52 protein-coding genes, 2 tRNA genes and 2 pseudogenes (2 of these 56 running past the window's edge) are annotated in these 56618 nt (G+C 72.5%); 34 read left to right on the forward strand and 22 right to left on the reverse strand.

The genetic code is table 11. The features are described 5' to 3' along the window. On the reverse strand, positions 1-93 hold the start of the coding sequence (locus JQN83_RS01315; protein WP_208565167.1) for a GNAT family N-acetyltransferase. It extends 576 nt beyond the left edge of the window; 93 of the gene's 669 nt are visible here — the first part of the coding sequence; it begins with the start codon at positions 91-93; its stop codon lies beyond the left edge, outside the window. 296 nt (positions 94-389) lie between these two features. On the opposite strand from JQN83_RS01315, the gene JQN83_RS01320 reads away from it, so the two are divergent. Both JQN83_RS01320 and JQN83_RS01325 read left to right on the forward strand, forming a co-directional pair. After that, entirely contained in the window at positions 390-1697 is a 1308-nt protein-coding gene (locus JQN83_RS01320; protein WP_208565168.1) for an aminotransferase-like domain-containing protein, read from the forward strand. A 7-nt stretch (positions 1698-1704) separates the two neighbouring features. Continuing rightward, complete coding sequence (locus JQN83_RS01325) at positions 1705-2730, forward strand: D-alanine--D-alanine ligase family protein (RefSeq protein WP_244251542.1); 1026 nt, start codon at positions 1705-1707, stop codon at positions 2728-2730. Between the two features lie 123 nt (positions 2731-2853). On the opposite strand, the gene JQN83_RS32675 is transcribed toward JQN83_RS01325, so the two are convergent. The 9 genes and pseudogenes from JQN83_RS32675 to rpmH all read right to left on the reverse strand — a co-directional run bounded on the left by JQN83_RS32675 (position 2854) and on the right by rpmH (position 12070). Further along, positions 2854-3774, reverse strand: coding sequence for a hypothetical protein (locus tag JQN83_RS32675; RefSeq protein WP_244251650.1), 921 nt, complete (start codon positions 3772-3774; stop codon positions 2854-2856). 2105 nt (positions 3775-5879) lie between these two features. Further along, positions 5880-6725 (reverse strand): annotated as a pseudogene (locus JQN83_RS01335) (ParB/RepB/Spo0J family partition protein); the annotation flags it as partial. Between the two features lie 228 nt (positions 6726-6953). Further along, on the reverse strand, positions 6954-8309 hold the full coding sequence (locus tag JQN83_RS01340) for a ParA family protein (RefSeq protein WP_307798945.1): 1356 nt from the start codon (positions 8307-8309) through the stop codon (positions 6954-6956). Between the two features lie 274 nt (positions 8310-8583). Next, positions 8584-9285 carry a 16S rRNA (guanine(527)-N(7))-methyltransferase RsmG gene (gene rsmG / locus JQN83_RS01345; protein ID WP_244251651.1) on the reverse strand — a complete coding sequence of 234 codons (702 nt, stop codon included), beginning with the start codon at positions 9283-9285 and terminating at the stop codon, positions 8584-8586. A gap of 118 nt (positions 9286-9403) precedes the next feature. Further along, the gene (locus JQN83_RS01350) at positions 9404-9982 is read right to left on the reverse strand and encodes a Jag family protein (RefSeq protein ID WP_208565172.1); all 579 of its coding nucleotides are present in this window, start codon (positions 9980-9982) and stop codon (positions 9404-9406) included. A gap of 215 nt (positions 9983-10197) precedes the next feature. After that, positions 10198-11184, reverse strand: a complete 987-nt coding sequence (yidC, locus tag JQN83_RS01355; protein WP_208565173.1) for a membrane protein insertase YidC — start codon at positions 11182-11184, stop codon at positions 10198-10200. A 3-nt stretch (positions 11185-11187) separates the two neighbouring features. Beyond that, complete coding sequence (yidD, locus tag JQN83_RS01360) at positions 11188-11427, reverse strand: membrane protein insertion efficiency factor YidD (protein ID WP_208565174.1); 240 nt, start codon at positions 11425-11427, stop codon at positions 11188-11190. Between the two features lie 44 nt (positions 11428-11471). Then, complete coding sequence (rnpA, locus tag JQN83_RS01365; RefSeq protein WP_208565175.1) at positions 11472-11903, reverse strand: ribonuclease P protein component; 432 nt, start codon at positions 11901-11903, stop codon at positions 11472-11474. 29 nt (positions 11904-11932) lie between these two features. Further along, entirely contained in the window at positions 11933-12070 is a 138-nt protein-coding gene (gene rpmH / locus JQN83_RS01370) for a 50S ribosomal protein L34 (RefSeq protein WP_208565176.1), read from the reverse strand. A 633-nt stretch (positions 12071-12703) separates the two neighbouring features. On the opposite strand from rpmH, the gene dnaA reads away from it, so the two are divergent. From dnaA to JQN83_RS01395, 5 genes are all read left to right on the forward strand, one after another. Further along, the gene (gene dnaA / locus JQN83_RS01375; protein ID WP_208565177.1) at positions 12704-14515 is read left to right on the forward strand and encodes a chromosomal replication initiator protein DnaA; all 1812 of its coding nucleotides are present in this window, start codon (positions 12704-12706) and stop codon (positions 14513-14515) included. Positions 14516-15299: 784 nt separating this feature from the next. Next, on the forward strand, positions 15300-16433 hold the full coding sequence (gene dnaN, locus JQN83_RS01380) for a DNA polymerase III subunit beta (protein ID WP_208565178.1): 1134 nt from the start codon (positions 15300-15302) through the stop codon (positions 16431-16433). Positions 16434-16474: 41 nt separating this feature from the next. After that, positions 16475-17347, forward strand: a complete 873-nt coding sequence (gnd, locus tag JQN83_RS01385; RefSeq protein ID WP_208565179.1) for a phosphogluconate dehydrogenase (NAD(+)-dependent, decarboxylating) — start codon at positions 16475-16477, stop codon at positions 17345-17347. Positions 17348-17363: 16 nt separating this feature from the next. Continuing rightward, positions 17364-18497 (forward strand): DNA replication/repair protein RecF, encoded by a 1134-nt coding sequence (gene recF, locus JQN83_RS01390; RefSeq protein WP_208565180.1) that lies wholly within the window; start codon positions 17364-17366, stop codon positions 18495-18497. A 283-nt stretch (positions 18498-18780) separates the two neighbouring features. Then, on the forward strand, positions 18781-19308 hold the full coding sequence (locus JQN83_RS01395; protein WP_208565797.1) for a DciA family protein: 528 nt from the start codon (positions 18781-18783) through the stop codon (positions 19306-19308). 10 nt (positions 19309-19318) lie between these two features. Here the strand turns inward: JQN83_RS01395 and JQN83_RS01400 are convergent, their stop codons facing one another. Beyond that, complete coding sequence (locus JQN83_RS01400) at positions 19319-19546, reverse strand: hypothetical protein (RefSeq protein ID WP_208565181.1); 228 nt, start codon at positions 19544-19546, stop codon at positions 19319-19321. 91 nt (positions 19547-19637) lie between these two features. On the opposite strand from JQN83_RS01400, the gene JQN83_RS01405 reads away from it, so the two are divergent. Next, positions 19638-20129, forward strand: a complete 492-nt coding sequence (locus JQN83_RS01405; RefSeq protein ID WP_372443949.1) for a MarR family winged helix-turn-helix transcriptional regulator — start codon at positions 19638-19640, stop codon at positions 20127-20129. Between the two features lie 52 nt (positions 20130-20181). On the opposite strand, the gene JQN83_RS01410 is transcribed toward JQN83_RS01405, so the two are convergent. Further along, positions 20182-20766, reverse strand: coding sequence for a hypothetical protein (locus JQN83_RS01410; RefSeq protein ID WP_208565183.1), 585 nt, complete (start codon positions 20764-20766; stop codon positions 20182-20184). 529 nt (positions 20767-21295) lie between these two features. On the opposite strand from JQN83_RS01410, the gene gyrB reads away from it, so the two are divergent. The 7 genes from gyrB (at position 21296) to JQN83_RS01440 (ending at position 29567) form a co-directional block, all read left to right on the forward strand. Further along, positions 21296-23242, forward strand: coding sequence for a DNA topoisomerase (ATP-hydrolyzing) subunit B (gyrB, locus tag JQN83_RS01415; RefSeq protein ID WP_208565184.1), 1947 nt, complete (start codon positions 21296-21298; stop codon positions 23240-23242). 121 nt (positions 23243-23363) lie between these two features. Continuing rightward, entirely contained in the window at positions 23364-27146 is a 3783-nt protein-coding gene (gene gyrA / locus JQN83_RS01420) for an intein-containing DNA gyrase subunit A (protein WP_208565185.1), read from the forward strand. Positions 27147-27150: 4 nt separating this feature from the next. Then, positions 27151-28059, forward strand: a complete 909-nt coding sequence (locus JQN83_RS01425; RefSeq protein ID WP_208565186.1) for a DUF3566 domain-containing protein — start codon at positions 27151-27153, stop codon at positions 28057-28059. 290 nt (positions 28060-28349) lie between these two features. Next, positions 28350-28423 (forward strand) — tRNA-Ile (locus JQN83_RS01430). Between the two features lie 49 nt (positions 28424-28472). Continuing rightward, positions 28473-28601, forward strand: coding sequence for a DLW-39 family protein (locus tag JQN83_RS32680; RefSeq protein WP_218108253.1), 129 nt, complete (start codon positions 28473-28475; stop codon positions 28599-28601). A gap of 42 nt (positions 28602-28643) precedes the next feature. Next, a tRNA-Ala gene (locus JQN83_RS01435) sits at positions 28644-28719 on the forward strand. A gap of 512 nt (positions 28720-29231) precedes the next feature. After that, positions 29232-29567: a DUF952 domain-containing protein gene (locus tag JQN83_RS01440; RefSeq protein ID WP_208565187.1), complete on the forward strand. Its 336-nt coding sequence runs from the start codon at positions 29232-29234 to the stop codon at positions 29565-29567. A 221-nt stretch (positions 29568-29788) separates the two neighbouring features. On the opposite strand, the gene JQN83_RS01445 is transcribed toward JQN83_RS01440, so the two are convergent. Next, positions 29789-30550 (reverse strand): HAD family hydrolase, encoded by a 762-nt coding sequence (locus tag JQN83_RS01445; protein WP_208565188.1) that lies wholly within the window; start codon positions 30548-30550, stop codon positions 29789-29791. Between the two features lie 87 nt (positions 30551-30637). On the opposite strand from JQN83_RS01445, the gene JQN83_RS01450 reads away from it, so the two are divergent. After that, positions 30638-30835, forward strand: coding sequence for a hypothetical protein (locus JQN83_RS01450; protein ID WP_208565189.1), 198 nt, complete (start codon positions 30638-30640; stop codon positions 30833-30835). A 33-nt stretch (positions 30836-30868) separates the two neighbouring features. Next, positions 30869-31834, forward strand: a complete 966-nt coding sequence (locus JQN83_RS01455) for an L-threonylcarbamoyladenylate synthase (RefSeq protein ID WP_208565798.1) — start codon at positions 30869-30871, stop codon at positions 31832-31834. Positions 31835-32040: 206 nt separating this feature from the next. Here the strand turns inward: JQN83_RS01455 and JQN83_RS01460 are convergent, their stop codons facing one another. Then, on the reverse strand, positions 32041-36444 hold the full coding sequence (locus tag JQN83_RS01460; RefSeq protein WP_208565190.1) for a cation-translocating P-type ATPase: 4404 nt from the start codon (positions 36442-36444) through the stop codon (positions 32041-32043). A gap of 141 nt (positions 36445-36585) precedes the next feature. Here JQN83_RS01460 and JQN83_RS01465 point away from each other — a divergent pair, with 141 nt between their 5' ends. The 6 genes from JQN83_RS01465 (at position 36586) to JQN83_RS01490 (ending at position 40874) form a co-directional block, all read left to right on the forward strand. Next, the gene (locus JQN83_RS01465) at positions 36586-36906 is read left to right on the forward strand and encodes a hypothetical protein (protein WP_255597794.1); all 321 of its coding nucleotides are present in this window, start codon (positions 36586-36588) and stop codon (positions 36904-36906) included. A gap of 89 nt (positions 36907-36995) precedes the next feature. After that, positions 36996-38366 carry an MFS transporter gene (locus tag JQN83_RS01470; protein WP_307798946.1) on the forward strand — a complete coding sequence of 457 codons (1371 nt, stop codon included), beginning with the start codon at positions 36996-36998 and terminating at the stop codon, positions 38364-38366. A 50-nt stretch (positions 38367-38416) separates the two neighbouring features. Next, positions 38417-39058 (forward strand): GAP family protein, encoded by a 642-nt coding sequence (locus JQN83_RS01475; protein WP_208565191.1) that lies wholly within the window; start codon positions 38417-38419, stop codon positions 39056-39058. Positions 39059-39371: 313 nt separating this feature from the next. Next, positions 39372-39971, forward strand: a complete 600-nt coding sequence (locus JQN83_RS01480) for an SDR family oxidoreductase (protein WP_307798947.1) — start codon at positions 39372-39374, stop codon at positions 39969-39971. Positions 39972-40008: 37 nt separating this feature from the next. Beyond that, a complete protein-coding gene (locus JQN83_RS01485; protein WP_208565192.1) occupies positions 40009-40203 on the forward strand; it encodes a hypothetical protein in 195 nt (64 codons plus the stop codon). 122 nt (positions 40204-40325) lie between these two features. Then, positions 40326-40874, forward strand: coding sequence for a YbaK/EbsC family protein (locus JQN83_RS01490; RefSeq protein ID WP_208565193.1), 549 nt, complete (start codon positions 40326-40328; stop codon positions 40872-40874). Between the two features lie 140 nt (positions 40875-41014). Here JQN83_RS01490 and JQN83_RS01495 read toward each other — a convergent pair whose 3' ends face one another. The 3 genes from JQN83_RS01495 to JQN83_RS01505 form a co-directional block, all read right to left on the reverse strand. Continuing rightward, entirely contained in the window at positions 41015-41647 is a 633-nt protein-coding gene (locus JQN83_RS01495) for a DsbA family oxidoreductase (protein WP_208565194.1), read from the reverse strand. 20 nt (positions 41648-41667) lie between these two features. Then, complete coding sequence (locus tag JQN83_RS01500) at positions 41668-42093, reverse strand: SufE family protein (RefSeq protein ID WP_208565195.1); 426 nt, start codon at positions 42091-42093, stop codon at positions 41668-41670. A gap of 128 nt (positions 42094-42221) precedes the next feature. Then, positions 42222-42641 (reverse strand): CBS domain-containing protein, encoded by a 420-nt coding sequence (locus JQN83_RS01505; protein WP_204958392.1) that lies wholly within the window; start codon positions 42639-42641, stop codon positions 42222-42224. Positions 42642-42959: 318 nt separating this feature from the next. Here JQN83_RS01505 and JQN83_RS01510 point away from each other — a divergent pair, with 318 nt between their 5' ends. From JQN83_RS01510 to JQN83_RS34005, 3 genes and pseudogenes are all read left to right on the forward strand, one after another. Then, a complete protein-coding gene (locus tag JQN83_RS01510) occupies positions 42960-43694 on the forward strand; it encodes a class I SAM-dependent methyltransferase (RefSeq protein WP_208565196.1) in 735 nt (244 codons plus the stop codon). A gap of 6 nt (positions 43695-43700) precedes the next feature. After that, positions 43701-43839: pseudogene (locus JQN83_RS34425) on the forward strand (IS982 family transposase); the annotation flags it as partial. Positions 43840-44079: 240 nt separating this feature from the next. Next, on the forward strand, positions 44080-45516 hold the full coding sequence (locus tag JQN83_RS34005; protein ID WP_208565197.1) for a transposase: 1437 nt from the start codon (positions 44080-44082) through the stop codon (positions 45514-45516). Between the two features lie 102 nt (positions 45517-45618). On the opposite strand, the gene JQN83_RS01520 is transcribed toward JQN83_RS34005, so the two are convergent. Then, positions 45619-45813, reverse strand: coding sequence for a DUF397 domain-containing protein (locus tag JQN83_RS01520; RefSeq protein WP_208565198.1), 195 nt, complete (start codon positions 45811-45813; stop codon positions 45619-45621). Then, the gene (locus JQN83_RS01525) at positions 45804-46607 is read right to left on the reverse strand and encodes a helix-turn-helix domain-containing protein (RefSeq protein WP_208565199.1); all 804 of its coding nucleotides are present in this window, start codon (positions 46605-46607) and stop codon (positions 45804-45806) included. The genes JQN83_RS01520 and JQN83_RS01525 overlap by 10 nt, the downstream gene beginning before the upstream one ends. Positions 46608-46828: 221 nt before the next feature. Here JQN83_RS01525 and JQN83_RS01530 point away from each other — a divergent pair, with 221 nt between their 5' ends. The 4 genes from JQN83_RS01530 (at position 46829) to JQN83_RS01545 (ending at position 49657) form a co-directional block, all read left to right on the forward strand. Further along, positions 46829-47173, forward strand: a complete 345-nt coding sequence (locus tag JQN83_RS01530; RefSeq protein ID WP_208565200.1) for a hypothetical protein — start codon at positions 46829-46831, stop codon at positions 47171-47173. Between the two features lie 141 nt (positions 47174-47314). After that, positions 47315-48085 (forward strand): SGNH/GDSL hydrolase family protein, encoded by a 771-nt coding sequence (locus tag JQN83_RS01535; protein WP_208565201.1) that lies wholly within the window; start codon positions 47315-47317, stop codon positions 48083-48085. Between the two features lie 2 nt (positions 48086-48087). Further along, positions 48088-48687: an imidazolonepropionase-like domain-containing protein gene (locus JQN83_RS01540; RefSeq protein ID WP_244251543.1), complete on the forward strand. Its 600-nt coding sequence runs from the start codon at positions 48088-48090 to the stop codon at positions 48685-48687. A gap of 67 nt (positions 48688-48754) precedes the next feature. After that, positions 48755-49657: a sulfurtransferase gene (locus JQN83_RS01545; RefSeq protein ID WP_208565202.1), complete on the forward strand. Its 903-nt coding sequence runs from the start codon at positions 48755-48757 to the stop codon at positions 49655-49657. Positions 49658-49812: 155 nt separating this feature from the next. Here JQN83_RS01545 and JQN83_RS01550 read toward each other — a convergent pair whose 3' ends face one another. Further along, a complete protein-coding gene (locus JQN83_RS01550) occupies positions 49813-50367 on the reverse strand; it encodes a TetR/AcrR family transcriptional regulator (RefSeq protein ID WP_208565203.1) in 555 nt (184 codons plus the stop codon). Positions 50368-50467: 100 nt separating this feature from the next. On the opposite strand from JQN83_RS01550, the gene JQN83_RS01555 reads away from it, so the two are divergent. Then, a complete protein-coding gene (locus tag JQN83_RS01555) occupies positions 50468-51661 on the forward strand; it encodes an FAD-dependent oxidoreductase (RefSeq protein WP_208565204.1) in 1194 nt (397 codons plus the stop codon). A 79-nt stretch (positions 51662-51740) separates the two neighbouring features. Beyond that, positions 51741-53372 carry an alpha/beta fold hydrolase gene (locus JQN83_RS01560; RefSeq protein ID WP_208565205.1) on the forward strand — a complete coding sequence of 544 codons (1632 nt, stop codon included), beginning with the start codon at positions 51741-51743 and terminating at the stop codon, positions 53370-53372. Here the strand turns inward: JQN83_RS01560 and JQN83_RS01565 are convergent. Further along, on the reverse strand, positions 53344-53766 hold the full coding sequence (locus tag JQN83_RS01565) for a DUF7144 family membrane protein (protein WP_208565206.1): 423 nt from the start codon (positions 53764-53766) through the stop codon (positions 53344-53346). The genes JQN83_RS01560 and JQN83_RS01565 overlap by 29 nt on opposite strands. A 149-nt stretch (positions 53767-53915) precedes the next feature. Between JQN83_RS01565 and JQN83_RS01570 the strand changes: the two genes are divergently transcribed. Both JQN83_RS01570 and JQN83_RS01575 read left to right on the forward strand, forming a co-directional pair. Continuing rightward, positions 53916-54530: a TetR/AcrR family transcriptional regulator gene (locus JQN83_RS01570; protein ID WP_208565207.1), complete on the forward strand. Its 615-nt coding sequence runs from the start codon at positions 53916-53918 to the stop codon at positions 54528-54530. A 140-nt stretch (positions 54531-54670) separates the two neighbouring features. After that, on the forward strand, positions 54671-56008 hold the full coding sequence (locus tag JQN83_RS01575; protein WP_208565208.1) for an acetyl-CoA carboxylase biotin carboxylase subunit: 1338 nt from the start codon (positions 54671-54673) through the stop codon (positions 56006-56008). Between the two features lie 28 nt (positions 56009-56036). Here the strand turns inward: JQN83_RS01575 and JQN83_RS01580 are convergent, their stop codons facing one another. Further along, positions 56037-56618, reverse strand: partial view of a hypothetical protein gene (locus JQN83_RS01580; RefSeq protein ID WP_208565209.1) — the 3' portion only. 300 nt of this gene lie beyond the right edge of the window; only the last 582 of its 882 coding nucleotides appear in the window; its start codon lies beyond the right edge, outside the window — the gene reads right to left on this strand; it ends in the stop codon at positions 56037-56039.

Genomic DNA, 56618 nt, shown 5'->3' on the forward strand with positions numbered 1-56618 from the left:
GACCGGGTCCAACTCCCAGTAGACGCACTGCCGGCACGGGCGAGGCAGGTCCTCCAGGGTGTCGAGGGTCAGACTGACCAGACGTCGCGACATCAGCGCATCCCCACACTCAGGCTCGGAGGCGAGACCAGCCCGCAGCGGCGGCACACCGGCTGCGTCCCCGACGAGCGATCGTACGCCGCCTGCCGACCGTACGGGAGGGGACGCGCGAATCGCCACCCGGGCCCGGGGACGGACGTCCGGGATGTGGACGGGGACCACATCGTGACCGACGACCGTCCCGCCGGGGATTACGATCGACCGACCGGCGTCCCCGCGCCGCCATGGTCGCCGGCACCGCGGGTACCCAGCGGGCGGGAGCCCGACCGACACCCGATCGAGGTGATGTCATGACCGGCACGACGCTTGACGACTACACCGACCGGTACGCCCGGCGCGTCCGGGGCATGACCGCCTCGGAGATCCGGGCCCTCTTCGCGGTGGCCAGCCGGCCGGAGGTCGTCTCGCTCGCCGGTGGCGCACCCTACATCGCCGCGTTGCCGCTCGACGCGGTCGGCGAGATGCTCGGCAAGCTCGGCAGCGAACACGGCACCACCACCCTCCAGTACGGCATCGGCCAGGGCACCCTGGAGCTGCGCGAACGAATCTGCGAGGTGATGGCGGACTCCGGCATCGACGCCTCCTGCGGCGCCTCCCCCGACGACGTGGTGGTCACCGTCGGCGGTCAGCAGGCGCTCGACCTGGTGGCCCGGCTCTTCCTCGACCCGGGTGACGTGGTGCTCGCCGAAGGCCCGACCTACGTCGGCGCACTCGGGGTGTTCCAGGCCGCCCAGGCGCAGGTCGTCCACGTGCCGATGGACGACGACGGGCTGATCCCGGAGGCCCTGGAGGTGGCGATCGCCGACCAGGCCCGCGCCGGTCGGCGGGTGAAGTTCCTCTACACCATCCCCACCTACCAGAACCCGGCCGGCGTGACGCTGAGCGAGGAACGGCGGGAACGGGTGCTCGACATCTGTGAGCGCGCCGGCCTGCTGGTGGTCGAGGACGACCCGTACGGCCAGCTGGGTTTCGAGGGTGAGGCGCCCAGGCCGCTGCGGGCCCGCCGCCGCGACGGGGTGTTCTACCTGAGCACCTTCTCCAAGACCTTTGCCCCCGGGCTGCGGGTGGGTTGGATCCTGGCCCCGCACGCGGTCCGCGACAAACTGGTCATCGCCAGTGAGGCGCAGATCCTCTGCCCCAGCGCTTTCGCGCAGGCCGCCGTCACGACGTACCTGTCGACGATGCCGTGGCGCGAACAGCTCAAGGTCTACCGCGAGGTCTACCGGGAACGGCGTGACGCCCTGCTCGGCGCGCTGCACGACCTGATGCCGGAGGGCACCACCTGGACCAGGCCCACCGGCGGTCTCTTCGTCTGGGCCAGCCTGCCCGACGGGCTGGACGCCAAGGCGATGGTGCCACGTTCCATCGCCGCCCGGGTCGCCTACGTACCGGGCACCGGTTTCTATGCCGACGGCACCGGCACCGGCAACATGCGGCTCAACTTCTCCTTCCCCACCCCGGAGCGGATCCGGGAGGGGGTACGCCGGCTGGCCCGGGTCATGGAGCAGGAGATCGCCATGCGGCAGGTCTTCGGCCCGGTCGGGCCGACCGGGAGCCGGCGGGGCGGGGCGGACGTCCCCGGCCCCGACTTGGCATGATGCCCGCATGGCTGCCATCCCCGTCGAGCGCACCGTCGTGACCGATTCCGCCGCCGCAGTTCCTGCGACCACCGGTCCCGCCACCGACCTGCACATCCTGGTGCTGGCCGGTGGCCTGTCGTACGAGCGGGACGTCTCCCTGCGGTCCGGCCGGCGGGTCCTCGACGCGCTGCGCAGCGCCGGGGTGGAGGCGGAGCTACGGGACGCCGACGTGGCACTGCTGCCCGCGCTGGCCGCCGACCCGCCGGACGCCGTGGTGATCGCCCTGCACGGTGCGACCGGCGAGGACGGCTCGCTACGCGGGGTGCTCGACCTGTGCGACGTGCCCTACGTCGGCTGTGACGCGCGGGCCGCCCGGCTGGCCTGGGACAAACCGTCGGCCAAGGCGGTGCTGCGGGAGAACGGCATCCCCACCCCCGACTGGGTGGCCCTGCCGCACGACCGCTTCTCCGAGCTGGGCGCGGTGGCCGTGCTCGACCGCATCGTGCAACGGTTGGGGTTGCCGCTGATGGTCAAGCCCACGCAGGGCGGTTCGGGCCTGGGCGCCGCCGTGGTGCGGGATACCGCCGCCCTCCCGGCCGCGATGGTCGGTTGCTTCGCGTACGACTCGACGGCACTGGTCGAGCGGTACGTGCCCGGCATGGACGTGGCGGTGTCGGTGCTCGACCTGGGCGACGGGCCACAGGCGCTACCGCCGGTGGAGATCGTGCCCCGCAACGGCGTGTACGACTACGCCGCCCGCTACACCGCCGGCCGGACCACCTGGCACGCACCGGCCCGCCTCGACCCGGCGGTGGCCGGCGCGGTGGCCGAGGTGGCGTTGGCCGCCCACACCGCGCTCGGGCTGCGCGACCTCTCCCGGGTCGACCTGATCGTCGACGGGGACGGCCGACCCCACGTGCTGGAGGTCAACGTGTCGCCCGGCATGACGGAGACGTCGCTGCTGCCGTTGGCGATCCAGGCGGCCGGGCTGGACTTCGGTCAGGTCCTCGGCACACTGGTCGGCCGGACGGCAGCCCGCCGCCGCCCCTGATCCGCGCCCGAGCCGTCCGGGTTTTCCCTGCCGTCGGGCTTTCCCGGCCAGGGTCGGTAGCCCTGCGGGTCGGGGTGGTCCCCGTGCGGCCGGATCAGCGCCGGTCGGGGTCTGACGCGACAGTCACGCCGGGCCCGTCGTGGGCTTCGCCGCGCTGCCGGCGTCGGTCCCGTCCGTACCGTCGACTGCCGTGCCTTCGGCCTCCGACGCGACCGTGTCGGTGTTCCCCGGCCCGGTACCGGGCCGGTCCGTTCCGCTGCCACCCGGGCCGGTGCCGGTGGCGGCGGCAGCCCGGTCGGCCGTGCCCCCCGGATCGGGACGGGCAGCCGCGTCGGCCCGTCCCGGACCGGCATCGTCAGCGGTGCCGTCGTCGTCAGCGCCGACGGTGCGGGTTTCCCTGCTGTCGGCGTCCCGGGTGGCGGTTTCCCTGCTGTCGGCGTCCCGGGTGCTGCGCGGATCGAGGCTGAGGGCCGCGCTGTCGGGCCCGGTCCTCTCCGGGGCCGACGCGGTCGCACTCTGTACCGACGCGGTCCCGGTGTTGATTCCGGTCTCAGCTTCGGCCCCGGTCGAGCCTTCCGTCGGGACCGGAAGAGGGATCTCCTCCTCCGACTCGATCACGGAGACGGCGTCTCCGGCGGCCGCAGCCGCGGCTGCCTCGGCCGACGACTGCGCGGCGATGCTGGAGGGCGTCTGCCACTGGATTCGCGGCGGCTCGGCGAGGGGCCGGCCGCCGAACTCGGCGAGCCAGGCCGCGACATGTGCGAGGTTTTCCCGCCACTGGGATTCGGAGATGGGCGGCAGGATCGAGTCCCAGAGCGACAGGAAGGTGCCACGCAGCTGGAGTCGGCCGTACGGGCGGGCCAGGAACCACATGTGCAGGTGGGCGGACCCGTCACCCCACCGGTTCACATGCACCCGGGCGACGCCGTCCAGCGAGCGGATGGCGCGTTCCAGTCGGACGGTCATCACCCCGAGTTCGGCAGCGAGCAGATTGGGTAGGTCGCCCAGGTCGAGATGCGACCGCGACTCAAGGATCAGCACCATCGGCAGGCCGGTCGGACGGTCCATGGCCCGCACCCGCCACCGCTCACCCACCCAGATGTACGCGTCGTCGGGTGCTTTGCAGGCGATGCACTCCCGGAGCCCTTCACCCTTACGGGGAGGCTCGACCGCCACCGGTTCGTCGAGGTGCTTGACGCGCAGCTCGCCCTCGAAGGGAAACGACGGCCAGTGGGTGAAGTCCGGAACTGGGGAGGCAGGGGTGTCGTGCACGACGCTGACCCTAACCGAGACCGGCACCGCTGTCCCTACCCCGAACGCCGCTGATCACGACGGGATTTCGGCCGATCGAATCGGTTGACACCGGGGCGCGACGGGGGCGGCGGGTGGGTTGTCCACAGGCTGATGAGATCACCACCACACCCCGTCATCCACAGGCTGGGGATGGCTCTGACGCGCTGTTTCACGTGAAACGGGTAGTGCCTGTGGAAAACTTCTGTGGATAACTTTGGCGTTCGTCCACAGCACTGTTCACAGGGGTGACGTGCTCGACTCGTTCAACGATCGAAGGGCGGCTGTAGCTGTCGGCAGCTCCGGGCTTTTGGCCCGGACACCGGTCCCCTCGGGCATGCGATCGGTCCCGTGGGCGAGCGCCAGACCGCCGGCCGTGCTCCTGTCGCCAGCTCCTTCTCCCCCCGAGAGCACTCTCGACCTCCTGCACGATCCATCGAGAGCCCCGCTCGATCACGAGGGATACGGGAGACCCATGTCCTCATCGGCCGCCGTGGCACTGTTCGCTCCCGACCGCCGATCACCGCGATCGCCCGCTGGGATCACCATTCGCTGCTACCTGCGCCGCCGGCCGCAGCCGACTCCATGGCTACGCACGCGAGTCCGGCTTCAGGGGGAACGGCGAACGCCGCCCCGGGCACCTGGTGCGATCGTCGGTGGAGCGGCAGGCCCGTTTCACGTGAAACCGGCGCAGTGTCGACTGCCGAGTGGGCAGCTCCGACACCTCCCCGCCGGTACCGCCCGCCGCCATCGGATGGAAGGTTCGGCGGGGTAGAAGTTGGATCGCAACCGCAGGGGCATGTTCCACGTGAAACCTGATCGAGGCAGTTGTTCCACGTGGAACATCGTCGTTTCGGTAGTAGCGTCCCGGCGGCCGGCAGCAGCATCTCCCGCCGAGGGCGGACGGCCCGGAGGTGGACGGCCTGAGGGCTGGGGCCCGGAGGGGCGATGGCGGAGGGCCAGGGGGCGGGGGCCCGAGGGTCGGGGGCCGGAGTGCGGGAGGGGCCAAGGGGCCGGAAGGCGGAGGGGCCGGAGGGTCGGAGGGCGGGGGTCGCGCGACCCGGCCACGGCCGGAGGCGACCACGGCCGATGCCCGACCCGCTGCCGTGCCCGCCATGCCCGCAAATCCCACGGCACGGACCGTCCTCCAGGACGAAAGCCCTGCCTCGCTCCCCAGTGCGCGGCCGTGGCTCCGCGTCGCACAGCGGGCCGAGGCCCTCAGATCGACTGAGCCGCCACGTGAGCGTCTCGGGTACCACCAGGGCGGGGCGTCACCTTTCCAACCGCCTCCGGCGTCCTGAGCGATCCGGTCCACCAATCATCGGCAGCCGCCAGACGGATCAGCAGACCGCTCGGCGGACGGCGGCTCCTCCGCGAAGCCGTGGATGCCAGATGGTCCGCGCCCGCCGCGCGCGCGGTCGGTTCCCGCCGGGCCCGTGCGGTCCGCGCCCACCGGCGCGCGCGGTCGGGCGGTTCCCGGCCGACCGGTCGACTGGTGGGCAGTTCGCGGCCGCTCGGTGACTGGTGGGCGGTTCCGCGCGCGGTCGGCGGGTGGGACGCGACTGGCCTGCGACCCACTCTGCGCTCCTGCGTTTCACGTGAAACGGGGACGACGCTCGGCTCGATGGCGGCACCCGAGGAAATGTCGAACCGCAGGGGAGAAGCCCGCCGACCCCGAGCAGAACGGCCGCCGGGCGGGAAGCCACGCCTCGGAGTCGGGTGGTGAAGGGCGAGGGCCCGGCGTGGACGTGCTCTGCTGAGTGCAGCAGGTCCACCGTCCACGTTGGCAGCAGAGCAGCACCACCAGAACGGCCGCGTACCCGTCTCGGGTACGCGGCCGGGGAACGGCGGGAAACGGATCAGTCCTCGGGCTCGGATTGGCCTTCCTCGCCGACCCCGATGATGCCGACGATCCGCTCCAGGTCGTCCACCGTGGCGAACTCGATCGTGATCTTTCCCTTGCTCCGACCGATGTCCACCTTCACCCGGGTGTCGAACCGGTCGGAGAGCCGGTCGGCCAGATCGGTCAACGCCGGGGCGTGCGCCTTGGACCGGCGCTTGGCTGTCGGGGTCTTCGCGGGGCCGTCGCTGAGCGTCAGTGCCACGATTTCCTCGGTGGCCCGGACCGAGAGCCCTTCGGCGACGATCCGCAGGGCCAACTGCTCCTGCGCCTCGGACTCGTCGAGGCTGAGCAGCGCGCGGGCGTGGCCGGCCGACAACACACCGGCCGCCACCCGGCGCTGGACCTGCGGGGGCAGATTCAGCAGCCGGATCGTGTTCGAGATCTGTGGCCGGCTCCGCCCGATCCGCCGGGCCAGCTCCTCGTGGGTCGCGCCGAACTCCTCCAGCAGCTGCTGGTAGGCCGCAGCCTCTTCCAACGGGTTGAGGTTGGCCCGGTGGATGTTCTCCAGGAGCGCGTCACGGAGCATGGCGTCGTCCTTCGTCTCCCGGACGATCGCGGGAATGCTCTCCCGACCGACCGCCTGGGCGGCACGCCAGCGCCGTTCACCCATGACGAGTTCGTACTTCTCGCTGTCCAGCTGCCGGACCACGATCGGCTGGAGGAAGCCGACCTCCTGGATGGAGGTCTTGAGTTCTTCCAGCGCCTCCTCGTCGAAGACGTGCCGGGGTTGCTTGGGGTTCGGCACGATCGCGTCGACGGAGATCTCGGCGAAGCGCGCACCGGGCACCGGGCTGAGTTGCGGCTCGTCGGGCGGCGGTGCGAGGGCCACCGGCGCGGGCGTCGTCACGTTCAGGGCTACCGGATCGGTGGACGTCTCGGTCGCCGGCCGCACCGGGTCGACCTCCACGGGCAGGGTCGCCGTGGTCGTGCTCTCCTGCACCGGCCCGGTCGGGATCAGCGCACCGAGCCCTCTACCCAGACCGCCCCGGGGACGGTTCTTCATACGACGCCTCCCAGCGACTCGTCCGCACTACGCATTCCGGCTCACCGGCTCCTTGGCACCGCGCTCGGCGATTTCCTGGGCAGCCTCGAAGTAACTCGTGGCTCCCCGCGATCCGGGATCGTAGGTCATCACGGACTGCCCGTAGCTCGGGGCCTCCGACACCCGCACGTTGCGGGGGATGACGGCCTGGAGGACCTTGTCGCCGAAGTGGTTCCGGACGTCCTGCTCCACCGCGTCGGCGAGCCGGGTACGGCGGTCGTACATGGTGAGCAGGATCGTGGAGACCTCCAGCTTCGGGTTGAGGTGCTGGCGAACCAGGTTGATGTTGTTTATCAACTGGTTCAGCCCTTCCAGCGCGTAGTACTCGCACTGGATCGGGATCAGCACCTCCTGCGCGGCCACCAGGGCGTTGACCGTCAGCAGCCCGAGGGAGGGTGGGCAGTCGATGAAGACGTAGTCGAAGTGCCCCGGGTACGCCTCGATGGCCCGGTTGAGCCGGGACTCCCGGGCGACCACGGAGACCAGTTCGATCTCGGCGCCGGCCAGGTCGATGGTCGCCGGCACGCACCACAGGTTGGGGATGCCCTCGACCTCCTGGGCCACCTCCGCCAGCGGCACGCTGTCGATCAGGCAGTCATAGACGTCCGGCACCCCGGTGTGGTGCGGGACGTTCAACCCGGTGGAAGCGTTGCCCTGCGGGTCGAGGTCGACCACCAGCACCCGGTTGCCGTGCAGGGCCAGCGCCACCGCCAGGTTCACCGTGGTCGTGGTCTTGCCCACGCCGCCCTTCTGATTGGCAACGCACATCACCCGGGTCCGCTCAGGACGGGGCATGGTCACCTCGCCACTCGGATTAAGGATCTGCACGGCGCGCATCGCCTCCATAGCCAACGGTGGGTCATCCTCTTCGCGCGTCGGAGTTTCACGTGAAACGTACGCGGCGTCCGCCGAACCCGCGGCGACGGGCCCGGGAACGGGCCCGGGAATGTCGAGGGCAGGCGTCGCGTCGGGCACCGCGTCGGGGTGGGGTTGGGTGGGCACCGATGGTGTATTGCCGTGCAGCGGAGCCGTGAACCGCGACGACGCCCCCGCGTTACGTCGTGCCGAGGGTGCCGCCCGGCCGTCGGGAGCACGGGTGGGACCGCCGTCGGAGCCGGATCGGGCGGTAGGCGGCGGAACGTACGACTCGGGAGCCGGGCGTGCCGCACCCACCACCGGAGGCTCACGCCGCGATCCGGGAGTGCGCTCCGGCGGATGGATCGTCGGCTGCCCGCCGGCAGTCCGGTCCTGATGGTCGGTTTCACGTGAAACAGGGCCCGCGTCCGAGCCCGACCCGTCGGGACGGTTCACCCGTGGATCGTCGTACCTGCCGTCGTCATGCACCTGTCATCCCTACCCGCTCCGGATGGTCGGTCCGCACCCCGTCTCGCTTGCCGTACGCGCTCGCACCGCGGAGCGTACGGCCCGGCGGGGGCGATCGGGACCCGGTGCGCCCGACATCCACCCGCCCCACACTATCGACGCGCGGTCAGCCTACGGGGGACGGGCGCGGCGGGTCCATCTTCGTTCTCCGGCGGCACCGCGTCTGCCGCGGATCGGTGCCACCGCACCGGGCACCCGGGGGCAGCGGGCACCGATCCGCGTCGACAGACAGGACTCAGCGGGCGCGCTTCCGGCCACCGCGAGCACGCTTCGACGCCACCTTGGCCCCCGGTGGTCGGACGACCCGCTCCCGCACGATCTCCACCACGGTGGTCGGCGGATCGAGGAGGCCGGTGCCGCACAGCTGCACCGTCGGCTCGCCGCCGCCCAGCTTCGCCACGGCCCCGGCATGCTCGGCGATCTCGTCCAGCGCGGACGACCCCTTGAGGGCGAGCAGCCGGCCGCCGCGAACCACCAGCGGCAGGCTCCAGGTGGCGAGGCGGTCCAACGGTGCCACCGCGCGGGCGGTAACCACGTCGGCGGTGAACGGGCCGACGCCGGACGCCCCGGTGGCTGCCTCGTCGGCCCGGCCCCGGAACACCCGGACCATCCTGGCCAGCCCGAGCCGCTCCACCGTCTCGACGAGGAACGAGGTACGCCGGGCCAGCGGCTCGACCAGGACGACGTTCAGGTCGGGACGGGCGATCGCCAGCACCAGCCCGGGTAGGCCGGCTCCGGAGCCGACGTCGATCACGCTGGCACCCTCGGGGATGCGCTCGGCGACGGCGGCGCAGTTGAGCAGGTGCCGGTCCCAGATCCGGGGTGCCTCCCGGGGGCCGATCAGGCCACGCACCACACCGTCGGTGGCGAGCAGCTCGGCGTACCCGGCGGCCAGGTCGAGCCGGTCACCGAAGAGTGCCGTCGCGGCGGCGGCCAGCTCGGCCGGGAGGGTGGCCTCCTGGGCGGACGGGGCGGAATGCTCGGACGGCGGCCCGGGCGGCGTGCCACCCGGGCCGGGACCGGCTTCCGTCGTGAGGTCGTCGGGCGTCACCAGTTCAGTCCGCCGGCCGGACGACGATGCGCCGCGTCGGCTCGACACCCTCGGACTCGCTCTCCACCCCGCTCATCGCGTTGACCACGTCGTGCACGCACTTGCGCTCGAAGGCCGACATCGGCTCAAGCCGCACCGGCTCGCCGTGCTCCTTGACCTTCTCCACCGCGTTCTTGGCGACGGCGGCGAGTTCCTTGCGCCGGGTGGCCCGGTAGCCGCCAACGTCGAGCAGGAGCCGACTCGGCGAGCCGGTCTGGCGGAACACAGCCAGTCGGGCCAGCTCCTGGAGTGCCTCCAGGGTGGCGCCGCGTTGGCCGACCAGGTTCTGCAACCGGCCACCGACCACCTCGACGACCGGCCGACCACCGGAGACCAGCTCGTCGATGTCGCCGTCGTAGTCGAGGATGTCGAGCAGCCCCTCGATGTAGTCGGCGGCGATCTCGCTCTGGGCGAACAGCTCGCCCTCGCCGGCTGACTTCTTCTCCTTGCCGCCGTCGGCGGGCTCACCCTCACCGGTGGCGGCGGTCGGGACGGTCTCCTCGTCGAGCGAGGCGTCCGCGCTGGGGATGCTGGTGTCGGTCACGGTGTCATCTCCGTACTAGCTCGGCCGGACCGTCGGGTCCGCTGGTCTCCCGGGCGACCGGCGGAAAGAGGCCGGTTCGGTCACGGGCACGTCTGGTACGGGCGGTCTCGCCCGTAACCGCGCGGGGCGCGGCGGTCCCGGCCCGGCGCCGGCCGTGAGGCGGCTGCGCGGTGCCGGAGAGCCGCCGTCGGTCGTCCCGACGGCGGCCCAGTGGCTCAGCCCTGGCGCTTGGCCGGGCCCTTCTTGGGGTTGGCCGGCTTGGCACCCGGCTTCGGCCCGGCGACCTTCGGCGCGGCCGGCTTGGCGGGCGCCTGCGCGACCGGCTTGTTCCGGTTGAGGAAACCGCCGGTCTTGGCCGGCTGCACCGGACCGGAGCTGGTCGCCTTGCTGCCGGTGACCCCCTTGTTGGTCACCAACGGCGGGAACTTGCGGAGCACCCACTGCTGCTGGCCGAGGGTGAACAGGTTGTTGGTGACCCAGTAGATGATCACGCCGATCGGGAAGATCGAGCCGGAGACGAGCAGGGAGAGCGGGATGCCGTAGAGCATCAGCCGCTGGATCATCCGCTGCTGCGGGTCCTCCGCCCAGCCGGTCTTGAGGATCATCTGACGGCTGGTCAGGTAGGTGGTGCCCATCATGACCAGGACCAGGATGCCGGCGATCACCTTCACGGTGGTGCCGTTGGCGCCGAGCCGGGCCAGCTCGTCGGCGGTGGAGCCGAACTTGCCGGCGATCGGGGCGGTGAAGATCGTGGCGCTGGAGGCGCTGTCGAACTGCTCGGCGGTCCAGCCGTAGAGGCTCTTGGCCTCCTTGGCCGGGTCGAGCCGGCGCAGCACGTGGAAGAGACCCAGGAAGACCGGGATCTGGAGGAACATCGGAAGGCAGCCCATCAGCGGGTTGGCCTTTTCCTTCCGATAGAGCTCCATCATCTCCTTCTGGAGCGTCTCCCGGTCACCCTTGTGCTTCTCCTGGAGCTCCTTGACCTTCGGCTGGAGCGCCTGCATCGCCCGCTGGGACTTGATCTGCTTGACGAAGACCGGGAAGAGGATGACCCGGACGGTGACCACCAGGAAGACGATGGCGAGAATCCACGACCAGTTCGTGCCGAGCACCGTGCGGACCGGCACCCCGATGGCGTCCCACGCCGAGTGCCAGGTCAGCAGGATCCACGAGATCGCGTAGTAGATCCAGTCGAGACTCAATTCTCAGACTCCAGTCACGTCGGCGCGTCGGCGGCCGCCCGGCTCCGGAACCGGGTCGTGTCCACCAGGGTGGAAAGGGTGGCAGCGCGACAGCCGCCGGACCGTCAGGCCGACCCCCCGGAGCGCGCCGTGACGGGTCACCGCCTCCAGGGCGTAGGCACTGCACGACGGGTAGAACCGGCAGCGGGCCGGCAACGCCGGGCTTATCCAACGACGGTACGCGATGATGGGACCACTGAGCATCCGGGCACCCATGCTCCGGCGTGCCGACACGGCGGGTCCGTTGCTCACCGCGACCGCCGCGCCCGAGGCGTCCGGGCGGCGGCGATCGCCGCGTCCAGGTCGCTGCCGAGCCGGGCGTACGGCGTGCCGGCGGCGGGGGGCAGGGCGCGTACCACCAGGGTGCTGCCGGCCGGTAGCGCGTCCAGCCGCTCACGGACCAGGTGCCGCAGCCGGCGGCGAACCTTGTTGCGGACCACGGCGGGCCCGACGGCTTTGGACACGACGAAGCCGGCGCGGCTCGATCCGGAGGTCAGCTCCGGGTCTGTGCTCCGCGCCGGCTCCGGCGAGGTTGTCCCGAGGGGTGTGGTCGCGGCGGATGTGGAGGCCACCGGCAGTGTCAGGTGGACGACGACGGCACCACGCCCGACGCGTCGACCACCACGGACGGCTGCGGCGAAGTCGCTGCTACGCCGCAGGCGCTGTGCGGCCGTCAGCACGACTGTCCACGTCCCCGGACCGGTCGGCCTCAGGCCGACAGGCGGTTACGGCCCTTGGCACGGCGGGTCGACAGAATGGCGCGGCCGGCACGGGTGCGCATGCGCAGCCGGAAGCCGTGGGTCTTCGCGCGCCGGCGGTTGTTCGGCTGGTAGGTGCGCTTGCTCACGTCAGGCTCTCCGTTTTCGTACGTCCCCGGCGCGGGTTCGCCCGGGGTCGTTTGGTGGACCAGACCACCTCGGTGGTGGCCTCCGATCGGTGCTGCCCGGCGGCGCGGAACCTCGGCGATGCGGGGCGACGACCACGGACAGCGAGCACCCATCACCCTAGCAGAGGGCGACAGAGCAGCCCCTCCAGCCTACGCAGGGGGGCAATGACCGTCAAACCACCCGGACCGGCGATCCGCTGGTCCGGTGTCCTGTCGAGCAGGTGTCCCGCCCGGGGTGGGAGCGGCGGTCGGGGTGGCGGCGGTTGATGGCGGCCCGTCGTCGCTGTTACCGTGCGCGTTTGCGGTCAGCTTCGGTTCCGGGTTGTGGTCGGAGGGCAAGACCGGACCCGGCAGTGAATCGTTCGGCACGGTGAACCCGCTTCAAACGCCCTCCCCGACAGGGGGGCAGGTCCGACCCGCGCCCGGCGGGCGGCCACAATCGGTCGGTACACACAGGCTGTGGATAACTTGTGGATGCCGGCCGGTCAGCCGTCCGGTGGGTGAGCGGTACCACCCGCGAACGCGGTGGCGGGCCCGGCACAACCGCTGGACCACAGCGGCGGTCGGGAGCAGAGGCGAGGGGGTGGCACGACGGTGGCCGGAACGATCGACCTTGCCGCGGTGTGGACCGCGGCGACGGACGAACTCGCCGACGAGATCATCTCCGCCCAGCAGCGGGCCTACCTCAGGCTGACCCGGTTGCGGGCGATCGTCGAGGACACCGCGCTGCTCTCCGTGCCGGACGCCTTCACCCGGGACGTCATCGAGTCGCGGCTGCGACCGGCCATCACCGAGGCGCTCACCCGACGACTGGGCCGGCCGATACAGGTCGCGGTGACCGTGCGGATCGCCGAGGACGCCGCCGGGCGGCCCGCCGGCACCGTCTACCGCAGCGGGCCGGAGGCCGCCGTCGTGGCGGAGCCCGGTCCGGCCGTGGACGACTATCCGGGGTTCCGGCCGTCGGCCTACGACGAACCCGAACCGTCGTACCCCCGGGAGGCCGGGCCACCGCCGGAGCAGCCCGGGGGCCGGTCGCCCGCCGGGCAACCGGAGCCGGACGGCCACCGCCCGGCCCGGGTTCCGGCCAGCCGCGACGGTGGTCAGGACACACTGTTCGGCGTCGGCTTCGCCGAACCGGCGCGGATGGACCGCCCCGCCCCCGAGCGACGCGGTTTCGAGGAACGTCACCGCGCCGAGCCGGACACCGACCCGCGCGGCTACGAGCCCGCCTACCGGGACCAGGGGCGGCCGCCGCGCGACCAGCAGGGTCCGCGCGGCCCGGCCCGCGACGGCGTCACCGACAGCGGGCCCGGTCGGGCCGGCTCCGACCACCGGCCCGGTGGCGGTGACCGACGCCCCGGCGGTACGGAGGGCAGCGGCAACCGGCTCAACCCGAAGTACATGTTCGAGACGTTCGTCATCGGCTCGTCCAACCGGTTCGCCCACGCGGCGAGCGTCGCGGTGGCCGAGTCACCGGCCAAGGCGTACAACCCGCTGTTCATCTACGGCAGCTCGGGGCTGGGCAAGACGCACCTGCTGCACGCGATCGGGCACTACGCCCAGACGCTCGGCAACGCCCGCTCGGTCCGGTACGTCTCGACCGAGGAGTTCACCAACGACTTCATCAACTCCCTGCGGGACGACAAGACCAGTGCGTTCCAGCGCCGCTACCGCGACGTCGACATCCTGCTGATCGACGACATCCAGTTCCTGGAGAACCGTGAGCGGACCCAGGAGGAGTTCTTCCACACCTTCAACACCCTGCACAACGCCAACAAGCAGATCGTGATCACCTCCGACCGTTCGCCGAAGCAGCTGGCGACGCTGGAGGACCGGCTGCGGACCCGGTTCGAGTGGGGGCTGCTCGCCGACATCCAGCCGCCCGACCTGGAGACCCGGATCGCGATCCTGCAGAAGAAGGCCGCCCAGGAGCGGCTGTACGCCCCGCCGGACGTGCTGGAGTTCATCGCCTCCCGGGTGTCGAACTCGATCCGGGAGCTGGAGGGGGCGCTGATCCGGGTCACCGCGTTCGCCAGCCTCACCCGGTCCACCGTCGAGCTGTCGTTGGCCGAGGAGGTGCTGCGGGACTTCATCCCCGACGGCGCGGGCCCGGAGATCACCGCCGACCAGATCATGGTTTCCACCTCGGAGTACTTCGGGGTGAGCCTGGAGGACCTGCGCGGGCACTCACGCTCCCGGGTGCTGGTCAACGCCCGTCAGGTGGCCATGTACCTGTGTCGGGAGCTGACCGACCTCTCACTGCCCCGGATCGGGCAGGCGTTCGGCGGCCGGGACCACACCACCGTCATGCACGCCGACCGGAAGATCCGCCAGCAGATGGCGGAGCGGCGCTCGCTCTACAACCAGATCGCCGAGCTGACCAACCGGATCAAGCAGAACACCTGAGACGTACGCCACTTTCCACCCGTCGTCGACGCCCGGCCGAGCATCTCGGTCGGGCGTCTTCGTGTCGGCGCACAGCCCCGGTGGTCCCGTCCGCCCCGGATCGCCGGGGCGCGTCCTGTGGATGAGTCGTCACCTTCGTCCACAGGACGGCCCGGTTGTCCACACCCCCTGTTCCACAGCCGGTGGATAACCACGCTCCGTCCCGAGCCGGTTACCCACAGACTGTGGATAAACCCTGGGGACGGTGCTGTGGACGGCTGGGGACAACCGGGTCGTCCTCCACAGCCGACGGTGGGCCTGTGGGCAACCTGTTGAAGGTTCTGGGGACGGGCCGGCTCCGGGCCGACGCCGTCGTCCACAGCACTGGGGGTAAACCCGGTGGATAACCGGTGGACAACCGGTGGACGACGGTGGACAACGGTGGGGACATCCGGTGCCTGTGGACGACCGACCGGGTTTTCCCCCCGGTTCTCCACAGCGAACCCACCGGTGGATAACGGGTCTGACCTGCGACGACGCGAGTTACCCACAGTTTGCACAGGTGCGATGAAGACGATGAGTTATCTCTTCTAAAGAATCAAAAACCAATCATCACCGTTGGACTTCCTGTGGATCGGGCCGCAGCACTGCCGTCGGCAGTCGCCCCGGCACCGGAAGCACGGGGTCGGGCGCACAGCCGATGCCCACGCGCCCTAAGGTGCGATGGGTACCCGCACGGTCGGGCGGGACGGTGGGCAGCGGTCGGCATGAGAGAGTTGTTGCTGACGTCGACGCGGAGGCATTGATGAAGTTCCGAGTGGAGCGCGACGCGCTCGCCGAAGCGGTGGCGTGGACCGCGAAGAGCCTGCCCAGCCGGCCGTCCGTACCGGTGCTCGCCGGGGTGATGCTGCGGGTCACCGACGGCAACCTCCAGGTCTCCGGCTTCGACTACGAGGTCTCCAGCCAGGTGACCGTCGAGGTGCAGGGGGACGCCGACGGCGCCGCCCTGGTCTCCGGCCGGCTGCTCGCCGAGATCACCAAAGCGCTCCCGGCCAAGCCGGTCGACATCGCCGCCGTCGGTGCCCACCTGGAGCTGGTCTGTGGCAGCGCCCGGTTCACCCTGCCGACAATGCCGGTGGAGGACTACCCCGCCCTGCCGGAGATGCCGGAGAGCGCGGGCACCGTCGAGGCCGCCGCGTTCGCCGCCGCCGTCGCCCAGGTGGCCATCGCGGCCGGCCGGGACGAGACGCTGCCGATGATGACCGGCGTCCGGCTGGAACTGTCCGGTGGCACCCTGGCGATGCTCGCCACCGACCGCTACCGGCTCGCCCTGCGCGAGATGGAGTGGAACCCGGACGACCCGGAGATCAGCATCAACGCCCTGGTGCCCGCCCGCACCCTGAACGACACCGCGAAGGCGCTCGGCCCGCTCGGCGGCCCGGTGACCATGGCGCTGTCCCAGGGTGCCGCCGGCGAGGGCATGATCGGCTTCTCCGGCGGCACCCGCCGGACCACCAGCAGGCTGCTCGACGGGGCCAACTACCCGCCGGTCCGCTCGCTCTTCCCGGCCACCAGCAACGCCGAGGCACGGGTCCCGGTCAGCACCCTGATCGAGGTGGTCAAGCGGGTCGCCCTGGTCGCCGAGCGGACCACCCCGGTGCTGCTCAGCTTCAGCAGCGACGGCCTGGTGGTCGAGGCCGGCGGCACCGAGGAGGCGCGGGCCAGTGAGGCGATGGAGGCCACCTTCACCGGCGAGCCGTTGACCATCGGCTTCAACCCGCAGTACCTGATCGACGGCCTGGCCAACCTGGGGGCCCAGTACGCCCTGCTGCGGTTCGTGGACGCGTTCAAGCCTGCGGTGATTTCGCCCGCAGGCGAGGATGGCGAGGTCATCCCTGGGTACCGGTACCTCATCATGCCGATCCGCGTGTCCCGCTGACCGCGCACCGGCACCACCCAGACGCACGGAGGTAGGGGCAGATGCAGCTCGGCCTGGTAGGACTCGGCCGGATGGGCGGCAACATGCGCGAGCGGTTGCGCGCAGCCGGCCAGGAGGTCGTCGGCTACGACCGCAACGCCGACCGCAGTGACGTCGCGAGCCTCGCCGAGCTGGCCGACAAGCTGGAGTCGCCCCGGGCGGTGTGGGTGATGGTCCCCGCCGCCGTCACCGACGCCACGATCGACGCGCTCGCCGAGGTGCTGGGCGACGGTGACATCATCATCGACGGTGGCAACTCGCGGTTCAGCGACGACGCCCCCCGGGCCGAACGGCTGGCCGCCCGCGGCATCGGCTACGTCGACGTCGGTGTCTCCGGCGGGGTCTGGGGCAACGTGAACGGCTACGCCCTGATGGTCGGCGGCGCGCAGGAGCACGTCGACCACCTGATGCCGATCTTCGAGGCGTTGAAGCCGGCCGGCGACCACGGCTTCGTGCACGCCGGCCCGGTCGGTGCCGGCCACTACGCCAAGATGGTGCACAACGGCATCGAGTACGGCCTGATGCACGCCTACGCCGAGGGTTTCGAGCTGCTGTCCGCCGCCGAGATGGTGACGAACGTGCCGGGCATCATCAAGTCGTGGCGGGAGGGCACCGTCGTCCAGTCCTGGCTGCTCGACCTGTTGGACCGGGCGTTGGACGAGGACCCGGACCTGGCCACCCTGACCGGCTACACCGACGACACCGGTGAGGGGCGCTGGACGGTCGACGAGGCGATCCGGCTGGCCGTCCCGCTGAACGTCATCACCGCCGCCCTGTTCGCCCGGTTCTCCTCCCGGCAGGACGACTCGCCCGCGATGAAGGCGGTCGCCGCGCTGCGCCAGCAGTTCGGCGGGCACGCCGTGCACAAGCGCTGAGCGGCATCCACAGGCTGTGTACGTCCGCCGGCTCGAACTGGTCGACTTCCGCTCGTACGAGCGGGTCGGCGTCGACCTGGAGCCGGGGCCGAACGTCCTGACCGGGGCGAACGGCGTCGGCAAGACCAACCTGGCGGAGGCGCTGGGCTATGTGGCGACCCTGGACTCGCACCGGGTCGCCACCGACGCCCCGCTGGTCCGGCTGGGCGCCACCTCGGCGGTGATCCGCTGCGCGGTGGTGCACGACGGCCGGGAACTCCTGATCGAGCTGGAGATCGTCCCCGGTAAGGCCAACCGGGCCCGGCTGGGGCGCTCCCCGGCCCGACGGGCCCGGGACGTGATCGGCGCGTTGCGGCTGGTGCTGTTCGCCCCGGAGGACCTGGAACTCGTCCGGGGCGACCCGGCGGAACGCCGCCGCTACCTCGACGACCTGCTGGTGCTCCGGCAGCCCCGGTACGCGGGGGTGCGCGCCGACTACGAACGGGTGGTCAAGCAGCGCAACGCCCTGCTCCGCACGGCGTACCTGGCCCGTAAGACGGGCGGGTCGCGCGGCGGTGACCTGTCGACCCTGGCGGTCTGGGACGCCCACCTGGCGCAGCACGGGGCCGAGTTGCTCGCCGGCCGGCTGGAACTGGTCGCCGCGCTCACCCCGCACGTGGCGAAGGCGTACGACGCGGTGGCGGCGGGGGCGGGGGCGGCGGGGATCGCGTACCGGCCGTCGGTGGAGCTGAGCGGGTCGACCGTCGACCGGGCGGTGCTGGCCGAGGCGTTGACCGCCGCGCTGGCCGAGTCCCGGTCGGCCGAGATCGAACGGGGCACCACCCTGGTCGGGCCGCACCGCGACGACCTGGTGCTCACCCTCGGCCCGCTGCCCGCCAAGGGGTACGCCAGCCACGGCGAGTCCTGGTCGTACGCGCTGGCCCTGCGGCTGGCCGGGTACGACCTGCTGCGCGCCGACGGGATCGAACCGGTGCTGGTGCTCGACGACGTCTTCGCCGAGCTGGACGCGGGTCGCCGGGAACGGCTGGCCGAACTGGTCGGTGGGGCCGGTCAGCTGCTGGTGACCTGTGCGGTGGACGACGACGTCCCGGTGGCCCTGCGCGGCGCCCGGTACGCGGTGGGCGACGGGACGGTCCGCCGTGTCGACTGAGCCGGAGCAACCCGCCGGGCCCCGGAAGGCGACCGGCGGCCAGGGGCGCACCGCCCCGGGCGGGGCACGCGGTGCGCGTACCGCCGGGGGGACCGGTCGGGGTGCGGACGGCGCGCGGGCCCGCTCGGCCGGCACCGGCGCGGACGCCGGTGCCGGTGGTGGTGCGGATGCCGCCTCCCGGGGCGGTGCCGGGGCCGGTGGTGGACGGGCCGGTGGTGGTGCGGACACCGCTGGACCGTCGGGTGCCGGCTCGTCCGACGCCGGGGCGGGCGGTGGTGCCGGGGTGACGGAGGCGGGTGCGGCGCAGGCGACCGGGCCGGAGCTGGCGCGGGCGGTGCTGGACGCGGCGAAGGCCCGGCGGGAGTCGGCGGCCCGTAACCGTCGCCCGGGGGTCACCGGTGCTGCCGACGGGGCCGGCCGGCGGCTGCGCGGCTATTCGGGGCCGGGGCCGGACCCGCGTGACCCGCAACCGCTGGGTGCGGTGCTGGAGCGGCTGATGAAGGCGCGCGGCTGGCAGCAACCGGCCGCCGAGGCGACCGTCTTCGGTGCCTGGGAGAAGGTCGTCGGGGCGGAGATCGCCCAGCACAGCCGCCCGGTCAAGCTGGAGGACGGCGAGTTGACCGTGGAGGCCCGGTCGACCGCGTGGGCCACCCAGCTGCGCTTGCTGGCCGGGTCGCTGCTGAAGCGGATCGCCGGGGAGGTCGGCCACAACGTGGTGCGCAAGCTGCACATCCACGGGCCGGCGGCACCGTCCTGGTCACGGGGGCCGCGTCGGGTACGCGGTCGGGGGCCGCGCGACACCTACGGCTGAGGCTCACCGCTCACCGCTCGGCGCGACGGGCCTCCCGCTCGGCGCGTTTGCGTTCCCGCTGCTCGCGGCTCCACTGCTTGCGTCGTTCCAGGTCGGCTTTCCAGGCGTCGCGGGCCTGGCGGGAGCCGCCCTGCACCGCGCCGGCCACCTCCGGCGGGCCGGCCAGGTTCTTGAATGCCCAGGCGAGGAGTCGACCGCCCTCGCCCGGGGCCTTCGTCACCGGCTTGTCCTCGCTCATCGGCACCGACCCCCCTGCTGACGATTGGTGTACAAACCATTGGTACACCAATCGTTGGTAGCATCGCAACGGCGACGAGGAGGTGCACGTGGTGGACGGCCCACCCGACGGGGATCCGCTGGCGCTGGAGGAGCAGGTCTGCTTCGCGCTCTCCGTCGCCGCGCGCGGCGTCGTCGCGGTCTACCGGCCGCTCCTGGAACCGATGGGGCTGACCCACCCGCAGTATCTGGTCATGCTGGCGCTCTGGCAGCACGCGCCGCTGTCGGTACGCGAGCTGAGCCGGCTGCTCCAGCTCGACCCCGGCACCCTGTCGCCACTGCTCAAGCGCCTGGAGGCGGCCGGCTACCTCCGCCGTGAGCGGGACCCCGCCGACGAACGCAGCCTCGCGGTCTCGCTCACCGGGAGCGGGCGGGCGCTGCGGGCCCGTGCCGAGCAGATCCCCCCGGCCGTCGTCGCCCGGCTCGGGCTGCCGCTGGCCGAACTACGCGACCTGCACGGGGCGCTGACCCGGGTGATCGCCGCCGCCAACGGCGCGGTGACGGCCGGGCCGCCACCTGCCGGGCCGGCGACGCCGGACAGCTAGCGGCCGCGCACCGCCCGGCCAGCCGGCGTCAGCCGCCACCGTGCGGGTGCGGTCAGGGCTGCGGGCCGGGCCGGCGACCGGGCTCGGCGTCGGCGTAGACCGCGAAGCCCCGGTCGGCGCAGCGCCGGTAGAAGGCGGCCAGGACGCCCAGCTCGGCACAGGTGAAGTCCCACTGCGGCGGGTCACCGTTCTCGTCGCGCAGCCGGTCGAGCCGGCTGCCCAGCCAGCGCAGCTGCTGCTCGGCGAGACGCCCGTCACCGAGCAGCGCGCGGAGCACGTCGCTGACCGACTCGAAGGTCACCGTCTCGCCGTGCGGCCGGTGCTGGACGACGAACTTCTCCACCCCGCCGGCGATCCAGGAGCAACCGTCCGGGTCGATCACCGGGTCCTCGTCCTCGGCGGCGGCGTCGGTGGCGTAGAGCACATTCTCCAGGCCGAGGATCAGGTCGACCAGCTCGGTGTAGGCGGTGGCCCGGACCGTGCCGGTCTTGGCGATGTGCTCGGCGAGCGCGGCGGTCGGCGCGGAGATCCGGGGGATGTCCACGATCTCGCCGAAGTCGACGAACTCGGCCGGCGCGACCGGGTCGTAGAAGCGGCCGGTCCGCGGCCAGTGCACCGCGACATTGTCCAGCCCCATCTGGTGTCACCTTTCGAGAGCACGGGTCGGGTCGATCGGGTCCATCGTCCCGGTTGCGGGTGGAAAAGATCAAGACGGGCAACTTCGCCGCGCGCCGCAAAGCTACGGTACGGCCACCGTCGGACGCGACCCCCCGCCCGCCCGGCAGGGCGGCCGATTCCGTGGCGGCGGCCACGGAGGTGGGGCCGGGGCGTGTAGGGGGAGTCGCGGACAGCGAGATTCGGCCGGCTACGAGGGTCTCAGCCGCCTTCCAGGGGTGCCGAGTGGCGGTTCTGTCGTGTGCGCACAGTAAGATTGACGGTGAGACGACGACCTGACGCGGTGCGACGGACAGGGGCCCTCACCGGCCCTTGATCAACGTCCCGGGTCGGGTCTGGCCGATCGCGATCCGCGGGCAACCGCGGCGACCGGCGCGCACGATCCGCGACCGCCCTGCGGGGCCGCCGCCCGTGTGCGCCGACGTCGTGTCCTGTCCGCCGAACCCGCGCACCCGCGCCCCGGCGCGGGCGGTGCGAGAAAGTGGCCGAGGGTGGCAGCGCAGGACAAGCAGGAGTACGGCGCAGAGTCGATCACCGTCCTCGAAGGGCTGGAGGCGGTCCGCAAGCGGCCCGGCATGTACATCGGGTCCACCGGCGAGCGTGGCCTGCACCACCTGGTGTGGGAGGTCGTGGACAACGCGGTCGACGAGGCGCTCGCCGGCCACTGCGACACCATCGACGTGGTGCTGCTCGCCGACGGCGGGGTCCGGGTGACCGACAACGGCCGTGGCTTCCCGGTCGACCTGCACCCCAAGCTCAAGAAGCCGGGTGTCGAGGTCGCGCTGACCGTGCTGCACGCGGGCGGCAAGTTCGACGGCAAGGCGTACGCGGTCTCCGGCGGTCTGCACGGTGTCGGCGTCTCCGTGGTGAACGCCCTCTCCACCCGGATGGCCGTCGAGATCCACAAGTCCGGCTTCGTCTGGCGGCAGAAATACCACAACTCCAAGCCCGACGCGCTGGAGAAGGGCGAGACCACCGACCGCACCGGCTCGGCGGTCTCCTTCTGGCCGGACCCGGACGTCTTCGAGACGGTCGACTTCGACTTCCAGACCATCTACCGCCGGCTCCAGGAGATGGCCTTCCTCAACCGGGCCCTCTCCATCCACCTGCTCGACGAGCGGGTCGCCGAGGGCGAGGAGGGCAAGCCCCGCGAGGTCACCTTCTACTACGAGGGCGGCATCGCGGACTTCGTCCGGCACCTCAACGCCTCCAAGAACCCGATGCACAAGACGGTGGTCGAGTTCGCCGCCGAAGAAGAAGGCATGTCGGTCGAGATCGCCATGCAGTGGAACGAGTCGTACGGCGAGTCGGTCTACACCTTCGCCAACACGATCAACACGCACGAGGGCGGCACCCACGAGGAGGGCTTCCGGGCCGCGCTGACCAGCGTGGTCAACCGCTACGGCGCGGACAAGAAGCTGCTCAAGGGCGACGAGAAGCTCTCCGGCGAGGACATCCGCGAGGGCCTTGCCGCGATCATCTCGGTCAAGCTGGCCAACCCGCAGTTCGAGGGCCAGACCAAGACCAAGCTGGGCAACACCCCGGTCAAGAGCTTCGTGCAGCGGGTCTGCAACGACCGGCTGGTCGACTGGTTCGACCGGAACCCGGCCGAGGCCAAGACGATCATCCAGAAGGCGTCCCAGGCGGCCCGGGCCCGGATCGCCGCCCAGCAGGCGCGCAAGCTGGCCCGGCGTAAGTCGCTGCTGGAGTCGGGCTCGATGCCCGGCAAGCTGGCCGACTGCCAGTCCACCGACCCGCGCGAGTCCGAGGTGTTCATCGTCGAGGGCGACTCGGCCGGCGGCTCGGCCAAGCAGGGGCGCGACCCGCGTACCCAGGCGATCCTGCCGATCCGCGGCAAGATCCTCAACGTGGAGAAGGCCCGGATCGACCGGGTGCTCAAGAACAACGAGGTCCAGGCGCTGATCACCGCGCTGGGCACCGGCATCCACGACGACTTCGACATGGAGAAGCTGCGGTACCACAAGGTGGTGCTGATGGCCGACGCCGACGTCGACGGCCAGCACATCCAGACCCTCCTGCTCACCCTGCTGTTCCGCTTCATGCGTCCGCTGGTCGAGCTGGGTCACGTCTACCTGGCCGCCCCGCCGCTCTACAAGATCAAGTGGAACAAGAAGGGCGACGACGCCCAGTACGCGTACTCCGACCGGGAACGCGACGGGCTGATCGCGCTGCGCCAGCAGAAGAAGCCCAACGCCAAGCCGGACGACATCCAGCGGTTCAAGGGTCTCGGCGAGATGAACTATCCCGAGCTGTGGGAGACCACGATGAACCCGGCCACCCGGACCCTGCGTCAGGTCACCCTCGACGACGCCGCCACCGCCGACGAGCTGTTCAGCGTGCTGATGGGTGAGGACGTCGAGGCCCGCCGCTCGTTCATCCAGCGCAACGCCAAGGACGTGCGGTTCCTCGACATCTGACGGGCCGGCCGACCGGTGCCGCACCGGTCGGCCGCCGTCCACCGGGTTATCCACAGCCTGGCCGGTTTCCACAGCGTTATCCACAGCACGAACACGACTCTGAGTCTGATAAGGGTTAACAGTGACCGATACTCCCGAGTCCACCCCGAACGAGCCGGAGACCCCCGAGACACCACTCGCGGCGGTCGTCCAGCACGACCGGATCGAGCCGGTCGGGCTCGAGGTCGAGATGCAGCGCTCGTACCTCGACTACGCGATGAGCGTGATCGTCGGGCGGGCACTGCCGGACGTCCGGGACGGGCTCAAGCCGGTCCACCGCAAGATCCTCTACGCCATGTACGACTCGGGTTACCGGCCGGACCGGGGCTACGTGAAGTGCTCCCGGGTCGTCGGCGACGTGATGGGGCAGTTCCACCCGCACGGCGACTCGGCCATCTATGACGCGCTGGTCCGGATGGCCCAGCCCTGGGCGCTGCGCTACCCCCTGGTCGACGGCAACGGCAACTTCGGCTCGCCCGGTAACGACCCGGCTGCCGCGATGCGCTACTGCCTGACCGCTGACGTCCGGATTCGTACGGTGGACGGCAGCATTCGGATCGGCGACATCGTGCCGGGTGCTGCGCCGAGCAGCGAGACCGATGTCGACCTCAAGGTCCGCGACCGCAACGGCGACCTGGTCCGCGCGTCGAGGTTCTTCCACTCCGGCGAGCACCCGACGCTGCGGCTGCGCACCCGCGAAGGGTACGAGCTGACCGGCACCCACAACCACCCGGTGCTCTGCCTGGTGGACGTGGCCGGGGTGCCGACCCTGCTGTGGAAGCTGCTCGCCGAGCTCTCCCCGGGCGACCGGGTGGTGCTCCAGCGGACGGTGCCGGACGAGATCGGCTACCCGATGCTGGAGCACGTCGAGGCGGCCGTGCTCGCCGGTGCGTTCGTGTCGGAGGGCTGGGTCTCGGCGGCCCGCGCGGGCTTCAACAACGTGGACCGGGACTACTTCCTGCGCGTCGTCGCCGCCTACGACCTGGCCGTCGGTGGCCCCCGGTACGTCAGCGAGCGGGTGATCGCCTCGGGCAGCACCCTGCACGAGCTGGACGTCCAGGACCTGTCGGCGTTGCGCGCCAGCATCCTCGGCGAGCTGGTCGGTGCGCGCAGCGCCGCGAAGTTCGTGCCCGAGTTCGTCTGGCAGGGGCCGGCCGCGATCAAGCGGGCGTTCCTCCAGGCGCTCTTCGAGGGCGACGGGTCGTCCTCGCTGCTGCCCCGCAACACCATCCAGGTCTCGTACTCGACCCGGAGCGAGCGGCTGGCCCGCGAGGTGCAGCAGCTCCTGCTGGAGTTCGGCGTGATCAGCCGGCAGACCCGGTACGACGACGGCGAGATCAAGGTCGTGGTGACCAACCATCGCGATGCCCGGATCTTCGCCGCCCATGTCGGCTTCCTCGGCCGTAAGCAGGCCAAGCTGGAGTCCGAGCTGGCTCAGGTGCCGGCGAGCAGCACGGCGCTGTCCAGCGACCATGTTCCGCTGGTCGGCGACTTCATCCGGGAGCACGGCGCGGCCCGCTGGACCGAGCGGGACTGGCTGCGTCGGCACAACGTCGACCGGATCGAGCGTTGGGAGCGGGACCGAGACGAGATCGCCGCCCGGATCACCAACACCGAGGTGCTCGACGTCGTCGAGCCGTTGGTCGACGGGCGGTTCTACTACGCCGAGGTCGCCGAGGTCGCCGATGCGGGCGTGCAGCCGGTCTACAGCGTCCGGGTGGACACCGAGGACCACTCCTTCGTCTCCGACGGGTTCGTCAGCCACAACACCGAATGCAAGCTGGACCCGCTGGCGATGGAGATGCTGCGGGACATCGACGAGGACACCGTCGACCTCCAGGACAACTACGACGGCCGGGCCAAGGAGCCCACCATCCTGCCGTCGCGCATCCCCAACCTGCTGGTCAACGGCTCCGAGGGCATCGCGGTCGGGATGGCCACCAAGATCCCGCCGCACAACCTGCGCGAGATCGGCGCGGCGGTGCAGTGGTGCCTGGAGAACCCGGAGGCCGACGAGGCGACCACGCTCGAAGCGCTGCTGGAGATCGTCAAGGGTCCGGACTTCCCCACCCACGGGTTGATCGTCGGTCAGTCCGCCATCCAGGACGCGTACCGGACCGGTCGCGGGTCCATCCGGATGCGTGCGGTGGTGGAGGTCGAGGAGGACAAGCGGGGCCGGCCGGCGCTCGTCGTCAGCGAGCTGCCCTACCAGGTCAACCCGGACAACCTGGCCGAGCGGATCGCCGAGCTGATCAAGGAGGGCAAGCTCGCCGGCATCGCCGACATCCGGGACGAGTCCTCCGGGCGTACCGGCATGCGGATCGTGCTGGTGCTCAAGCGCGACGCGGTCGCCAAGGTGGTGCTGAACAACCTCTACAAGCACACCCAGCTCCAGGAGACCTTCGGCGCCAACATGCTGGCCCTGGTCGACGGGGTGCCGCGCACGCTCAACCTGGCCCAGTTCCTCCGCTACTACGTCGAGCACCAGATCGAGGTGATCCGGCGGCGGACCGCGTTCCGGCTGCGCAAGGCCGAGGAGCGGGCGCACATCCTGCGCGGTCTGTCCAAGGCGCTGGACGCGCTGGACGAGGTGATCGCCCTGATCCGGCGCTCGCCCACCGTCGACGACGCCCGGCAGGGCCTGATCCGGCTGCTGGAGATCGACGAGATCCAGGCGACCGCGATCCTGGACATGCAGCTGCGCCGGCTGGCCGCCCTGGAACGGCAGCGGATCCTGGACGACCTGGCCAAGCTCGAACTGGAGATCGCCGACCTCAAGGACATCCTCGCCAAGCCGGAGCGGCAGCGGAAGATCGTCTCCGAGGAGCTGAGCGAGATCGTCGCGAAGTGGGGCGACGAGCGGCGTACGAAGATCATCCCGTTCGACGGCGAGGTCTCGATGGAGGACCTGATCGCCCGTGAGGACGTGGTGGTGACCATCACCCGCACCGGGTACGCCAAGCGCACCAAGGTCGACCTCTACCGCTCCCAGCGGCGCGGCGGCAAGGGCGTGAGCGGCGCGACCCTGCGGCAGGACGACATTGTCAGCCACTTCTTCGTATGCTCCACGCACGACTGGATTTTGTTCTTCACCAACAAGGGCCGCGTGTACCGGGCCAAGGCGTACGAGTTGCCCGAGGCCAGTAGGGTGGCCAAGGGCCAACACGTGGCCAACCTGCTCGCCTTCCAGCCGGACGAGCAGATCGCGCAGATCATCGAAATCCCGAACTACCAGGTGGCCCCCTACCTGGTACTGGCCACGAGAAACGGCCTGGTGAAGAAGACCCGACTTGAGGAGTTCGACTCCAACCGGTCCGGCGGCGTCATCGCGATCAACCTGCGCGATGAGGACGAGCTGGTCGGTGCCGTCCTCGCGGCGCCGGAGCAGGACCTGCTGCTCGTCTCCAAGAAGGCCCAGGCGATCCGGTTCAACGCCTCCGACGAGGCGCTGCGCCCGATGGGCCGGGCCACCTCGGGTGTGATCGGCATGCGCTTCACCGACGACGACGTCCTGCTGGCCATGGAGGTCGTCCGGGAGGGCCTGGACGTCCTGGTGGCCACGAACGGGGGATACGCGAAACGTACCCCCATCGAGGAATACCCCGTCCAGGGTCGGGGAGGTAAGGGCGTGTTGACTGCGAAGATCACCGAGCGCCGCGGTGGTCTGGTCGGCGCGGTCGTGATCGACCCGGACGACGAGCTGTTCGCGATCACCAGCAACGGCGGCGTCATCCGGACTCCGGTGAAGCCTGTACGCCGTACCCGTGACCGGAACACAATGGGGGTCAAGCTGATGGACCTCCCGGACGGCGTGACTATCGTGGCGATTGCTCGCAATGCCGACGAGCCTGACGAACAGGACTAGTTGAATGACGGAGACACAGGCGAAGTCGGGGAACAAGGGGACCTCGGCCACCCCGGTCGACGAGGAGGCCGCCAAGAGCGGCACAACCCCCGCCGGCCGCGCCGCGGTGGGCCGGGCGACCGTCCCCGCCGACGCGCCTGCCCCGAAGTTCACCCGGGCACCCGGCATGGCACCGCCGCCGGACAAGCCGGGTGAGGACTCGGGGACGACCGAGCAACCCCAGCCGACGGGCACCGACGCGCCGTCCTCCGCCACCCAGCCGGTGGCCACCACGGCCAGGTCGAGCAACACGACACAGCCGATCTCACTGGGGGCAGCCGCCTCCCCGTCCACGACCGGCACCCAGCCGAAGATCGGCGGCGGGTTCCGGCCGTCCCCGGACACCGGGCGTACCGGCGCGGGCGGGGGCGCGGGTAACACCCGGCCGGCCAACGGCGGTGGGCTGCCACCGGGCCTCGGTGGCCCGGCGGCCGTCGGAGCCGCCCGGGTGGGTGACGCGGTACGCGCCGCGCGTACCTCGGTCAGTTCCGCTGCCTCCCGGGGGCCGCGCCGCGCCCGGCTGAACCTCAAGCGGATCGACCCGTGGTCCGTGATGAAGTTCGCTTTCGCGGTCTCCGTCGTCCTGTTCATCGTGGTGGTCGTGGCGACCTCGGTGCTCTATCTCGCGCTGGACGCGATGGGTGTCTTCCAGAGCGTCAACGACAGCTTGACTGACCTGGTCAGCGCGAGCGGCGGGCAGGGCGCCGACGGTGGCTTCCAGATCACCGCCAAGGGCGTCATCCTCACCTCCGCCCTGATCGGGCTGGTCAACGTGGTGCTGTTCACCGCGCTGGCCACCCTCGGCGCGTTCGTCTACAACGTCTGTGCCGACCTGGTCGGCGGGATCGAGTTGACGCTCGCCGAGCGCGACTGATTCGACCCGACGCCGGGGTGCCGCCTACCGCGGTCACCCCGGCGTCGTGCTTTCCCACCCACCCGCCCACCACCAGCCGTCCCCGCCCCTCGCTCCCGGGGGGATGCGGCGGTGTGGGAGCCGCTCCGCTGCCGCTGCGGCGGGGTTGGAGGGGAGTTCCGATCGCCCGACCGGGGTAAACGGCTCGCCCCGATCAGGGGTGGCCGGTACGGTCGGGAAGGCGCGGGCGCACCGGCCACCCCGATTTGGGAGCGGACGATGCGATGGGTTAACCTTGCTCGTCGCTACGCGGGGCTATAGCTCAGTCGGTTAGAGCGCAGAGCTGATAACTCTGAGGTCGCTGGTTCGATTCCAGCTAGCCCCACCGCACACAGTTCCGGCGAGCAGTCGAGTCGAGCGCGAGGGGTCGCCCCATGTTCAAGAAGCTGCTGTTCCTGGTCGGCATCATCGGTGTCGCCGCCGTGGTGGCCAAGAAGGTCAAGGCTTCCAACGACGAGCGCGCCCTCTGGCACGAGGCGACCACCTCGCCCGACCTGCGCTGACCGGTCCGGCTCCGGCCAGCACCCGGCGGCCCGGCCCGCCCGGGGGCCCTAGCTCAACTGGCAGAGCACTGCCTTTGCAAGGCAGGGGTTAGGGGTTCGAGTCCCCTGGGCTCCACCAGCATCACCCTTGACCAGGCGTCATGGCCCGTGAAGATCAACAGGTGTCCGGTGGGCACAGAACCGTGCTGGGCCATCTGGGCGTCGAGGTGTCCACCACCGGGGAGGTCGACGCCGCCGCTCGACGCCTCACCGCATCAGGCCTGATCACCCTGGAGAAGAACAGCACCGAGTGCTGCTACGCCCCTGCAAAACAAGGTCTGGGTACGCGGCCCCAGCGACGAGCCCTGGCACGTCCACACCGTCAAAGCCGACTCCGACCACCTGGAAAAGGTCAGCGCGAGCGCCTGCCGCACCCCTGCCACCCCGGGCTCCGGTGAGAAGTCCGGCGACGGCGCCAGGGCACCCACCACGACCGTCTGCCCTGGCGACGGGGTGTGTAGGCGCAGTCATCCCGTCCGGACGACATGACGATCCCGAGAGCACGTGCAGTGTGCTCGGGTGAACAGTCGTGCCCGATAGCCGGCGAACCGTGGTGGCTGCGGATCACTCCGACGTCTGCCACCCTGAGCTGTGCTGATTTACAAGATCCTGCTGCCCGCCGAGTGGGCCGGATTCGAGGCCGCCGGCCGCTTCGACGGCTCGCCGCTCGACCACAGCAGCGGTTTCATCCACTGCTCCTCGCGTGAGCAGGTGGCCGCGACCGCGCTGCGGTTCTTCGCGCAGGAGCCGACGCTCGTGGTCGCCGCTCTCGACACCCGGCTGCTCGGTGCGGCGGTGCGCTGGGAGGACGCCCCCGACGGTGGGCCCTTCCCGCACGTCTACGCGGCACTGCCGATCGACGCCGTGGTCACCGTCCACCGAGTGGCGGGGGCGTCGTCGGTGGACGATGCGATACCGCAGGCCTAGCTTGGTGATCGGGCCACCGGAGCGTGGCTCCGGTCAGGACCGGCAGCCAACCGGGTCGAACACCGTTGCACCCTGCGCCGGAACACTGCCCGCCGGGCCGAGGTGGACCGACGGCGGCCCGGCGGTGAAGCTCCTGCCACCAGTCGATGGCCACGGCTGACCCCGCCAGAACGGGTGGAGCTCCCGGCCACTCCGCACCTCCACGATGCGGGCGGACGTCCTCAGTCGACGGAGCCCCGGGCCTGACGCAACAGCGCGAGCAGACCGTGGCCGTCCTCGATCCGGGCGTCAGGAACGACGGCGGGTTGCGGGGGTTCCCGGTCGGTGCGCGGGGAACGCATCAGGATCGCCGCTCCCGCGCCGGCCCGGCGGGCACCCTCGACGTCCCGGCCGAGAGTGTCGCCGACGAACCAGCAGCGGTCGATCGGCACCCCGACGGCGTCTGCCGCCAGCAGCGCCAGTCGCGGGTTGGGCTTCCGGGGGCCAGCCTCGTCGCTGTAGAGCTGGGCGGCGAACGAACCGGCGAGCCCGACAGCGGCGAGGAAGTCCCGGTGCGCGGCACCGCAGAGGGTGTTGCTCACCACGGCCAGCGGAAGGCCCGCCGCGGTGGCCGCCCGGAGCGCCTCGGGGATCCCCGGGCGCACCGCCCAGTCCGCCCGCCACGTCCAGGCGTACGACAGGGGGGTCGCCTCACGGTCGACGGCGTCGCGGGCCGGTCCGGGCCACGAGCCGGTGACGAACTCCGCCCAGACCCGGGAGTGGGACAGCTCCACCGGGTCGGCTGTCCGGCCCGCGTCGTCACGCCAGGCCGAGTAGCGTCGTGCGCCTTCGGTCAGGTCGGCGGCGATCTGTTGGTCCGCCACCACGCCACCGACGAGCTGGGACAGCCGCCGGACAAGTTCCGGTGGAGCGGGTGGCTGCGGAGGCGCGTCGGCCAGGACGCCACCGAAGTCCAGCAGGAGGGCGCGCGGCGAGCGGAGCATGCCCGCAATTCTCCCCCCACGAGACCGAACGCGCGGAACGGACCGGTTGGCACCCGAGCCCTGGCGTCGCGGCAACGGGGGGCAGTCGTGACCTACCACGCGGTCGCCGAGCTACGCGCCGCCGACCTCGGCTGGGCGCAGGAGGAGGACGACCTGCCGTCCGCCGGTGCGGAGCTGCGCAGTGACCCCACCCCGGCGCTCGCCTGCCGTCGCGGACGTCACCCCGCACGACCCTCGCGGGGACGACCGCCACCCGCACCGGGCCAGGCCGGGGCGGCAGGCTAGCGTCGGGGTGTGACCACTGGCGCTCCCCGTGTCCTGCCCGCCGCGCACGGCATCGCCGAGGCCGCCGAGGTGCTGCGGGCCGGCGGCCTGGTGGCCTTCCCCACCGAAACGGTCTACGGGCTCGGCGCGAACGCGCTGGACGCCCGGGCCGCGGCGCGGATCTTCGAAGCGAAGGCCCGGCCCAGCTTCGATCCGCTGATCACCCACCTGGCTGACGCCACCGACCTGCCGGCGCTCGTCGGCGCGCTGCCCCCCACCGTCGCAGCGCTGGCCGAGCGGTTCTGGCCGGGACCGCTCACCCTGATCGTGGACCGGCCGGCCGTGATCCCGCCGATCGTCACCTCCGGTCTCGACACGATGGCCGTACGGGTGCCCGACGAGGCGTCCGCCCGCGCGTTGATCCGGGCCGCCGGAGTGCCCGTGGCCGCACCGAGTGCCAACCGGTTCGGGCAGCTCAGCCCCACCCGCGCCGAACACGTCGTCCGAGGGCTCGGTGCGGCGGTCGACGTGGTGCTCGACGGCGGCCCCACCCGGTGCGGAATCGAGTCGACCATCGTGGACGCGCGCGGCCCCCACCCGGTGGTGCTGCGGCTCGGGGCGCTCGCCATCGAGGAACTCGTCGCGGCGGTCGGCCCGGTGACCGTCCGGCAGGGCAGCTCCGGGCAGCCGGTCGCCCCGGGGACGTTGGCCGCGCACTACGCGCCGCGTACCCCGTTGCGGGTGGTGGCGGGCGCGGTGCCGGCACCGGCCGACGGGGTCCGACGGGGCTTCCTGGCCTTCCGGGAGGGCCCGGCGGCCGGTTACGCGGCGGTTGAGGTGCTGTCACCCGCCGGTGACGTGACCGAAGCGGCCGCCCGGCTCTTCGACGCGCTGCACCGGCTGGATGCGGCCGGGGTGACCGAGATCCTCGCCGAACCGGCCCCCGACGAGGGGGTCGGCCGGGCGATCAACGACCGGTTGGGCCGCGCCGCCGCCACCTGGTCCCCACCCGCACCCTGACCCCGGGCACATCCCCACGGCCAGCCACGCACATTAAGCATGTAGTGGTCACTCGGCTGGCGGCGAGCCGCGCAACAACAAGGAAGTAGTGGTCATTCAGCCGCAGGATGCCACTACATCGTGGTTCGAGCACGATCTTGCGGTGGCGGCGGGCAGGCGGCGGGCGCTGGCGGCGGGCGGGCAGCGGCGGGCGGGTGGCGGCGGGGTCAGCGGGTGGGCGGGCCCGGCAGGCGCTCCACCAGGCGGGTCAGTGCGCCGTTGGCGAAGGTCGCGCCGAGCGCCGAACCGGCGGCGATGCCCCAGCCCACCGGGCCGAGCGGGGTGCAGCCGAAGAACTGGCTCACCCCGGGGGTCTGCACCACGGCCGCGAGTACCCCGACCGAGGCGGCGGTCGACGCGAGCACCGTCGGGCTGGTGCCCCCGGCGAGGACGGTCTGCCCCAGTTGGGTGCCGACCAGCGAGACCAGGGCCACCGTGCCGGCCCGTCGTTCCCGGCCGGTCCACCGGGCCACCGTCCAGCCGGCGGTCGCCCCGAGGGTGGTGGCGGCGGCGCGGAGCCCGATCTCGCGGGTCATGGTGCCGCCGAGGGAGGCGTCCGGTCCTTCGCGGAGCAACCCGTCGGCGTGGTCGGCGTCGGGCGGCCGGACCGCGATGGCCAGCGCCGGTGCCAGGTCGGTGAGCAGGTTGACCAGGAGCAGCTGCCGGCCGTTGAGCGCCGACCGGCCGGTGACGGCGGCGCTGAGCACGCTGAACGCGATCTCGCCGAGGTTGCCGCCGACCAGGATGCTCAGCGCGTGGCGTACCGACGACCACATGGCCCGGCCCTCGACCAGGGTGGCGATGATGGTCTCCAACCGGTCGTCGGTGACCACCAGGTCGGCGGCGGCACGGGCGGCCGGGGTGCCCCGTTGGCCGAGGGCGATGCCCACGTCGGCCAGCCGGATCGCCGGGGCGTCGTTGGCGCCGTCACCGGTCATCGCCACGGTACGCCCGCACTTCTGCAACGCCTGGATGATCCGTACCTTGTGCGCCGGGGTGCACCGGGCCACCACGTCGGTACGGCCCAGCCGCTCACCCAGCGCCGCGTCGTCCAACTCGTCCAGCTCCGTGGCGGTGACCACCCGTTGGCCGTCGGTTTCCGGGCTGATGGCCGACGCGATCGCCTCGGCGGTGGCCGGATGGTCCCCGGTGATCATGATGGTGTGCACGCCGGCCTGCCGGATCCGGCGGACCGCCGGGGCGGCGCTCTCGCGTACCCCGTCGGCGAGGGCGAGGAAACCGACGAAGACCAGCCCGCGCACCTCGTCGTCGGTGACCGCCTCGGCACCGGCCCGGCACTCCGCCACGGCGAGGATCCGGTGACCCGCCCCGGCCCGGTCGGCGAGCGCGGTGTGCAGCCGGTCCCGGCGTGCGGCGTCCAACGGCTCGTCCCGGCCGCCCGGCAGCCGCCACGCACCACAGCGGGGCAGCACCGTCTCCGGGGCACCCTTCACGCTGAGCAGCAGCCCGTCGGTGGTCCGGCCGACGGTGGCGTGGTAACCCCGGGACGGCTCGAACGGCAACCCGCCGACCGCCGCCCAGCCGGACGCGCCGGTCTGCTCGGTCACCCCGGCCTGCCGTGCGCCATACCTGACCGCCCGGTCGGTGTGCTGCGGCAACACCTGCGGATCGTCCGCGTACGGGGTGGCGCGTAGCCCGGCGGCGAGGATCCGGCGCAACCCGTCGTCGAGGCCGTGCAGATCGGCGAACCGGCCGTCGTCGCCGACCCCGGCGAGCAGCAGCCTGCCCTCGGTGAGGGTGCCGGTCTTGTCGAAGCAGAGCACGTCCACCCGGCCCAGCGCCTCGATGGTGCGGGGGTTGCGGACCAGCGCGCCGTGTTCGGCCAGTCGTCGCGCGGCGGCCAGTTGCGCCGCGCTGACCAGGAACGGCAGCCCTTCCGGCACCGACGCCACGGCCAGGTTCGCGGCGGTCGCCGCCGTCTGCCGCAGCGGTACGCCCCGCAGCAGCCCCGCCCCGGCCACCGCGATCGCCGACGCGGCGGCCAACGGGATCGCCGAACGGGTGATAGTGCCGAGCCGGGCCTCCACACCGCTCTCCGGCGGGGACTGCCGGGCCAGCGCGAGACTCCGCCCGGACTCGGTCCGCGCACCGGTCGCCACCACCACGGCGGTGCCGTGTCCGGCGGCGATGGTGGTGCCCTCGTAGAGCATCGAGGCCCGGTCGGCCAGGGCGGCGGCGACCACCGGAGCGGCCCCCTTGGTCACCGGCAACGACTCGCCGGTCAGTGACGACTCGTCGGCCTCCAACCCGTCGGCGGTGAGCACCCGGCAGTCGGCCGGCACCGCGTCCCCGGGGCCGAGGGTCACCACGTCACCGGGGACCAGTTCCTCGGCGACGACCACCCGTTCGGCCCCGTCCCGCAGCACCCGTGCGGTGACCGCCGAGCGGGACAGCAACTCGGCGAGCGCCCGGTCGGTGTTGCGTTGGTGCACCGCCCCGACCAGCGCCGATCCGCCGACCACGCCGCCGACCAGGGCCGCGTCGACCAACGAGCCGAACGCGGCGGAGAGGACCGCGCCGGCGGCCAGCACCGGTGTGAGCGGGTTGGCCAATTCGTCGACGAAGGCCCGGAACAGGCCGACGGGGCCACCCGACACGTCCGGGTCGACGCGGTGCCGGTGCTGCGCCTCGACGTCGGTCAGCCCGTCCGGGGTGGTGTCGAGTTGGCGCAGCACCGTCGGCACCGGCATCAGGTGCCAGGCGGTGGTGGCCGACTCCGGGGCCCCGGCCGGGTCGGGTAGCCGGCGGGCCCGCCACACGCCGTTGGCGAAGGCCAGCGCCGCCGCGCCGTTGACGGCGGCGAGGCTGCGGCCGGGCAGTTGCGGCACCGCGGCGGTGAACGCCCCCAGCGCGCCGAGCCCGGTGCCGGCCATGGCGAGGCGGATGTTCTGCCCGGTCATCCGCCGGGCCACCCCTGCCGCTTCGATCAGCAGCGCCGGGATCCGCAGGTCGGTGCCGACGAGCAGGTGGGCGCCCCATGGCGGCAGGTCCTCGGCAGCGGCCACCCCGAGCCCGCAGTCGGCTGCGGCAAGCGCCGTCCGGTCGCCGGAGACCAGCATCACCACCGCGCCGTCGCGTTGCAGGGCACGTACGGACTCGACGAGCCGGTCCCCGCCGGGCAGCACCGCGTCGGCGAAGCCGTACCGCTGCGGGTCGTCGCCGGCGACCACCAGCCGCAGGCCGGCGTGCCGGGCGGCGGTGGGTAGCGCATCGACGCCGGGCGCCGGTTCGGGTGCGACCCGGACGACGGCGGTGAGGCTGCCGTGGTGGACGAGGCCGAGCAGCGGGCCGCCCGCCGTGCGCAGCCGTGCGCTGTCGGGGGTGTCCCCCGGGTCGACGGTGTCGAGGTCGGCCAGGGGGCCGAGCCGCCAACCGTCCGCCTCGTGGACGGCGTCGGGCTGCTCGGGGTCGAACAGGGCGAACGCCTGACCGGCCACCTCCCCGGTGTCGGTGCCGGGCAGCGGGGCCAGGTCGGCGAGGACACCACGGTCCGATCCGAGCACGGTCGCGTCCAGCACCACCGTGTCGATCCGGTCGAGTTCCCGCAGCACACTGCGGTCCATCGCGATCACGCCACGCCGGGCCAGCACCCGGCCGAGCTGGGCGGCGTACCCTTCGCGGCCACTGCCGGGGGCCTTGGGTAGCGCGGCGAGGCCCAGTGCGGCGGCCCGCTTCGGCCCGGCGACGGGCCACGCGGCGGCCCCGGCGGCGACACCGGTGGCGAGCATCGTCGAGACGTACCGTTCGACGGGGCCGTCGGGGCGGGGGCAGGGCCGCCGGACCCCGGGTGAGCGGGCCACGGCACGCTCCGGGTCGCCGGTCAGCCCCGGCTCGGCCCGGGTCCAGGCGGCGAGTTGGGCGCGCGCCTCACCCCACTGCACGATCCGTTGCGCGCCGTCGAGGACGATGCCGGCCCAACCACCGGTGAGGCCCTGCACGACCGCCTCGGCGAGCGGGAACAGCACCTCGGCGCGCGGGTCGGCACGCAACCCCCGGCCGGCGAGGTCGTGCAGCCTGGGGTGCAGGTCGACGGCGGTGAGCAGGCCGGCCACCTCCCCCGGCACCGGGGTGAACGGCAGGATCCGGGTGGCGGCGGAGATGGTCAGGCCCAGCGCGTCGGAGGCGAGCGCACCGAGGGTCCGGGGGGTACGCGGCCCGTCCTCCGGCGGATGTGGGGGCGGGATCTCCGGGTCCGGCTCGTGCGGGCAGACCCGTTCGACCCGGGCCACCGTGTCGATCAGGTCGCGCAGTTTCGGTTTCGGTTCCCCGACGGCCACCACCACCCGGCCGGACGGGGCGTTCACCCGGGCCCAGGCCACCCCGGGGAGCCGTTGCAGCGCCGCCTCGACCTGCCGGGCCAGCCGGTCGCCGCCGTCCTGGCAGACGCCGTGCACCTCGATGTGGTGCCGGCCGTCGCGGGACCACACCCGGCGGCGGGTCAGCCCGGCCACCCGGGCCAGCCGTCCGACGGTACGGGACGCGCCGCCGAGCAGCGGGGGCACCGGCACCGACGGGAGGACCCGGCCGGCGACCCGGCCCAGCGTGGTCATCGAGGCGTACGGCCGATGCGTCGGCCCCGCCCACTGCCGCCGTACGCCATCGTGCCTCCCGCGTTCGTCAGGCGGCCTGGCTTCCCGGCACCGCGTCCGTTATGCCCCCCGGGTGGGGGAAGTTTCCGCCGGTGGCGGGGCATGGACGGCGGTGCCGGTGGAATCCGGCTGACGATCCGACGAGTCGGCAGGGAGGCCGGGATGAGCACGATCACGCGTCACCTCAGTGGCAGTCACGAGATGGTCCGCGCGTACACCCGACGGGTGGAGGTGCCGATGCTGGGCGAGGTGGCGGTGCCCCCGCCCGACAAGATCGCCTACTACGCCGGGTTGGGGGTGCTCGCCGCACTCCAGGTCATCGAGTGGCCGCTCGCCCTGGTGATCACCGCCGGTCACCTGCTCGCCGACCAGCACCTGTCGGGACTGGCCAAGGGGCTCGGGGAGGCCCTGGAGTCGGCGTGACGAGACCGGGCTCACCCTTGACCTGAACCAGGGTGCAGGTCGCAGGCTGGGTCCATGCCTGACGTACCGCCCCGGGCCGGGGCCGTTCGGTGACCGCCACCCTCGCCCCGGCGGCCCGCCTCTACGATCCCCGGCTGCGGGCCATGACGGTGGGCAGCGTCGCCCTGGTGTCACTGCTCGCCTTCGAGGCGTTGGCGGTGGGCACCGCGATGCCCACGGTGGCCCGCGCGCTGGACGGGCTGGGTCTCTACGCGCTCGCCTTCGGCGGTTCGTTCGCCGCCGGGGTGCTGGCCATGGTGCTCTCCGGCATCTGGTGCGACGCCCGGGGGCCACGCGCCCCGATGTGGGGCGGGGTGGGACTGTTCGTCGTCGGGTTGCTCGTCGCCGGGAGCGCCGACGCGATGGGCACCCTGGTGGTCGGTCGGGCGGTGCAGGGCTTCGGGTCCGGGCTGCTCTCCGTCGCGCTGTACGTGGTGGTCGGGCAGGCGTACCCGGAGCAGCTGCGGCGGCGGGTCTTCGCGGCGTTCGCGGCGGCGTGGGTCATCCCGTCGCTGGTCGGGCCGGCGGTGGCCGGGTTGATCGTGGAACACCTGGGCTGGCGGTGGGTCTTCCTCGCGGTGCCGGTGGTGGCGTTGCCGGCGGTGCTGCTGGTCGAGTCGGGACTGCGCACGCTCGCCCGGCCGACGCCGGCCGGGCCACCGGCGGGCGCGGTGGCCCGGATCGGCTGGGCGGCCGGGGCGGGGGTGAGCGCCGCACTGCTGCACCACGGCGGGCAGCAGCGCGGCGTGCCCGCCGTGATCCTGGTGGTGGTGGCCCTCACCGGCCTGGGGGTCTGTGCGCCCAGGCTGCTCCCGGCGGGGTTCCTGCGGGCCGCCCGGGGCCTGCCCACGGTGGTGGGGCTGCGCGGGTTGGCGGCGGCGGCGTTCGTCGGTGCGGAGGTGGTCATCCCGCTGATGCTGTCCCGGCAGCGGGGTTTCTCGCCGACCGCCGCCGGCCTGGTGCTGACCGTCGGCGCGCTGTCCTGGTCGGTGGGTTCCTGGCTCCAGGGTCGGTTGCCGGCGCCGCGTTCCTCGGCGACCCTGCCCCGGCTCGGCCTGGCCTGCGTGGCTGCGGGCACGGCCACGGTCACCCTGGCCGTGTGGCCGGCGGTGCCGGTGGCGGTCGGGGTGGCCGGGTGGGCGGTGGCGGGCCTGGGGATGGGTCTGGCGTACCCGTCGCTGTCGGTGTTGACCCTGGCCCTGTCGGCCCCCGACGAGCAGGGGCGCAACAGTTCGTCGTTGCAACTGGCCGACTCGCTGTTCACCGCCACGGTGCTGGCGTTGACCGGTGCGGTGCTCGCCGCCGGGACGACGCCCGGCCCGGCCGGGTACGCGGGGACGCTCGCCGTGGCGGTGGGCTGTGCCCTGCTCGGCGCGGTGCTCGCCGGCCGGGTGGTGCCGGGCCGGGTGCGGGCCGCCTGATCCCTCGAATCCCGCCTGGTCGACCGGGGTGACCGGGAGGATGGTGGGCGATGAACTTCCTGACGATCCTGCCGATGGCCGTGGTGATGGTGGCCGGTACGCAGTTGGTGGCGGCGGTCTTCCTCGCCTCCGGCGACCGGCCCCGCCGGGCGTCGCTGGGGTTCCTGGCCGGTGCGGCGATCGTGGTGGTTGCCGGGACGACCCTCGCCTGGCTGGTGTTCCGGGTCGTCAAGGGCGCAGCCGGCGGTGGTGGGGGTGGTCGCCGCCAGGTCGAGACGGTCATCGACTGGGTGGTGCTGGGGCTGCTGGTGGTGTTGGCGGTGGTGGTGTTCGTCCGGCGGCACTCCTCCGGCGAGCCGACGTGGATGGGTCACCTCCAGCACGCCGGATTCGGGTACGCGCTCCGGCTGGGCCTGCTGCTCTTCGTGGTGATGCCCTCCGACGACCTGACGATGGTGACGGTGGGGGCGAGCGCCGCCCGGCACGGCCTGCCGTGGTGGCACCTGGTGCCGTTCATGCTGCTGACCCTGCTGTTGCTGGCCCTGCCGCTGCTGGCGTTGCTGCTGCTCGGTGACCGGGCGGACCGGGTGCTGCCCCGGATGCGCGACTGGGCGGACCGGCACTCGTGGATCATCAGCGAGGCGGTGGTGGTGTTCTTCCTCGCGTTGACCGTGGTCGACCTGCTCACCTGAGGGCCGGGACGCCCCGGGCCCGTCGGGGCGGTGTCACATTCCGGGTGGTCGACCCGTCAGCTGGTCGGCCCGTCAAGTGCTCTTCCCGCCGGGTCGGTTCGTCGGCGGTCGGTGGAGGGGGACGGGATGCGGGTGCTGGTGACGGGTGCCGGCGGGACGTTGGGGCGGGCGGTGCTGCCCCGGTTGCGTAGCGACGGCTTCACCGTACGGGCGACGAGCCGGCGGCCCCGGCACGATCCGACGACGGACTGGGTGGTCGCGGACCTGGCCACCGGGGCCGGGTTGGGCCGAGGCGGTCGCCGGGGTGGACGCGGTGCTGCACCTGGCGTCCCGCCCGGGTGGCGGCGCCCCGACCCACCGGGTGGACGTGCTGGGCACCCGCCGGTTGGCCCTGGCCGCCGGTCACGCGGGCGTGGCCCATCTGCTGTACGTCTCGATCGTCGGCGTGGACCGGGTGCCGATCCCGTACTACCGGCAGAAGCTGGCGGCGGAGCAGGTGGTGGCGGCCGGGCCGGTGCCGTGGACGGTGCTGCGGGCCACCCAGTTCCCGGTGTTCCTGGACCGGCTGTTGCGGGCGGCGAGCCGGCTCGGGCCGGTGCTGGGGGATCCGGCGGTGCTGGCCCAGCCGGTCGACCAGCACGAGGTGGCCGCCCGGCTTGCGGAGCTGCTCGCCACCGGCCCGCTCACCGGTGTGCAGGAGTACGGCGGCCCACAGGTCCTCCGCTTCGACGACGCGGTACGGGCCTGGCGGGTGGCCCGGGGGTCCCGTCGTCCGCTGCTGCCGGTGCGCCTGCCGGGGCGGCTGGGTCGGGAGTTGCGGGCGGGTGGGCTGACCACGAGCGCCGTCCCGACCGGCCGTCGGACCTGGGCCGATCACCTGGCCGACACGTACGGGCGACCCGACCGAAGATGAGCCGGGCACGGGTTCACGTCCTGCCTACCGTGACGCCATGCTGGTCTTCGTCGTCACGGTGCTGCTCTACGTCTTCGGTCTGGTCTTCCTGTACGGGGTGATCCGCCTCGCCGTGCGGCACGGCATGGAGGATCTGGAGGCCCGCCGGCCACAGGCACTGCGGGCCGGTCGGTCGGCGACGGCCGACGACCGGGCGTTCCTGCGGGAGAACTCCTTCCTCGGCGGCAACTAGACCCGTCGCGCCCTCCCGCCGGCTGCCGCCGCGCGTCGTCGTCTCCAGCGCACTGTGGGCGTGGCCCGATGCGTGGCCTGGTGGGGCGGCCTGTGGGGTGGGGTGCGAGGATCGCTGCCGTGATGGGAACGTTGCAGACCGAGCCCGCCCGGACCCGACCCGACCTGCTGGCCACGCCGGTGGCCGCCGCCCTGGCGCAGTGGTCGGCGGACGCGCCCGTCGACGTCGACGACGTCCTGGTCGCACCGATCGACGCCACGCTGGCCGACACGGCTGCCTTCTGCGCCGCGTACGAGGTGGGGCTGGACGTGTCGGCGAACTGTGTGGTGATCGCCGGCAAGCGGGAGGGCGAGATCCGGTACGCGGCCTGCGTGGTGCTCGCCACCACCCGGGCCGACGTCAACGGGGTGGTCCGTCGGACGTTGGACGTCCGCAAGGCGAGCTTCGCCCCGATGGCCGACGCGGTGGAGGCGACCGGGATGGAGTACGGCGGGATCACCCCGATCGGGCTGCCGGAGTCCTGGCCGATCCTGGTCGACGCCCGGGTGATCGCCGCCCCGCACGTGATCATCGGCTCCGGCGTACGGCACAGCAAGATCGCCCTACCCGGGCCGGCGCTCGGCGCACTGCCGGGCGCGCGGGTGGTGGAGGGCCTGGCCCGCCCGGCCTAGCCAGTCATCGACATCGATGTTGTTGCACGTGAAACATTGCGCCGGTCGATGCCGTCCCCGCCGGGGTGCCGGTGGCCGCCGGGATGGCGTTGCTGCGGCCGGAACGGTCGGCGCCCTCGCCCTCGCCGGGCGGTCGGATTTCAGGCGGCCGACTCCCGCTGGGTGACCTCGGTCAGGGCGGCGAGCAGGGTTTCCGGCTCCTGTGCCCCGGTGACGGCGTACTTGCCGGCGAGCACGAAGGTCGGCACACTGCTCACCCCGAGCTGGTGGGCGGCGGCCAGGTCGGCGGCCACCTCGCGGCGACCCACGTTCGAGGCCAGGTGTTCGCGCGTCTCCGTCTCGTCCAGCCCGACCGAGGCGGCCAGCGCGACCAGCGCCTCCGGTGAGCCGACGTCGACCCCGTCGGTGAAGTGCGCCCGGTAGAGCGCCTCGACCACGTCACCCGCCCGGCCGTGCCCGTCGGCGAAGCGGACCAACCGGTGCGCGTCGAAGGTGTTGGCGCTCACCGCCCGGTCGAAGTTCAACGTCAGCCCCACCCCGGCAGCCGCCTGGGTCACCTGGCCGGCCATCTGCTCGGCCCGCTGCCGGCCGCCGAACTTCGCGGCCAGCGCGTCCAGCAGCGGCTGCGGCGCGGTCACCGGCGTCGGGTCGAGCTGGAACGGCCGGTACCGGACGGTCACCTCGCCGTCGTACGACGCCAGGGCCTGTTCGAAGCGGCGCTTGCCGATGTAGCACCAGGGGCAGACCACGTCGGCGTAGATCTCGATCTCCATGACCGGAGACAACCCGCAGCTCAGCCGGCTTGTTCCCGAACCTGCCGCTTGAGTCGGGCCAGGATCGCGGTGCCGCCGCGTACCCGTAGCGGACTGATCGCCTGGGCCAGGCCCATCCGCTGGTAGAGGTCATCCGGTACACCGAGCACCTGCTCGACGCTCGCCCCGGCCAGCCCCTCGGCGAGGATGCCGGCGAAGGCCCGGGTGGTGGGCGCCTCCGGTGGGCAGTCGAACAGGGTGGTGACCGTGCGGTCCGGGTTGACCTCGGCGCGTAGGAAGAACGCGGTCTGACACTCGGGGACCTGCTCCAGGTCGTCGCGGTCCACCCCGGCCGGCAGCGGCGGGATCACGTCGGCGTACTCAAGCAGCATCTCCAGCACCACGTCGCGGGGGGCGTCGGCGAACTCCCCGACGATCTCGGCCAGCCTCGTCGGCATCTCGGACATCCCGCCAGGCTACCGCCGCACCCGGCGCGGGTCTGCCACCAGACTCCCGCACCGACCGTCTGCGGGCCGGAGGAAGCCGGGACGAGGCGGGCGACCACACCGCTCGTGGGTCGCCCGCGCCGGGCGGGTCAGTTGTTCGGTGCGCCCTCGCTGATGTCGGCCAGCGCCGAGCTGGGGTCGAGCTGCATCGCCAGGTCGCCCAGGGAGACGATGCCGACGAGCTTGCGCTCGTTGTCGCAGACGAGGATCCGGCGGATGTTGCGCTCACGCATCAACGCCACCGCCTCACCGGCCGTGGCGTGCTGTTCGATCATCACCACCTCCCGGGTGATGATCGAACCGATCGAGGTGCTGGCCGGGTCGCTGCACTCGGCGACCGCCCGTACCACGATGTCCCGGTCGGTCAGCAGGCCCGCCAGCGTAGAGCCGTCGGTGACCACCACGTCCCCGATGTCGGCCTCCTTCATCACCCTGGCCGCCTCGTCCAGGGTGGTCTCCGCCGACAGATAGACCACCTGCTTCGTCATCACGTCACTGACCCGGTACATGAGAGCCCTCCGCACAACAAACACCCTTTGGACGATCCAACTTCGATACCCCGTGGCGCGTCCGTTACACCCCGTTGCCGCCAACCCGACGCAGGATCTGGTCGACCACCCCGTCCCAGACGACCTCCTCGTGCGCGCCGGTCGCCCCGCCGTTTCGCGGTGATCAAGAGGTTTGCGTCAGGATTCCGGGGCGGGGTGACGCAAACCTCTTGATCACCGGGGCGACGGGCGGGGGCGGGAGGGCGGGGACGGGCGGGGAGCGGGGGTGGGGGCGGTAATTGGGTGGACTTGGTAGTTGGGGGCGGTGAGCATCGGGGGATGCGGCAGGAGGAGGTCTGGGACGGCGAGGCCGCCCGGCGGTATGACACGCCGGGTGAGGGGATGTTCGCCCCGGAGGTGCTGGGGCCGACGGTGGACCGGCTGGCCGCGCTCGCCGGTGACGGGGCGGCACTGGAGTTCGCGATCGGGACCGGTCGGGTCGCCGTACCGCTCGCCGCCCGGGGGGTGCCGGTCACCGGCATCGAGCTGTCCGCCCCGATGATCGCGCAGCTCCGCACCAAGGTGGACGCGCAGGCCATCCCGGTGGTCGCCGGTGACATGGCGACCGCCGTCGCCCCCGGCGAGTTCTCCCTCGTCTACCTCGTCTTCAACACGATCGCCAACCTGCTCACCCAGGCCGAACAGGTGGCCTGCTTCCGCAACGCAGCCCGGCACCTCGCCCCCGGTGGCCGGTTCGTCATCGAACTGTGGGTGCCCGAACTGCGCAAACTCCCACCCGGGCAGCAGGCCGTCGTCTGGCACTCCGAACCCGGCTACGTCGGCCTGGACACCTACGACGTGCTGGCGCAGCACGTGGTGTCCCACCATTTCCGGTTCGGCGACGGCCGGCAGGCGGAACTGTTCCGTACCCCGCACCGCTACGTCTGGCCCGCGGAGCTGGACCTGATGGGGCAGCTCGCCGGGTTCACCCTGGAGAGCCGGCACGCCGACTGGACCGGCGGCGAGTTCACCGCCGAATCCCGCTCCCACGTCTCCGTCTACCGGCTGCCCTAGCCGAGCCTGCGTCTGCATCTGGTCCGCACCCCGTCGGGTCTGCCGATCACCTGTGCGCTGGCCACGCCGAAGGTCGCCGAGCGGCAGGTTCCGACCAGCGGTCCTGGATCAGGATCCGGGCCTGGCCGCTGACCGTCCGGGTCTGAGGGGTGGCTGCCCGGGTCGCGCAACGTCGGCCTTCGGCGTTGGGCACCGCGTGTCGACGTCGCCGCGCCCGCACCGACCGTCGCCGCGCCCGCACCGACCGTCATCGCGCGCGCTGGTCGGTGTCGCGCTGCCCGCAGGGGCAACGCGGACTGCCCGCAGGACCGGCCGGCGACCGGGGAACGGGCCGGCAGATCCGGTGCACGCTGGTGCGGACCCGCCCACCGACCGGGAGACAGGCGTGCATCCGCATCAGGACGTCCAGCCGGCGCCATGGCAACACACGTTCGCCACGACCTTCGCCTGGATCGCCGAGCACCAGCCGGCGTTCTTCCAGCGCCTCACCTGGGCCGAGACCCAGCAGAACCCCACCTGCCTGGCGATGTTCCATGCCTGGGCCGACGAGCAGGCCGCCCACACCGGCGTCGACCAGCTGCGCCGTAGCCTGGCCACGATCACGCTGCTCCAGCAGCACACCAGTGGGCAGCTGGACCGGGACCACCTCGTCGTCGCGCTGGTGGAGATCGTCCGGCCGCCGTGGGTCGACCACCCCCTGGCATTGGCGTTCGGGGAGATCGATCCGACGCTCGTCGCGGAGTTCGCCCAGATCGACGACATGTTCGCGCTGGTCGCCCGGTTGGCGCAGGTGTTCGAGGTGGACACCGGGTTCACGTTCGCCCTCTGGTCGGTGGCCGCCGAGACCCTCGCCGGCGAGGTCGCCGGGGCGTACCTGCCGTACTTCGCCGCAGCCTGCGACGAGCACCTGCGGCAGTGGTACCTGACCGCCACCGTCGAGCAACCGGACCTGCCCGGTCAGCCCGGGGACCCGGCACCTGACGGCGGCGACCAGCCGGCGCCCCGGTGGCTGGACTACCTGGACCCCGACCAGTTCCCGCAGGTGCTGGCGGACTGCCCGGACCTCGCCGCCGACATGGCCGAGTACAACACGCAGGCGTACGCGTTCAGCCTGGCCGGGCCGTACCAGGAGGAATACCGGTCGTCGGTGCACGATGCCATCGCCCGCGTCCTGGCCTGGTACGCCCACCGTCAACCGGTGATCCTGGGTCGCCTCCAGGCGTTCGGCGGGCAGCAGGGGCAACCCGACGATCCGGCGACCGCCCACCTGCTGGCCCTTGCCCCCGAGTGGGAGCAGCTCCGCCAGGCCTGCGGGCTCCTCACCGCCGCCCTCGAACCCGGCTTCACCGGATATCCGCCGGCCCAGCCGTTGCCGGTTCGGGAACAGATCGCGGCGGCGGCGCGGGCCCGGCTGTCGGCCAGGGAGAGCCGCCAGGGTGGTGCGCAACCGCCGGAACCGGTCGAGACGCCGAGAGCTGTGGAGGTGCCGCGAGCTGTCGAGGTGCCGCGGGCTGTCGAGGTGCCGCGACCAGCGTCCCGCCGGCCCGAGCGGGTCGAGCAGCACGGACCGTCGACTCCGGGCGGCATCACCGACGAGCAGTGGCGGCAGGTCGCGGCGATCCTGCCGGGCGGCGACTCGCATCGGGGCCGGCGGTACGACCGCCGACTGATCGTGGAAGCGATCTACCACCGCAGACGCACCGGCTGCACCTGGGCGAACATGCCGGCGCACTATCCACCCGGCTCGATCGTCGCCAACTACCAGTCGGCCTGGGAGCGCGACGGCACCATGCGCCTGATCGAGGCGATCCTGGGCCAGTAGCCGCCGGCCACGCCGGGGCCGGCTGCCCTCGGCGTGCCGGCGCAGGCCGGGTCAGCGGGTGGTCTGGGCGGGTCGGGTCAGCGGGTGCCGGGTCGGGCCGGGTCAGTGGGTGCCGACGCCGTTGCCGGTGGCGGCGACGAACGACCGCCAGGCCCGGCGGTCGAAGGTGAGGACGGGCCCGGTCGGGTCCTTGCTGTCGCGCACCCCGACGACGCCGGGCAGGTCGTCGGCGACCTCGACGCACTCGCTGTTGCCGCTGCGGGTGGACTTGCGCCAGGTGGCACCGGTCAGCTCCATGACGTCATCACTTCCTTCATCAGCAGTGCCGACTGGTTGTGGGGCAGGGCCTCGCTGCGGACGCTCTCCCACCGTGCAATCAGGATAGTCAGCTCCCCGTCCTTGTCGATCGTGGTGCCGTCGAGCTGGTTCTCCAGATAACCGACCCAACCGCTGTCGTTGCCGAGCGCCAGCGTGAACGGGCCGGCGAGACCCACGTGGGTGCTGACCTCGGCGGGTATCACGTGGATGCTGACGTTCGGCTGGTCGACGCAGTCCAGCAGGTGGGCGATCTGCTGCACCATCAGGCCCCGGAAGCTCTCGTCCGCGCGCCGCAGCACCGCCTCCTCGACCACCGCGATCAGCTTCGGCGGCTGCGAACGAGTGAGCACGCTCTGCCGGTCCAGCCGGACGGCGAGCCGCCGCTCCACCTCGTCGTCGCTGAGCATGTCGTCGGCCCGGATCACCGCACGGGCGTAGTTCTCCGTCTGCAACAGACCCGGAACGAGCGTCGGGTGGTAACACCAGAGCTGCTGTGCCTGGCGTTCGGCCTCCAGCCAGGGCCGGAACCAGTTCGGTTGCGAGTAGCGCTCGGCCAGCCTGAGCAGTGAGGTGAGCAGGCCGCCGGTCGTCAGGACCTCGTCCGCCCGCTTGAGGAACAGCCTGTCGAACGGCCGTTGGCCCAGCTCGATGGCGGAGATCTGCGAGCCGGAGAAGTGGACCAGCTTGCCGAACTCCTCCTGGCTCAGCTCCGCGTGCAGCCGCAGCCTGCGCAGTTGTGCCCGGATCAGGTCGGCGGTCGGTTCACTTTCCACACGTCCTCCACGGTTGTCCCGGCCGCCTCCCCGGTCCGACCGGGCGGCCCTCCCCGTCGACCCGACCTCGCCCAGGCCGGCGTCGATGCCTTCCGAGAGTAGTGGTGTCATCACCAGAATGTCACCAGTGGGTCGCCTTCCGTCCGGCCCGCTGCGGGGCCGCCCGTGACCCCCCGTGCAGGGGCGGCCCCCTCCCCACCACCATCAGGAGGTCGAGACCGGTGAACTCCCGTCCCTTTCCGGTGCCCCGCCTCGGCCCGTATGCCGACCGGCCCCGCTCCCACCCGCCGGGCGGCCGGCCGCACCTGCCGCTGCGACCGCTGTGGGTGTGTCGGGCCTGCGGCGGCCCGTGGCCGTGCGCCGAGGCCCGGCTGCTGCTCCGCATCGAGTACGACGCACAGCCCGTCGATCTGGCCGTCTATCTGTCCGGGCTCTATCACGAGGCGAGCCACGACCTGTTCCGGCTGAACCCGCAGGACGGGCCGACACCGCGTGACCTGTTCGAGCGCTTCGTCGCCTGGGCCCCCTACCGCCGGCGACCGGCCACCCCGCCCCCGCCGGGCTGAGCGGGCCGGGCTGAGCGGGTGGCGGCCCGGGCGGGCTGCGGTCGATGACCTGCGCCACGTTGGGGTGGTGGGCGGCGACAGGCGAAGGCCGGCCGGTGACAGACTGGTCGCCGCAGTCAACGAAAGCATGAGGGGGGCGGCGTGCGCTGGCGGAGCTTCGTGGCGGTCGGGGACAGCTTCACCGAGGGCATGGACGACGCCTACCCGGACGGCACCTACCGGGGCTGGGCGGACCTGGTGGCGACCCGACTGGCCGCCGAGGCCGGGCCGGACTTCGGCTACGCGAACCTGGCCATCCGGGGTCGGCTCTTCCCGAGTGTCGTCGCCGAGCAGGTGCCCGCCGCGCTCGCCATGAAACCCGACCTGGTCAGCTTCGCAGCCGGCGGCAACGACGTGCTGCGCCGCACCTTCGACCCGGACGCGTTGGCGACCCGGTTCGACGCCGTGGTGGGCCGGCTGCGGTCAGGTGGCGCCGACGTGATCCTCTTCCGGTTCGCCGACGTGCTCGCCCGGCTGCCCGGCCAGCGCCTCGTCTCACCCCGGATCGCGCTGGTCAACCGGCTCATCGGTGAGATCGCCGAGCGGCACGGCGCGATCCTGATCGACCTGTTCGCCGACGACACGTTCCGGCTCAACCCGACCCTCTGGAGCCCCGACCGGCTGCACCTGTCCGCCGCCGGGCACCGGCGGGTCGCCGGCCAGGTGCTGACCACGCTCGGGGTGGGCTGCGACGAGGAGTGGCTGATGGTGCCGGAACGCCCGGCCGCGACCCCGTGGCTTGCCGCCCGCGCCGCCGACCTGAGCTGGGTCGGTCGGCACCTGGCCCCGTGGGTCACCCGTCGGCTCACCGGCCGGTCCTCCGGCGACACGGTCACCGCGAAGCGCCCGGTCCTCGGCCCGCTGGCCGACTGACCGTGCGCACCCTGCACACCGCCCCTCTGCTGCGCCTCACCCACGACGACGAGCCACCACCGGGCCGCCCGGTGCCGGGTGACGACGATGCCCCGTCGGACCGGGCCCCGTCGGACCGGGCGACGTCGGGTGACGACGCGCCGTCGGGCCGGTCGGTGCCCGTCTCCGGCGGGCCGCCTGACCAACCGGTGCCGGGTGACGGTGGGCTGCTGCCGGGCTGGGCGGTGCTGGTCGACGGTGCCCGGATCGAGGCGATCGGGCCGGTGGAGGAGCTGACCCAGGCGTACCCGATGGTGCGGATGCGTCGGTGGCCCGGGACCCTCGGGCCGGCGCTGGTGCACGACGGACCGCTGCCACCGGCGGCCAGCCCGCGCGAACGGGTGCACGCGCTGCTGCAATCGGGCGTCGGCGCGCTGCTCGCCGCGCACCTCACCGATCCGGCGGTACGCGCGGCGGCGGCCCGCAACGACGTCGCCGTCCTCGACGCGGTACGACCCCCCGCTCTCGCTGTCGGCGGCCGGGCCGATCTGGCCGTCTTCGCCGACGACGGCCGCTGCCTCGCCACCGTCGTCGCCGGCCGCCTGGTCCACCGCCGCGCCTGACCTCGCCGACGTCCTTCCGGGCCCAACGGGCGGTCGACGCCCCGGTTTCCGGCGTAACTTGGGGCTCATGTCTGTGCCGAGTGATCCGCATCCCCGCCTCCAGTCGTACGCCGACCCGCAGCGGCTGGTCACCACCGAATGGTTGGCCGAACACCTCGGCGACGAGGGTCTCGTCGTGGTCGAATCCGACGAGGACGTGCTGCTCTATGACACCGGTCATATCCCCGGTGCCGTCAAGGTCGACTGGCACACCGAGCTGAACGACCAGGTCACCCGGGACTACCTGGACGCGGAGAGCTTCGCCGAGCTGTGCGCGGCCAAGGGCATCGGCCGGGGCGACACGATCGTCTTCTACGGCGACAACTTCAACTGGTGGGCCGCGTACGCGCTGTGGGTGTTCACCCTGTTCGGTCATGCCGACGTCCGGCTGCTCGACGGTGGCCGGCAGAAGTGGATCGCCGAGGGGCGCGAGCTGACCCGGGACAAGGTGGCCCGGCCGCGTGCCGACTATCCGGTGCCGCAGCGCGACGACGCGCCGGTCCGGGCGTACCGGGAGCAGGTGATGGCGCACGTGGCCGCTGGGCGGCCGCTGGTCGACGTCCGTTCGCCGGGCGAGTACACCGGCGAGATGCTGCACATGCCGGACTACCCGCAGGAGGGCGCGTTGCGCGGCGGGCACATCCCGGGTGCGGTGAGCAAGCCGTGGAAGTCCGCCGCGAACGACGACGGCACCTTCAAGTCGGCCGACGAGCTGCGGGCCATCTACACCGACCAGCTCGGGTTGAGCCCGGCCGACGACGTGGTGGCGTACTGCCGGATCGGTGAACGGTCCAGCCACACCTGGTTCGTCCTGCACCACCTGTTGGGCTTCCCGCAGGTGCGCAACTACGACGGCTCGTGGACCGAGTGGGGCAACCTGGTCCGCGCCCCCGTGGTCCGGGGCGACCAGCCCGGCGGCCTGGCCGGCTGACCAGCCCACCCGCCGGCTTCGGTCGCGCCCGGCTTCGGTCGCGCCCGGCTTCGGTCGCGCCCGGCTTCGGTCGCAACGGGGTGGATTGCGGTGTTCCGGTCCCGGGACACCGCGACATCCGCCCCGTTGCGTCACGCCCGTCGGCGGGCCGGAGGTCAGGTGGGGGCGCGGAGGTAGCGGTGGACGGTGGGGGCCAACCAGGTGACCAGGTCGGCCAGCGGCATGTCGACGACCGGGGCCAGGCGCAGCACGTACCGGGTCAGCGCCAGGCCGAGCATCTGGCTGGCGACCAGACCGGCCCGCCGGGGCGCCTCCGCCGGATCGGGTACGACGGCGGCCACCGCCGCGCCGAGCTGGTCGGTGAAGACCGCCCGCATCCGGTCGGCCGCACCCTGGTTGGTGGCGGCGGTACGCAGCAGCGCGACCAGCGTCCCGTCGCCCTCCCAGCGGTCGAGGAAGTGCCGGACCAGCACCTCACCGAGCTGGTCGGTGGGCTGGTCGGTGAGGTCCGGCAGCCGCAGGTCGAACTCGGCAGCCGCCGCGAACAACCCCTCCTTGCTGCCGTAGTAGCGCATCACCATGGACGGGTCGATCCTGGCGTCGGCGGCGATGGCCCGGATGGTGGCCCGCTCGTACCCGTCGGCGGCGAACCGCTGCCGGGCTGCGGTCAGGATCGCGGCCCGGGTGGCGTCCGATCGGCGGGCGGTCATGTCCCCGACTCTATGCCAACAGGCGTTGACCTCTGCTGTCCACCCGGCCTACCGTTGCCAACAAGTGTTGGCAAACGTTTGTTGGCAACGGAGGTGGGAGATGCTGCCCGCGCAGACCGACGTCCTGGTGGTGGGAGCCGGCCCGACCGGACTGACCGTCGCGGCCACCCTCGCCCGACAGGGCGTCGAGGTGACCGTGGTCGACCGGGCGTCCGCGCCGCCGGTCACCTCCCGGGCCGCCGTCGTGCACGCGTACACGCTTGAGGTGCTGGACCGGATCGGCGTCACCGCGCCGCTGGTGGCCCGGGGACTGCGGGCGGCGCGCTTCACCGTGCGGGACCGCGACCGGGTGCTGCTCACCCTCGGCTTCGGGGACCTGCCGTCGACGTACCCGTACGCGCTGCTGGTCTCCCAGTCGGTGACCGAGGCGGTGCTCACCGAACGGCTGGCCGCCCTCGGCGGGCAGGTGCACCGGTCGTACCAGCTCACCGACCTGGACCACGACGGCGACGGGGCGGTCGCCGGCTTCGCCGACGGGACGAGCGTGCGGGCCCGCTGGGTGGTCGGCGCGGACGGCATGCACAGCACCGTCCGTGACCTGGCCGGCATCGGCTTCGGTGGGCCGGCCGACGTGGGTGAGTCGTTCCTGCTCGCCGACGTCCGGGTGAGCAGCGTGCTCCCCCGCGACGAGGTCGCGCTCTTCCTCGCCCGACCGGGTCCGCTGGTGTGGGCACCCCTGCCGGACGGCGTGGTCCGGCTGGTCGCCGCCGTCGCCGACGCGCCCCGCGACCCGGACGCCGCCCGGCTCCAGGCGCTGCTCGACGAGCGCGGCCCGACCCGGCGGCCGGACCGGCTGACCGACGTGCTCTGGAGTTCCCGGTTCCGCGTCCACCACCGGATCGCCGACCGCTACCGGCGCGGCCGGGTGCTGCTCGCCGGGGACGCCGCGCACGTGCACAGCCCGGCCGGTGGGCAGGGGATGAACCTCGGCATCTGCGACGCGGTGGCCCTCGGTGCCGCCCTCGGCGACGTCCTCGCCGGCCACCCCGACACCCTGCTGGACGCCTACGCCGCCAGCCGTCGACCGCTCGCCGAGGAGATCGTCGGCTTCGCCGCCCGGCTGACCCGGCTGGCCACCCTGCCGCCCGCCGGCCGGCCGCTGCGGGACCTGGCGCTGCGCGCGGTGTCGGGGATGCCGCCGGTGCGCCGCCGGATCGCGCTGCGGCTCGCCGGCCTCCAGCAGCGCGCGACGACCTTCCACCGGGGGGACGGGCGGCACGCCGGTCGGCGGTAGTTCGGCGGTAGACCCGACACGCGGTCGTCGGGCAGGGGAACCTGCTAGGGGAGCCCCGGTTACCTGGTGAGGAGAGGGTGTGCGCAGACCGCGATCCCGCCTGCTGGCGCTGTGCGCCCTGACCGCCGTGCCCCCGGCGGTCGAGGCGGTGCTGCTGGTCCGCCTCGGGTTCATCGCCGCCGAAGGGCTGTCCGCCCAGGTCACCGCCGTCTGGCCGTACGACACCTACCACGACCTGCGCTGGCTGTACGTCTACCACGACTCGTGGGCCGAGTTCCTGGTCGGGCTGCTGCTGCTGATCGGGTTCCGCGGACTGCTCACCACCGGGCTGGTCGCGCTCGCCTGGCCCACCGAGGTGGACCGGCCCGGCCTGCGCTGGCTGTTCGGGCGCAACCTCGGGCTGTCCGCGGTGGTCACCGTGCTGGTCGCCCCGTGGGCGCTGATCTCGGTGGCGGCCTCGGTGGTCGCGCTCTCCTGGGTGCTGCTCGCCTCGCTGCTGCCGATGTTCCTGCTGGCACCGTTCCTGCAACGGGCCGCCGTGGTCGGGCCGTGGTGGCGCGGCCTGCCGTCGATCTCGCTGGTGGGCTGGTCACTGCTGAACTTCGTGGTGATCACCGTGGCCAGCGCGCTGTGCTGGAGCGTCCCCGGCTGGTGGACGGTGCCGGTCGCCCTGCTCGCCGGGGCGACCAACGGGCTGCTCTGGGAACGCACCGTGCACGTCGCCGTGCTGGCCCCCCGGGTGCGCTGGGCACGGGTGCCGGTCACCCCGATCGCCGTCGCGCTGGCCCTCGCCGTCCCGCTGGCGATCCCGTTGCTGGTGCAGGTCGTCCCGGCCGGGGTGACGGTCGAGCAGGTGGTCCTCGGGCAGCGGCTCCCGGCCGACGTACGGCACGCGGTGATCGTCCTCGCCGGCCACGGCTCCGCCTACGACGGGACCCCGCCCGTCGATGCGAACGTGGAACGGTTCTCCTACCGGGGGCTGGGCGGGGACGGCCGGCCGCTGCCGTACCGGCCGGTGGACACCAACCGGTCGCTGGAGAGCGGTGCCGTCCTGCTGGAGACGCAGGTGGACCGGTTGCACCGGCGTACCGGCCGCCCGGTGGCCCTGATCGGGGAGAGCGAGGGGGCGTTGCTGGGCCGCACATATCTCGCGCAGCGCCCGCACGCGGCGGTGGACACCCTGGTCATGTTCAGCCCGTTGATCAACGCCGGTCGTGCCTACTACCCGCCCGCCGGGGCGGCCCACGGGTGGGGAGTGGCCACCGGCTCGCAGTTGCGTGCCCTGCTCGGGGCGGTCGCGCTGTTCGGGGTTTCCGAGGCCGGCCCGGACGATCCGTTCATCAGGTCCCTCTTGGACAACGCGCCCTTCTACCGTAACCAGCTGATGTGCCCGGTGCCGGGCGTGCGGATGCTGGCCTTCCTGCCGACCACCACGGCCACCGAGGCGCCGCCGGGCGACTACACCGGCATCCCGGTGTTCCAGATGCCCGGGGTGCACGGCGGGCTGCTGGGCCGGTCACTGGTCCAGGACCGTCTGATCCACTTCCTCGCCGGGGTGCCGGAGAGCCGGATGCGTCGGGAGTATCCGCTGCTCCAGCAGCTCGGCGCGGGCTGGCAGGCGCCCCCGCTGGCGATCCGGATCAACCCGGCCTGGAACGACGTCCGGCAGCCGGACCCGTCCTTCACCGGGAAGGTCTGTCAGCCGTCCTGACCCGCACGTCGTCCCGGTTGCCGCGCCGGTGCCGGACGACCAGCCGGAGGGCGGCCAGGACCAGCCCCACCACGATCAACGCCTCGATCGGGTGGTACGGCGCGAACAGCACGTGGACGACGACGACCGCCGCGCCGACCACCAGGGCCGCCGTCCCCCAGCGGCGTCGGCCGAACGCGGTGACCAGACCGGTGGCCACCAGCAGCACCCCGCTCGCCACGTGCAGCCAGGCCCAGTTGGTGAGGTCGTAGAAGACCAGTCCGTCGGCGTGCAGCGAGACGTAGACGTCGCCACTGTCGACGTCGCCGATCCCGGACAGCACGTCGAAGAGGCCCGCGCCGACCAGCAGGCCACCGGCGAGCAGCAGCGACCGGTCCGGCTGTCGTGTCGTCACCGTGCCCTCCCTCCCCTCCCAGGCTAGGGCCGGCGGGGCACGCCGTCCGGCGATCTCCGGCGCTGCCCGTCGACCGGCCACTGTCCGCCTGGTGAACCCGCGGGTAACCGAGGGGCCCCGGTGTCCGGCCTGAGGTCTACGCTTGCCAGGTGACTGTGGGGCAGCAGGCTAGGGGCAGCGCAGGCAGCGCGGGCCGGCGCCGGTCGAGGCGCGACGAGATCCTGGAGATCGCGGTCGGGCTCTTCGCCGCCCGTGGCTACCACGGGGTCTCCATGGACGACATCGGTGCGGCGGCCGGGGTGACCGGCCCGGCCCTCTACCACCACTTCGCCGGCAAGGAGGCGATGCTGGCCGCCGCGCTGATCCCGGTCAGTGAGGGGCTGCTCGACGGCGGCCGGGACCGGGCCGCCGGCCGTCCCGGCGACCCGCGCGGTGCGCTGGAGTCGCTGATCGACTTCCACGTCGACTTCGCGCTGGCCAACCCGGCCGTGATCGCTCTGCACCTGCACGAGCTGGACCGCCTCCCGGACGAGCCGCGCCGCCGCATCCGCAAGCTCCAACGGTTGTACGTGGAGGAGTGGGTGACCGTGCTGACCGCACTGCACCCCGGGCTGCCCGACGGTGAGGCGCGGGTGCTGGCACACGCCGCGTTCGGCCTGATGAACTCCACCCCGTTCCTCGGCGGTGAGGTGGACCGGCGGCGTCGGGCGGCGCTGCTGCGGGCCGCCGCGCTGGCCGCCCTGCTGGCCGAGACCGACTCCTGACCGGAGCACCCCTCTCCTGCCCGGGCCACCCCCGACACTCCTGCCCGGGTCGTGGCCGACGGCCCGATCGTGGTTTCCTGGCATCCGTCCGCACCCCTGGACGTTGAGCAACCGTCCCCACCCTGGACGCTGGAGGAAACATGATCGAGTCGCTGTTGGTCGCCAACCGGGGCGAGATCGCCCGCCGGATCATCCGTACCGCGAAGCGGCTCGGCATCCGTGCGATCGCGGTGCACTCGGAGGCCGACGCGGACCTGCCGTTCGTGGTCGAGGCCGACGAGGCGGTGTGCGTGGGACCGGCGAACCCGGCCCAGAGCTACCGCAACGTGGAGGCGATCCTCGCCGCCGCCGAGTCCACCGGCGCGCAGGCGGTCCACCCGGGTTACGGCTTCCTGTCGGAGAACGCCGACTTCGCCCGTACCGTGCAGGCCCGTGGGTTGATCTGGGTCGGGCCCGGCGCGGACGCGATCACCGCGATGGGTGACAAGATCAACGCGCGGAACCTGATGGCGGCGGCCGGGGTGCCGGTCGCGCCCGGCACCACCGAACCGGCCGCCGACCTGGCGGCGGCGGTCGCCGCCGGCACGGAGATCGGCTACCCGGTGATGGTCAAGGCCGCCGCCGGTGGTGGCGGGATGGGCATGCAGGTGGCCGCCGACGAGGCCGAGCTGCGCACCGGGTACGACAAGGTCCGCGCGTTCGCCGAGCGGATGTTCGGCGACGGCTCGGTGTTGATCGAACGCTACTTTCCCCGGGTGCGTCACGTCGAGGTGCAGATCCTCGGCCTGGCCGACGGTCGGGTGGTGGCACTCGGCGAGCGGGAATGCTCGGTGCAGCGGCGCAACCAGAAGCTGGTCGAGGAGTCCCCCTCCCCGGCGGTGTCACCGGAGCTGCGGGCCCGGTTCCTGGCCGCCGCCGTGCGGGCCGGCGAGGCGGTCGGCTACCGCAACGCGGGCACCGTCGAGTGCCTGCTCGACCCCGCCACGCAGGAGTTCTTCTTCCTGGAGATGAACACCCGGCTCCAGGTGGAGCACCCGGTGACCGAGCTGGTCTACGGCCTCGACCTGGTCGAGGAGCAGCTGCGGGTGGCGGCCGGCCTGCCGCCGACCTTCGACCCGGACGCGCTGGCCCCGCGCGGGCACGCGATCGAGCTGCGAATCAACGCAGAGGACCCGAAGCGGTTCCTGCCCGGACCCGGCGTCATCGGCACCTGGGTGGAGCCGACCGGCGAGGGGGTACGCGTCGACTCCGGCTATGTCGCCGGCAACACGGTCACTCCGTTCTACGACAGCCTGCTGGCCAAGCTCGTCGTCACCGGGGCGGACCGGGCCGAGGCGATCGAGCGGGCCCGGACGGCGGTGGCCGACTTCGCGCTGGCCGGCCCGAAGAACAACCTGCCCTTCTTCACCGAGCTGCTGACCAACGAGGAGTTCGTCTCCGGCGACTACGACACCGGCATCGTCGGCCGGATGCGCTGACCGGAGGGGACTGACCCGCCCGGCGTGGTCAGGCCCGCCGGATCCCGCCCGGCGGGTGCGGCCGGGGCGTCGGCCGGTGCGGCGGCGGGCCGACGACGTCGAGCCGGGGCGGCAACGACACCGTGTCGATCCGGGGTGGGCGGTGCCGACCGGCCGGGGCGTCGTTGGTCGGGGTCGGGCCGGCCGGGAAGTGCCCGGGGTTGCGGTCCTTGCGGGCCAGCCCCTCCAGCAGGGTGGTCTCCCGTGGTCGCGGTACGTCCCCCGGGTGGCCGCCGCCGTCGAGCGGTCCGAAGGGCGGGCGTCGCGTCCGGGCTGCCTCGACGGTGGCGCGCAGCAGTTTGTTCTGGGCCTCCCATGCGGCCAGCTTGCGCCGCAGTGAGGCGTTCTCCGCCTTGAGTTGGGCGATGATCTGGTGAGCGTCGCCTGCGGTGGAGTCTGCCCCGTCGGGCGTGGCCCGCAGGTCGACACCCTCGGGGTGGGCCGGGTCGTCGGAGGCCCGTCGCCGCTTCGTCGGCGGTTCACCCCGGGCCGCCTCGTAGAGCCCTTCGAGTCGACTCAGGGTCGCCACCCGGTCCGCGTCGGCGACGGTGTGCCTGACCACCAGTTCGAC

It is taken from the genome of Micromonospora antibiotica, assembly GCF_017599305.1.
Lineage (GTDB): Bacteria > Actinomycetota > Actinomycetes > Mycobacteriales > Micromonosporaceae > Micromonospora > Micromonospora antibiotica.

What these genes read in the sequence shown, in the direction of transcription:
- JQN83_RS01520 (WP_208565198.1), bottom strand. Translation starts at nt 45,813, where the DNA reads ATGGAGCTGACCGGTGCCACCTGGCGCAAGTCCACCCGCAGCGGCAAC.
- JQN83_RS32675 (WP_244251650.1), bottom strand. Translation starts at nt 3,774, where the DNA reads ATGGTGCTGATCCTTGAGTCGCGGTCGCATCTCGACCTGGGCGACCTA.
- JQN83_RS01545 (WP_208565202.1), top strand. Translation starts at nt 48,755, where the DNA reads ATGTCTGTGCCGAGTGATCCGCATCCCCGCCTCCAGTCGTACGCCGAC.
- JQN83_RS01325 (WP_244251542.1), top strand. Translation starts at nt 1,705, where the DNA reads ATGGCTGCCATCCCCGTCGAGCGCACCGTCGTGACCGATTCCGCCGCC.
- JQN83_RS01495 (WP_208565194.1), bottom strand. Translation starts at nt 41,647, where the DNA reads ATGGAGATCGAGATCTACGCCGACGTGGTCTGCCCCTGGTGCTACATC.
- JQN83_RS01490 (WP_208565193.1), top strand. Translation starts at nt 40,326, where the DNA reads ATGGGAACGTTGCAGACCGAGCCCGCCCGGACCCGACCCGACCTGCTG.
- JQN83_RS32680 (WP_218108253.1), top strand. Translation starts at nt 28,473, where the DNA reads ATGTTCAAGAAGCTGCTGTTCCTGGTCGGCATCATCGGTGTCGCCGCC.
- JQN83_RS01465 (WP_255597794.1), top strand. Translation starts at nt 36,586, where the DNA reads ATGGACGGCGGTGCCGGTGGAATCCGGCTGACGATCCGACGAGTCGGC.
- JQN83_RS01410 (WP_208565183.1), bottom strand. Translation starts at nt 20,766, where the DNA reads ATGGGGCTGGACAATGTCGCGGTGCACTGGCCGCGGACCGGCCGCTTC.
- JQN83_RS01475 (WP_208565191.1), top strand. Translation starts at nt 38,417, where the DNA reads ATGAACTTCCTGACGATCCTGCCGATGGCCGTGGTGATGGTGGCCGGT.
- dnaN (WP_208565178.1), top strand. Translation starts at nt 15,300, where the DNA reads ATGAAGTTCCGAGTGGAGCGCGACGCGCTCGCCGAAGCGGTGGCGTGG.
- JQN83_RS01500 (WP_208565195.1), bottom strand. Translation starts at nt 42,093, where the DNA reads ATGTCCGAGATGCCGACGAGGCTGGCCGAGATCGTCGGGGAGTTCGCC.
- JQN83_RS01550 (WP_208565203.1), bottom strand. Translation starts at nt 50,367, where the DNA reads ATGACCGCCCGCCGATCGGACGCCACCCGGGCCGCGATCCTGACCGCA.
- JQN83_RS01510 (WP_208565196.1), top strand. Translation starts at nt 42,960, where the DNA reads ATGCGGCAGGAGGAGGTCTGGGACGGCGAGGCCGCCCGGCGGTATGAC.
- gnd (WP_208565179.1), top strand. Translation starts at nt 16,475, where the DNA reads ATGCAGCTCGGCCTGGTAGGACTCGGCCGGATGGGCGGCAACATGCGC.
- JQN83_RS01320 (WP_208565168.1), top strand. Translation starts at nt 390, where the DNA reads ATGACCGGCACGACGCTTGACGACTACACCGACCGGTACGCCCGGCGC.
- yidD (WP_208565174.1), bottom strand. Translation starts at nt 11,427, where the DNA reads ATGCTCAGTGGTCCCATCATCGCGTACCGTCGTTGGATAAGCCCGGCG.
- JQN83_RS01505 (WP_204958392.1), bottom strand. Translation starts at nt 42,641, where the DNA reads ATGTACCGGGTCAGTGACGTGATGACGAAGCAGGTGGTCTATCTGTCG.
- JQN83_RS01575 (WP_208565208.1), top strand. Translation starts at nt 54,671, where the DNA reads ATGATCGAGTCGCTGTTGGTCGCCAACCGGGGCGAGATCGCCCGCCGG.
- JQN83_RS01400 (WP_208565181.1), bottom strand. Translation starts at nt 19,546, where the DNA reads ATGAGCGAGGACAAGCCGGTGACGAAGGCCCCGGGCGAGGGCGGTCGA.
- JQN83_RS01460 (WP_208565190.1), bottom strand. Translation starts at nt 36,444, where the DNA reads ATGACCACGCTGGGCCGGGTCGCCGGCCGGGTCCTCCCGTCGGTGCCG.
- JQN83_RS01445 (WP_208565188.1), bottom strand. Translation starts at nt 30,550, where the DNA reads ATGCTCCGCTCGCCGCGCGCCCTCCTGCTGGACTTCGGTGGCGTCCTG.
- JQN83_RS01425 (WP_208565186.1), top strand. Translation starts at nt 27,151, where the DNA reads ATGACGGAGACACAGGCGAAGTCGGGGAACAAGGGGACCTCGGCCACC.
- JQN83_RS01485 (WP_208565192.1), top strand. Translation starts at nt 40,009, where the DNA reads ATGCTGGTCTTCGTCGTCACGGTGCTGCTCTACGTCTTCGGTCTGGTC.
- JQN83_RS01555 (WP_208565204.1), top strand. Translation starts at nt 50,468, where the DNA reads ATGCTGCCCGCGCAGACCGACGTCCTGGTGGTGGGAGCCGGCCCGACC.